Below are 43,466 nucleotides of genomic sequence, written 5' to 3' on the forward strand. Positions count from 1 at the left end.
GCTTGGCGGCTGGCTTGGCGGCTGGCTTGGCGGCTGGCTTGGCGGCAGGCTTCGCGGCTGGCTTGGCGGCCGGCTTCACAGCAGGCTTGGCGGCGGCTTTGGCGGCCGGCTTCACGGCGGCTTTGGCCGGGGCTTTCGCGGCCGGCGCCGGCGTGGCGGCGGTGGCGCGCTTGGCTGCCGGTTTGGCGGCGGGTTTGGCGGTGGCGGTGGTCTTCCTGGTTGCGCTCATGGATACTCCATTTCTGAATAATATAAACAGTATATATGATTTTTACGCAACAGTGCGGACACTGAAGTCGACGCCCACCTCATCCCAGAATTCCTGCTCCTTCTCCATCCAGTACGACAGCGTTGGGTGGCTGCTGACGCAGTCGCGTTTCAGCTCCAGGTCGATGCGGTTCTTCATGCGCAGGCGCACGGCGCGGTCGTCCACCTCGATGCGGCAGTGCATGAACAGGATGGCCAGGCGCAGCGCCACAACCGCCTTGGCGAAATCGCCGTCGGACAGGTGCTCGCTGACCTTGCGCAGGTTGCCTTTCTGGGCCAGGATCAGGCGCCCCATCAGCTTCTGCTCGCGCGTGGTGAAGCCCGGCAGGTCGGCGTTCTCCACCATATACGCCGCATGCTTGTGGTAGCCGGTCTGCGACACCACCAGCCCCACCTCGTGCAGCTGGGCGCACCAGGCCAGGTGGCGCGGCAAGGTATCGCTGTTCGGCTTCATCTGCGCGAACAGGATGCCGGCCGCTTCGGCCACGCGGCTGCCGCGCTGGGCGTCGATATGGAAGCGCGCCAGGAAACCGCGCACCGATTCGTCGCGCCGGTCGCGCCGGGTCGAGCGCAGATAGAGGTCCCACATCACACCCATGCGCAGGCCGGCATCGATCGGCTCCATGCGCTCGATGCCCAGTTCCTGCACCACGCCGATCAGGATGGCCAGGCCGCCGATCACGGTGCTGGCGCGGTCCGGGCGCAGGCCCGGCATGTCGATCTTCGACACCTGGCCGAATTCGATGAAGCGCTTGCGCACCGCATTCAGGGCAGCCAGGGTGATGCCGTCGCCCAGCTTGTTCTTTTCGATGATTTCGCCGATGGCGCGGATGGTGCCGGAGGAGCCGTAGGCCCGCTTCCAGTACTCTGGATGGTAGGGCGGCGCGCCGTCCTCGAAGTGGCTGCGCGCCGACAGTACGGCCGCTTCGAACGAGCGCGCATCGACGCGGCCGTTGACGAAGAAGGACAGGCTTTGCTTGACGCTGCCCACGCTGAACGATTCGACCCGTTCGATGTCCAGGCCGCGCCCCAGGATCAGCTCGGTCGAGCCGCCGCCGATATCGACCACCAGCCGGCTCTCGCTGGGCTGGCCGAGCGCATTGGCCACGCCCATATAGATCAGGCGCCCCTCCTCCTCGCCGGAGATGATCTCGATCGGGTAGCCGATGGCCTGTTCCAGCTGCGGCAGGAAATCAGCCGCATTGCGCGCCTGGCGCAGGATGGCGGTGGCCACCACGCGCACGCCGTCGAACTGGTAGGCGGCCAGCGCCACCCGGAAGTTCTTCAGGCACAGCAGCGCGCGCTGCAGGGCTTCGTCGGTCAGGTTGCCGGCGGCGTCCAGGCCGGCCGCCAGGCGGATCGGTTCGCGCATGCTGTTGAGCACGCGGATCCGGTCGCCATCGTGCTGGCCGATGGAAAGTCTAAAACTGTTGGAACCCAGGTCCACTGCGGCGTACATCGAGGAATCCATTTATATCGTTTATAACGAAAATGGTAGCACAGTACGCCAGCAGTATTACGCCCTTATGACAAGGCCTCCACGGAAAGCGGCTCGGGCGGCTGCGCCACCTGGTTTTCGCCGCGCACCTTGGCCGCCTGCAGGGCCTCGTCGGCGCGCTTGAACAGGCTGACCGTGCTGTCGTCGGCGCGGATGGTGGTCACGCCCATGCTGGCGGTCAGCTTGATCACGGCGCGCTCGGTCTTGACCGGCATCTCTTCGATGGCGCGGCGGATGCGCTCGGCCACCATCAGCGCATCCTCCAGCGAGGTGCGCGGCAGCTGGATGGCGAACTCGGCGCCGCCCAGGCGGCCCATCAGGTCGGAATCGCGCAGCTGCCGCTTGCAGGTTTCCACCATGGTTTTCAGGGCGGCGTCGCCGGCGGCGTGGCCATAGCTGTCGTTGACGCGCTTGAACTGGTCGAGCGCGAGGATGACCATGGCGGTCGGCTGGCCCGGGCGGCGCGCCAGCGCCATCCACGGCGCCAGCGCCTGGTAGAATCCGCGCCGGTTCGGCACGTCGGTCAGGGGGTCGACCACCTCCAGCCGCGCCAGCTCGGCCTGCAGCTTTTCGCGCGACAGCAGCAGGTAGCCGAAAGCGTTGGTCAGCATCATCAGGTAGAAGCCGCTGAAGCCCAGCAGCTGCATCAGGTTCGGGCTGACCCAGGACAGGCCGTCCGGGAAGGCCGCCGTCAGCAGGCCGCGCGCCACCACCAGCACGGTGAGCGCGAACATGGTCACCACCAGGAAACGGCGCAGCATGCTGCCGTCGCGCCAGGCGCGCGCCAGCGCCAGCACGCCGGCCAGGAAGAAGAAGCCGACCATCAGCGCGCCGAGCGCGATGCGCATGGCGGGATCGGCGTCCAGCACCTGGGTCGCCAGCAGTACGCCGCAGCACAGCGCCAGCGCGGGATACAGGTATTTGCGCCAGGCCGTGCGGCCATAGGCTTCCCACAAGGCGCCGGCGTCGAACGCCAGGCCGGCCAGCAACAGGGCATTGGCCAGCGGGCCGGCCAGCAGCTCCGGCAGCACGCCGCGGAAATACAGGAGGAACCAGGCCACCGCCTGGCATTGCTTGGCAATGGCCCAGGTGGACAGGGTGAGCGACTTCTTGCTCTCGTACTCAAAGAAAAACAGCGCCGCGCACAAACTGAGGTTGCCCAGCGCGAGGGCAAGAACCAGGGTCTTGATATCCATTGCTTAGCGGCCAGGCCGCGCTCAGACTTCGTGTTCTACGTTATTGCTGCCGTCGCCGATCTTGCTGGCCCAGGCTTTGGCGAAGAATTCCTTCTCGTCTTCGGTGGGCATATCGTGCCAGAAAACGATCAGGGTACCCTTGTGGTCATGCAGCTGGCTGACTTTTTCGATGAATTGCTGCTTGCCGGCGTGGTCGGCCAGCGCGGCAACATAACCATACACGCGGGTCAGGCGCTCGATTCGGTCCGGTTCCGTGAAGCTGTTGGTCGCGGTAATGGTTGGATGGTCTAAGAACATATATCGTCTCCAAGCTGCCTATGTTGGCAATGTACCTATAAATGTTGCCGATGTAAACGCGAACGCCACAGTGCGCAGCGCATCCGGTACACTGGGACCGGAGCCCGGCAGCTTAGCAGATGATCATGCTTAATAACAAGTTAGCAAAATGACTTCCGTCCCTGACAACCGGCCAATGGTGCGCCTGCGGCGCGGGCGCGTGTCGCTGGAATTCACGCCTGGCGAAGTGCAGAGCCAGATGGACCCGGCCGACCCGTACGCCCTGGTGCTGGCCTACGCGCGCGCCATGATGTGCTTTGTCCTGTTCAAACCCAGGCCCGAGCATATCGTCATGGTTGGCCTGGGCGGCGGCTCGCTGGCCAAGTTCTGCTACCGCTACCTGCCGCAGGCGCGCATCACCGTGCTGGAATTGCGGGCCGACGTGATCGCCCTGCGCGAGCGCTTCGCCATCCCGCCCGACAACGAGCGCTTCCGCGTGATCCACTGCGACGCCGCCGCCTACATGAAGGAGCTGAAGGACAGCGCCGACGTGCTGCTGGTGGACGGCTTTGACGCCAACGGCCTGCCGAACGCCCTCGCCACCGAGCACTTCTATGCCGACTGCCGGCGCGCCCTGCGGCCGGACGGGGTGCTGGCGGCGAACATCTTCAACTACGACCCGAAATACCGCAGCGTGCTGGTGCGCCTGGGCAATGCCTTCCAGGACCGGATCTGCCAGTTCACTGGCATTGCCGGCAACAACCACATCCTGTTTGCCATCCGCCCCGGCACTTCGCCGGGCGCGCCGGCCAGTGCCATGCAGCGCAAAGTGGCGGCCTGGGGCAGCCCCACCCCCGGGCTGGGCTTTGGCCTGGCCAACCGACTGTTGGCAATTTACACCGTTGCGCGCCTGCGCCAGGCCGATTTGTGAAAAATCCAAGGGTTCTTTCCCTACGGCTAGGAGATTTGTGACAAACTACATTTTTTAAGACAAAGGACACCATGGCAGGCCGGCGCAGGAGACTTTCGCACTACGGTGCAGCCGCACTGACGCTGGGCGCAGGCCTGGCGGCGACCGCCGTCCTGTTTGTCTCCGTCAGCGCGCTCGAGTTCGGCAAGATGGAACTGAGCTTCCAGCAGCGCGCCGGGGCGCGCGCCGCCGCCATCCAGCGCGGCCTGGGCGATGCGGTGGAAGTGGTGAATGTCATCAACCAGCTGTTCCGCACCGTGCAGCCGGTCAGCCGCGAACAGTTCACCTCCTTCACCACCCCGCTGCTGCAGCGCTATCCCTTCATCCAGGCCTTCAACTACCACCGCGTGCTGACCCACGCCGAGCGCCCGGCCTTCGAAGCGGCCATGCAGGCGCACTACCCGGGCTTCCGCATCACCGAACTGACGCCGAACGGCGTGGCCACCTCGCCCGAGCGGCCCTACTACAACGTAGTGGAGTACCTGGAGCCGCTGCAGGGCAACGAGGCGGCGCTGGGCCTGAACTCGGGCCGCAATGTCCAGGTGCGGGCCGCCGTCGACCGCATCCTGCACACCGGGCGCGCGGCCGCCACCGAGCAGCTGCAGCTGGCGCAGGACCCGAACCAGCGCAACAGCTTCATCATGATCATGCCGGTCTACCGGCCCGGCATGCCGACCGGCACGCGCGCCGAGCGCCATGCGGCCTGGGTCGGCGACACCGCCGCCGTGATCCGTTCGCCGCACCTGGTGCACACCATCCTGCAGCAGACCGGCTTGCTCGGCGACGAGAGCCTGGGCCTGAGCGTGTACGCCGGCGACCCGGCCGAAGCGGGCAGCCTGGCCTACCGGCGCGGCCCGGTGCCGAGCGCCAAGCACGAGCACTGGCTGCACCGCTGGCTCGACTTCGACTACCACAGCAGCGATATGCGCAGCTTCGACGTGCTGGGCCGCACCTGGCATGTCCGCAGCGACGACTTGCCGCGCCCTTTCCTGGCCGACCACCTGGGCTCCCTGTGCACGCTGCTGGGCGGCCTGCTGTTCAGCGCCCTGGCGGCGGCCTTCGTGCATACGCTGGTGCAGCGCTCGCGCCGGGTGCAGCTGCTGGTCGATGCGCGCACCGCCGACCTGCAGCGCTCCAACCAGCGCCTGGCCGAGGACGTGGCCGCCCGCAAGCGCACCGAGCGCGCGCTGCAGGAATCGGAGAACCGCTTCCGCCGCCTGCTGGCCCTGTCCTCCGACTGGTACTGGGAACAGGACACCCAGTTCCGCTTCACCCACATCACCGGTGGCTTCTTTGAAAAAGGCCATGTGGCGAAGGAGAACTTCCTCGGCCGCACGCGCTGGGAATGCACGCCCGACCTGTACACCAGCAGCGCGGGCCGCGACCATATCCAGATGGTGCAGGCGCGCCTGCCGTTCTCCAATTTTGAATACGCCATCGTCGGCCACGACGGCGTGACGCGCTGGTTCAACACCAGCGGCGAGCCGGTGTACGACGCCCAGGGCGAATTCAAAGGCTACCGCGGCACCGGCAGCGAAATCACCGAACGCAAGGTGGCCGAGCAGCGCATCCAGCACATCGCCCACCATGACGTGCTGACCGGCCTGCCCAACCGCGTGCTGCTGCAGGACCGCCTGCAGCAGGCCATCGCCTACGCCAACCGCAGCGGCCTGCCGATGTGGGTGGTGCTGATCGACCTGGACCGCTTCAAGTTCGTCAACGACAGCCTGGGCCACAAGGCCGGTGACCAGCTGCTGCAGACCGTGGCCAGCCGCCTGCAGTCGAGCGTGCGCGAAAGCGACACCGTGGCGCGCCTGTCGGGCGATGAATTCGTCGCCATCCTCAGCCAGTACCCGGACGAGCAGCTGTCGCCGGCCATCATCGAGCGCGTGATGCGCGCGCTGGCGCAGCCGGTGCTGCTGGAGGGGAAGGAATTCTTCGTCACCTGCTCCATCGGCGTGGCGGTGTACGATGCCGACGGCACCCCGGCGCAGAACCTGATCGAGCATGCCGACATCGCCATGTACTCGGCCAAGAAGCTGGGGCGCAACACCTTCCAGTTCTACCAGCCGGAGATGCACGACGAAGCGCAGGAGCGCCTGCGCATCGAGAGCGCGCTGCGTAATGCGCTTGAGCGCGACGAATTCGTGCTGCACTACCAGCCGCAGGTCGACCTGCAGACCGGCCAGATCGTCGGCATGGAAGCGCTGCTGCGCTGGCAGCACCCCGAATTGGGCATGGTGCCGCCGGCGCGCTTCATCAGCCTGGCCGAGGAAACGGGCCTGATCGTGCCGATCGGCGCCTGGGTGCTGCGCACCGCCTGCCAACAGGCGCGCGCCCTGCACGATGCCGGCTTCCCCGGCCTGCGCATGGGCGTCAACCTGTCGGCGCGCCAGTTCGCGCAGCCGGAGCTGGTGTCCAGCATCGCCGCCGCCCTGGCGGAAACCGGGCTGCCGCCGTCGCTGCTGGAACTGGAGCTGACCGAAAGCCTGTTCATGCATGACGTGGCGCAAGGCGTGAACCTGCTGCATGAACTAAAGTCGCTGGGCGTGGCGCTGTCGATCGACGATTTCGGCACCGGCTATTCCAGCCTGTCCTACCTGCGCAACTTCCCGATCGATGTGCTGAAGATCGACCGCTCCTTCGTCAACGACATCGCCACCGATGCCGACGATGCGGCCATCGTGGTATCGGTGATCGCCCTGGCCCACAACCTGGAGTTGCGCGTGATTGCGGAAGGCGTAGAATCGGAAGAGCAACTGGAGTTCCTGCGCCGCCACGGCTGCGACGAATTCCAGGGCTTCTATTTCAGCCGCCCCGTGGAAGCGGCGCAACTGCGCCAGATGTTGCATGAGGGAAAACAATTAACCAGCGCCGCCCCCCGCCGGCTGCGCGCTTGAGGAGAGCGACATGAACAGCGTAGACCTGCATCGCCAGCAAGTGCGCAGCGACCACCGCACGCGCGACATCGTCAACCAGGCCATCGCCGCCCTGCCCGAGGTGGGCCTGCGGCGCGCCGCCGAATTCCTGTTCGCGATGGGCGTGCCGCACCCGATCGCGCTGCGCACGCTGGTCTATCCGGACCAGCGCCGCCCCTACCCTTAAGCTACGCCTTCTTCATGGCCGCCGCCACTTGCTGGCGCGCGGCCTTGCGCAGCTTGGCCGCCTCGAAGCGCGCCACCTGTTCCGGCGTCTGCGGCACCAGCGGCGGCACCGCCTGCGGCTTGCGGTCCTTGTCCACCGCCACCATCGTGAAATAGCAGCTGTTGGCGTGGCGCACCAGGCGCTGCTGGATATTCTCCGCCACCACCCGTATCCCCACTTCCATCGAACTGGTGCCGGTGTAGTTGACCGACGCCAGGAAGGTCACCAGCTCGCCCACATGGATCGGCTGCAGGAACATCACCTGGTCCACCGACAGCGTCACCACATAGCTGCCCGAGTAGCGGCTGGCGCAGGCGTAGGCCACCCCGTCCAGCAGCTTGAGGATGGCCCCGCCGTGCACATTGCCGGAGAAGTTGGCCATATCGGGGGTCATCAGGACCGTCATCGTCAGCTCGTGCGCCGACCAGTGCATCGTGTTTTCCATCGCCATGCGGGGGTTGTTTGCAATGGCTATATGCTACCCGATGGCAGCGGCGCCTGCTCGGCGCCGTCGATGATGCAGCCGGCCCAGCGCAGGATCTCGCCCTGCGCGTCGCGCAGCGGCGTCACCAGCAGGCTGGCCGGGCGGCATGCGCCGTCGGCATCGTGCAGGCTGACTTCGACCTCGATCTCGTCGCCGCCGCGCAGCGCGCTGCGCCAATGCTGCTCGATGGCGGCACGGTCGCCAGGCTGCACGGCGGCCAGCAGCGTGTCGTCCAGCACGCCGCTGCCATCGGTTTCCCAATAGGCGCGCGCCAGGCCGCGCAGCAGGCCGCGCATGCGGCTGGTACTGGCTTGCAGCGCGGCCTGCGTGCGGCTGCGCTCAAACGCGGCGCCGATGCGCGCCGCCGCCTGTTCGAACAGCGCCACTTCGGGCGCGCTCCATTCGCGCGCACCGGGCTGGCAAGCCAGGAAAAAGCCCTGCCAGCGCTGGCCGCTGCGGCACAGGGCCGACAGCGCGGCGCCAGGCGCGCCGGCCAGCGTTGCCATGCCTGCCAGGCCGGGCGCCGCGGCGTCGGCGGCGCCGGTGCGGGCCAGCACCTCGCCCGCGCCCCAGCGCGCCAGCACCTCGCCGCCCAGGCCGGCGACTTCACCGCCGCCCTGCAGCGGCGCCATGCCGGCGGCATAACCGGCCTGCAGGTCGTAGCGGCCGGCATGGATGGCGGCATACGACAGCTGCGGCACCGCCAGGCGCCGCCCCAGCATGCCGCAGCCCAGCGCCAGCACTTGGGCGGGATCGGTCAGCGGCCGCAGGCAATCGCCCAGGTGCAGCAGGAAGCGCTGGTCGCTCGCCTGGGCGCGCGCCAGCTCGTCCGCCAGGCGCCGCTCGCTGAAATCGAAAAAGGTCAGCACCGCGCCCAGGATGGCGTCTTCGCCGTTGCGGTAAGGCCGCACGCGCACGATGTAATGGCGGCCGCCGCTGGCCTTCACTTCGCGCTCCAGCGGCTGCAAAGTGGCGAAGATCTGCGCCACATCGGCCGCCAGCTTCGGGTAGTCCAGCCGGTTGGTAATGTCCAGCAGATGGCGTCCGACGTCGCGCGCAATCAGGTTGAAGATGCCGGCGGCGCGCGGCGTGAACTGGCGCACCCGCAGTTCCGGATCGACAAACACGGAAGCCAGTTCGGCCGATGCGACCAGGTCGAACAGGTCGTCGTGCGCCTTGTCGGCATGGGCCAGGCGCGCGGTCAGTTCGGCGTTGCGCTGCGACAGCTGGTCATTACTCGACTGCATATCCGCCCAGCCCAGCTCCGCCTCGGCCAGGCGCTCGCGCATATCGTCCATGGGCGACAGGCCGCTGCCGCCGGCGGCCGGCGGCCAGTGCGCGGGCGCCGCCGCCAGCGCACTGGCGGCGGCCGGCAGCGCCTGGTACAGGCGGCACTGGCGGTCGGCGCGCGCGAACAGGCCCGGCGCCAGATCAGCCGACTCAGCGCTGCCGAGGAACAGGTAGCCGTGCGGCGCCAGCGCGAAGTGCAAACGCTTCAGCACCTGGTGCTGCAGCGGACGGTCCAGGTAGATCAGGAAGTTGCGGCAAGTGACCAGGTCCAGGCCGGTGAACGGCGGGTCGCGCAGCAGGTCATGGCTGGCGAACGTCACCAAATCGCGCAAGGACTGGCGCACGCGATACTGCTTGCCGGCATGGACAAAGTGGCGCTCCAGGCTGGCCGCCGGCACCTCCTCGCGGATCGATTCCGGATACAGGCCGGCGCGCGCGACCTGCAAGGCCTGCTCGTCGATGTCGCTGGCAAACACCTGGATCGAAGGCGGGTTCGGCACACCGCCCACCAGGTCCGACAGCAGGATCGCCAGCGAATACGCTTCCTGCCCGGTGGAGCAGGCTGCCACCCAGACCCGTATCGCGCCGCCGCCGCGCCCCGCCAGCAGGGCGGGCAGCACCGCCTCGCGCAAGCGGGCAAACGCCTCGCGGTCGCGGAAAAAGCCGGTGACGCCGATCAGCAGTTCCTTCAGCAACATGGCCGCCTCGCCGGCATCCTGCTGCAAGCGCGTGTAGTAGGCGCCGTGGCTGGCCAGGCCGAGTTCGCCCTGGCGTTTTTCCAGCCGGCGCAGGATGGCCGGGCGCTTGTACTGGCGGAAGTCGTGCCCGGTGCGTTCGTGCAGCAGCGCCAGCACATCCTGCAGCGACTGGGCTTCATGCACGGCCCCGGCGGCGCCGTACACCTGGCACAGGCGCGCCGCCATTTCGCCCGCCGGCAGCACGAAATCGGCCAGGCCGGCATCGATGGCCGCCTGCGGCAACGCCGCGAACACGGCATCCTGCGGCGCCTGCACGATGGCGCTGCCGCCTTGCTCGCGCAGCGCCGCCAGGCCGCCGCAGCCATCGCGCCCGGCGCCGGACAGCAAAATGCCGGTCGCCAGCTCGCGCTGCGCCTGCGCCAGCGAATGGAAGAAGTAATCGATGGCGCCCATGCCGCCGCCCGCCGAGGCCTCGCTTTGCAGCAGGAACTGGCCCTCGACTTTGAGCAAGGCGCCCGGGGTGATGACGTAGATGTGGTCAGGCTGCAACGCGATGCGCGGCTGGTCGAGCTGCAGCACCGGCATGCTGCAATGGGCCTGCAGCACGCGCCCCAGCTCGCTGGCCTGGCCTGGCGCCAGGTGCATGATGACGACGATGGAAAAGCCGGGCGCCGGCGGCAGGCCGGGCAGCAGGCTTTGCAAGGCTTCCAGCCCGCCGGCGGATGCGCCAATGCCGACCAGCGGAAAGTCCACGCTGGCCAGGCCTTGTGCTGCTGTTTCCTGCCCGTCTGGTGGAGTCATTGGCGTTCTCGATTCCCTCCATTGTATCGCGTCCGGGGCGATTAGCATTTTCGCCATGGATCAAGTATTCTTCATGCAACTTCTTTCACAGAAAGGAAAACCATGAAGTTGAAAGTACTGGCAGCGGTGCTGGCCTGTTCGGCCGCAGTGACTGCCCAGGCCGCGCTGACGGCCGACCAGGTCAAAACCTTCACGCTGAACAACGGCATGAAGTTCATCGTGCTGGAAAGTTCGTCCATCCCGAACGCGAATATGTACACGTTCTGGAAAGTCGGCTCGCGCAATGAAGCGCCAGGCATCACCGGCCTGTCGCACTTCTTCGAGCACATGATGTTCAATGGTTCGAAGAACTACGGCCCGAAGATGTTCGACCGCACCATGGAGGCGAACGGCGGCGCCAACAACGCCTACACCAATAGCGACGTGACGGTGTACCAGGACTGGTTCCCGGCCTCCTCGCTGGAAACCGTATTCAAGCTGGAAGGCGACCGCATCGCCCACCTGTCGATCGATCCGAAAATGGTGGAGAGCGAGCGCGGCGTGGTGCTGTCCGAGCGCAGCACCGGCCTGGAAAACTCCAATGTGCGCATGCTGATGCAGGAGCTGAACAGCGTGGCATTCGTGGCCCACCCGTACGCCATCCCGACCATCGGCTGGGAATCCGACATCAAGGCCTGGACCCAGCAGGACCTGCAGAACTACTTCCGCACCTACTACGCGCCGAACAATGCGGTGTCCGTGATCGTGGGCGACGTCAAGGTCGATGAAGTGAAAAAGCTGGCCACCAAATACTTCGGCAGCATCCCGAAACGCGCCGCGCCGCCGGCTGTGCGCACCGTGGAGCCGGAACAGAAAGGCGAGCGCCGCCTGTTCGTGGCCAAGCCGTCCGCCACCGCCGCCAACCTGATGGTGGCGTACAAGGTGCCGCAAGCGGGCACCGAGGAAAACTACGCGTTGGACGTGCTGCAGGCCCTGCTCACCGAGGGCAAGACCTCGCGCCTGTACAAGGCCCTGGTGGAAACCCAGCTGGCGACCAGCGTCGGCGCCTACAACACCGATGGCTTCGACCCCGGCCTGCTCTACATGTTCACCGTGGCGGCCGCCGGCGTCGAACCGGCCAAGCTGGAAAAAGCCATGCTGGAAGCCATCGAGAAAGTTGCCAAGGATGGCGTGGGCGAGGAAGAACTGCAGAAAGTGAAGAACGCCAAGCTGCTGGGCATCTACCGCGCGCAGGAAACCATCAATGGCAAGGCGCAAATGCTGGGCAACTACGAGGTGTTCTTCGGCGACTACAAGAAAGCGTTCGAGGCGCCTGCCGCCTACGAAAAGCTGACCACCGCCGACATCCAGGCTGTTGCCGCCAAATACCTGAAGAAATCGCTGCGCACCGTGGGCGTGCTGGCGGCGAAGGAGGACTAATTAGATGAAGAAACTGTTTTCTGTTGCCCTGGCCGGCGTGGCCGCTGTCGCTGCCAGCGCCAATGCCGCCGAATTCAAGCTGCCTGCCTTTGAAACCACCAAGCTGCCGAACGGCCTGACCGTCTACATGATGGAACGCCACGACGTGCCGCTGGTGGCGGTGCGCGCGGTGGTGAAAGCCGGCGCCGTCAACGACGGCGCGCAAGCCGGCCTGGCCAACCTGACCGGCGACGGCGTGCTGCTCGGCTCCACGAAGCACAGCAAGGCGCATATCGACCAGGCCTTCGACTTCCGCGGCGCCGTGCTGGCGGGCGGCGGCAGCGTCGAACAATCGACCGTGGCGGCTAATTTCGCGCGCAAGGATACCGACGCCCTGCTGCCGCTGTTCGCGGAACTGGTGCAGGAGCCGAGCTTCGACGCGGCTGAACTGGACAAGCTGCGCACGCGCAAAGTGAATGGCCTGAAGCAGGCCAAGGAAAGCCCGCGCCAGGTGGTCGGCACCTATTACCGCGCCATGCTGTTCGGGAACGCGGCGTACGCCAACCCGCCCAGCGGCACCATCAACAGCCTGTCCGCGCTCAAGCAGGACGACGTGAAAGCCTTCCACAAGCGCTACTTCCGTCCGGACAACGCCGCCCTGATCGTGGTGGGCGACTTCGATCCGGCCGAGATGCGCCGCAAAGTGGAAACCCTGTTCGGCCAATGGAAAGCCGAAGGCCCGGCGCCGCAGCGCGCCGACTACGGCAAGGTGCGGGCCGACAAGGCGCGCGTGTGGGTGGTGAACAAGTCCGACGCGATTGAAACCACCTTCCTGATCGGCGGCCCGGGCATTGCGCGCAATGACCCGGACTACGTGCCGCTGCAGGTGCTGAACACGGTGCTGGGCGGCCGCTTCACCTCCTGGCTGAACGACGAACTGCGCGTGAACTCGGGCCTGACCTACGGCGCCAATTCGAGCTTCGCGCCGCTGTCGCAGGCGGGCACGTTCTCGATCTCCAGCTTCACCGCGCTGCCGAAGACGGAAGCGGCGCTGGACCTGGCGCTCAAGACTTACGACCGCCTGTGGAGCAAGGGCATCGACAAGGCGACGCTGGATTCGGCCAAGGCTTATGTGAAGGGCCAGTTCCCGCCGCGCTATGAAACCAGCGAGCAGCTGGCGTCGCTGCTGGGCGATATGTATGCCAATGATGTCGGCCGCAGCCAGATCGACAACTTCATGAAGGATGTCGACAGCCTGACGCCGGAACGCGCCAAGCAGCTGGTGGAAAAACACTTCCCGCGCAAAAACCTGCAGATGGTGCTGGTGGGGAAAGCGGCTGAGATCGGGAAGATTGCCGCCAAATATGGCGAAGTGACCAACCTCGAAATTACGGCGGACGGGTTCCAGCCGTAAGCTTCTTAACCCGGTAAAGCAGGGTCAGACCCAAGGGTCTGACCCTGCCTTGCCGGGGTTACATGGCCTTACATGCCATGCGCTTCAATAGGTGACCAACCTGGAAATTGCGGCGGACGGGTTCCAGCCGTAAGCTTTTAACCCGGTAAAGCGGGGGCAGACCCAAGGGTCTGACCCTTGGGTCTGCCCCTGCCTTGCCGGGGTGACATGGCCTTACATGCCATGCGCCTCAATATCGGCCAGCGACTCGCGGCCCTTGTCCGTGATTACCAGCACGCCATCCACCTCGGCGATATGCGACTTCTTCCCCAGGAACAGCGCCACATCGGCGTCAATCGCGGCGCCGGTCTGCTCCACCAGCGACTTCAGCGCCAGCACGCAGCGGCGCAGGAACAGGCGCTCCTTGCCGGCATCGGTCAGGATGATGCGGCCAGTGCGTTCGAATTTGATCAGCTTGATGCCCGACAGCCGTTTGCTGTTGCGGCCGACGCAAGCGCTCGGCTTGCCCTGGATGCCCCGGGCAATCTCCAGCAGCGCGTTGAACTCGTCCGTGCTCAGTTTTTCGTTTTTCATTGCTTGTTTTCCATGATGGGGCCCGGATTATCCGTGCAACCCGCCATGGTACGCGCCCGCGCCGGGCGCGGCAAGCTTACTTAAACATGCGCAATGCCAGCCACACCAGTGCCGCCCCTGCCACCAGGACACTTGCCCCCATCACCGCCTGCGCGCGGCGGCTGTGCAGGTCGATACGGCGTTTGAGATAGATCTTGTTGTGCAGGGAATTGCCCATGGTGGCCTCCGACTGGAAAAAGCGTTTGTCGATGTATCCATTATAAAAAGCCGACGGTGACGCCTATGTGACAGCCAACACAAAACAACACAAATATTCTTCCTGCGCAACGCAAATTACCTACTAGCAAGCAAGCGACAGACGTCTCGCGGCGCTGGTAGCATCGGTGCCGAAGGAGGGTCCAGCATGGAGCAGCCAGTCAAACCGCAGCCCGACAAGGGCAAGCATTTAATGGATGAGCCGGATATCGGCAGCGGGGAGAAAACCCCGGGCGAGCAGGAAACCGAAGAGCAGATCCGCCAGATCCCGCCCCTGCCGGAACACGGGCGCCGGCCCGAGGCGGCGCCTAAGCCTGCATCGGGGGCGGCTTCGGCACCGGTTCCTCGATAGGCGGTTCGCTCGGCAGCGGCAGGTTGTCGGGCGGCGGATCTTTTTCCGGCTCGGGTGGTGGGAGTTCCGGATCGGGCGTGATATGCGCATGCATGGCATTACTCCTCGATAAACATTGCCTGTTTTAGCAGATCGGGCGCATCGCCCGATTATCAAGGGCCGCCGCCGGCAAGAATTTCCTGGAACTGGTCAATACTGACCGGCTTGACCAGGTGGTGGTGGAAGCCCGCCTCGAACGCCTGCTGGCGGTCCTTCTGCTGGCCCCAGCCGGTGACGGCCACCAGCACGGTATGGCGCAGGGCCGGCAGGCGCTTGAGGGCGCGCGCCAGGTCGTAACCGTTCAGCTGCGGCAGGCCAATGTCGAGGAAGGCGAACTCGGGCGCAAACACCTCCGCCGCCGCCAGCGCCTGCTGGCCATCGTGGCAGACCTGCACCTGGTGGCCCTGCGAACGCAGCAGGCTGCCGATACCGTTGACGAAGTCAATATTGTCGTCCGCCAGCAGGATGCGGTACAGGCGCGCGACCGGCTGCGCCGCCGCGGCCCGTGGCGCCGCCGCGCTCGCCGTCTGCAGCAGCGGCAAGGTGACGATGAAGGTGCTGCCCTGCCCTGGGCCCGCGCTTTCGGCGCGGATGCTGCCGCCGTGCAGCTCGACCAGCTTGCGCGCCAGCGACAGGCCGACGCCCAGGCCGGCCGTGCTGCGCTCGAGCGAGGAGTCGGCCTGGATGAACATTTCAAAGATTTCATCGAGCAGGGCCGGCGCAATGCCGATGCCGTTATCGCGCACGCGCAGCTGCAGCCGCCCCCCCTCCGGCGCCGCTTCGAGCGCGATGGCGCCGCCGCGCGCCGTGTACTTGGCGGCATTGTGCAGCAGGTTGGACAGCACCTGCGCCAGGCGCGTCGCATCGCCCACCAGGTACAGCGGCTGCTCCGGCAGGCGCACCTCGAGCGTGTGGCCCTGGGCCGCGATGAAGGGGCGCGACAACTCCAGCGCATCGGCCACCACGTCCTGCAGCAGCACCTGTTCGCGGCGGATGGTGAGCTTGCCGGTATTGATGCGCGAGACATCGAGCAGATCGTCGACCAGCCGCACCATCTGCTTCAACTGCCGCTCCATGATGGCGCGCGCCCGTTCGCAGGCGGCCTGGTCGTTGGCATTCACGCGCATGATGTCAAGGCCGGTACGGATCGGCGCCAGCGGGTTGCGCAGCTCGTGCGCCAGCGTGGCCAGGAACTCATCCTTGCGCCGGTCGGCCAGCAGCAAGGCGCGTTCGGCGCCCTGGCGCACCGTCATTTCGTGCTCCAGCGTGCGGTTGGCCTCCTGCAGCGCGTTCGAGCGACGCGCGATTTCGGCCAGCATGTCGTTGAAAGCATCGACCAGGGTGCCGATCTCGCCCGCCGCGCGCTCCGCCACGCGCAGCGAGTAGTCGCGCCGCTGCATCACGGCGCGCGCCACCTCGGTCACGGCCAGCAGCGGGCGCGTGATCCCGGCCTGCATCAGGTGGGCCACCAGGGCCGCCAGCAGCAGGCTGCCCAGCATGACGCCGAGCAGGATCAGGGCATAGCTTTGCAGCCGGTCCAGCAGGCGGTAGGAGGCGGCCAGGTAGACCGTGCCGATGCGCTCGCCGCCCTCCACCACCGGATGCGTCACCACCATCTGGCCACCCTCGATCGCATGGCCCGGCGGGCCGGGCTGGCGCGGCAAATCCGGCATCGTGAACGGGCTCTGGGCGTAGGAGGCGAACAACTGGCCATTGGCGCCGTAGATGGCGCCGGCCAGGATTTGCGGGCGCAAGCGCAGCAGCCCGAGGTTCTGCTGCGCGGTGCGCGGGTCGTTGAAGGAAATGGCGGGGGCGGAGATGGTGGCGATCAGTTCCGCCTGCGTGGTCAGGTCGTCCACCCAGCCCTGCTGGAAGCTTTTCAGGTCGTACACCAGCATGGCCACCGTGGTGACGACCAGGGCAAGGAAGGTGGTGGCCAGGGCTGTCAGGATCAGTTTGATGCGGACCGAGCCTGCTGCCGCGGAAACCTTCATTGTCCGCCTTTCTGCACGTGGTAGGCGACGGACAGCAGGCGCGAGCTGAGGCGCACATTGCAGCGCTCCGCCGCCGGCAGCGATACCTCGAAGCGCACGCGCTCGTCCACCACGCGGAAGTTGATGACGCTGCCGCTTTGCAGGCCGTTCTCGTGCTCGGTGACGGTGACGGTGCCGTTCTTCTCGGCGCTGCGCAGCACCTGCGCCGGCTGCGCCGCGTCCTCGCCGACAAACAACAGGTGCAGGCCGGCCAGCGGGTCGCCCTCGCGCAGGCTGCGTACAGTGACGGTGCGGTGCCCCACGTTGCGCCCGCTGGTGATGCGTGCCAGCTCGATGGCGACCTCATCCGCGCCCAGCACGCCGACCACCAGGCTGGGCCCGGGATCGGCGGGAAATTCCATATAGCCCAGGAATTTATACAGGAAGGCCGCCTTCACGCTGCGTTCCAGCATCGGCGCCGGGCCGTTCGGCTGTGAGCCGACCGCCAGGCAGCTGAAGGCGAGCAGGAGCATCGCCAGAGCGATGAGGCGAGATCTCCAGCCATTGGCCGCCTGCGGCGGCACGGCGGACAATGTAAGGTGTGCGCCTACCATCTTCCTAGTATCGCATGGTCAGCTTCAGGACAGCGCGCCGCTCGAACATGCTGCGCCCGGGCAGATCGCCGTATTCGGCATGGCGCGCATGCAGCAGGTTGTGCCCGGCCAGCGCCAGCTCGATATGCGGGCGCACGCGCCACACCCAGTTGACGTCCAGCTCGTGGTAGGACGGCACGTGCGGCTTGGGCAGGCTGCCGGTATAGCGCAGCGTCCAGTCCAGCTGCATGCTGTCGCCCAGCTCGTGCGAGGAACGCAACTGCCAATAGCTGCTCGGGTCGTTGATGGCCAGCGCCGCCGTGCTGGCATCCTTGCTGGCGGGGCGGGTCCAGACATCGATATCCTGCACCGTCAGGCCGGCGTTCAGGCGCCAGCGCAGGGCCGGCTGCCAGCGCGCCCAGAATTCGATGCCGCGCGTGCGCCCCTGCGCCAGGTTGCGGAACTCCAGCGTGCCGCGGTAGGGAGCGGCGACGCTATTCGGTTCCAGCGTGCGCAGCCGGTCGTAATCGGCGAACCAGGCGGTGGCGGAGTAGGACCAGTTGTGGGCCGGCTGCGCGCGGTAGCCGATTTCCAGCACATTGGCCACCTCGGAATCGAACTCCGGGCTGGTGCCGATCACAAAGCGCGGCACGCCGGCAATGACGATAGGCTTGGGCGGCGCCACGAAATCGCGGTCCACGCGCGACGGCGCGCGCACAGTGCGCGACAAGGCGCCCCACAGCGTATGGTGCTGGTCCGGACTCCAGGCCAGGCGCAGCGTGGGCAGCAGCTCGGCCCCGGTATAGGTGTTGTGTTCGACCTTGATGCCGGCGGTGGCGCGCAGGCTGGATGCCAGCGTGATTTCGTCCTGCGCGAACAGGCTGCCCCAATGCATATTGCGCTGGTAGGGCCAGAAGCCAAAGCCGGGGCCTGGCGTGTTGTCGTCGCGCGAATGGCGGTAGCCGCCGCCCCACGACAGTTTGTGCCGGCCCAGGCCGATATCGTGCTGGCCTTCGATTTCGATGGTGTCCAGCCGGTCCACGTAATTCAGGGGCTGGTTGCGCTCCGTGTGGTCCAGGTTCAACTGCAGGCGCAGGCCCATATCGCCGGAAAACTGGCGCGTGTAGCGCGCCAGCAGGTTAGCGCCGGAGATGCGGATGTCGCGCGTGGTGAGCTGCCCCAGGTTGGCCTGGTACACATCGCCGGACACCGCCAGGCCGCCTTGCAGCACGTTCCAGTCGGCGCGGAAGCCGGCCTGGCGGCGCTGCATGCCGGTGAAGGTGTTGGCGCCGGAGGCGGCCTCCGTGTCTTCCAGCGCCATGTACTGGGCGTAGGCGCGGTAGGCGCCGCCCCCGGCCAGGCGGCCGCCGAAGCGCAGCGTGGCGTCGCCTTCGCGGCGCGAGCCGGCCAGCGAGACCAGGGTGCCCTGGCTGTCCCGGGCATGGCGCGTGATGACGTTTATCACCCCGTTCACGGCATTCACGCCCCAGATGGTGGAACCGGGCCCGCTGATCACCTCGATGCGTTCGATATCCTCCATCACCACGCCTTGCGCGTCCCAGAACACGGCGGAGAAGAATGGCGAATAAACGCTGCGGCCATCGACCAGCATCAGCAGCTTGTTGGCGAAGGGACTGTTGAAGCCGCGCGCGCTGATGGCGTAGTTGCGCGCATCGACGCGCGCCACCTCCAGGTTGGGCGCCAGGCGCAAGGCTTCCGGCAGGCTGCGCGCGCCGCTGCGGCGGATGTCGGTGGCGCTGATGATGAAGATGGAGGCGGCGGCGTTGTTCAGCCTTTCCTCTTGCCGCGAAACCGAGGTGACGACAATCTCGTTCAACTGCTCCAGCGTGAGGTCGGCGATATCGCCGTCGGCCAGGGCCGCGGCGCGCGCACCGGGCGCAATGGACAGTGCTGCCAGCAACAACAAGGGGATCGGTTTCTTGTTCATGGCTTGAAGGCGAATTGTCGTAGGGAATTATAAACACAAGAATTCCGCGCACGGTTGCAATTCCGCCATCCCGCCCCATATGCCGGTAATTGTCCAGCACAGGAGCTGCCATGTTCCCCAAGCCGCCGCGCCCCGAACCGCCGCGCAAGCCCATCGCCATGCAAGTCATCCAGCAGCAGGTGCGCGGCGCGCGCGACACCAGCTTGATCGTGGTGCCGGCGCCGCCCCCGCCGCCTAAGGACGAGGCATCCAGCCGATGAAGCCGGCGTGCAGGCTCTGGATGAACAGGCGGTCGGCCGTTTCCAGTACGGCCGTGGTTTCCGGATAGGCGCCGCTCGGGTCCTGCAGGTCGGCCAGCACCTTGCCCTCTTCGTTGAAGGCGAACACATGGCCGTAGGCTTTCGGCACCGGCCACAGGGCGCGCGGCAGGCGCAGCGTGAGCTTGCGCATGAAGGGCTTTTCCGCCAGCTTGTCGATGGTCGGGTTGCGCGGTTTGACCAGGCCGACCCAGATCTTGCCGTCGCGCCCGCGCATCAGGTTATCCGGATAGCCGGGCAGGTTGTCGAACAGGATGGCGCGCTGGCCGCTGCCGGCGTCGATCTTCCAGATGCGGTAACGCCCCGTTTCGTTGACGTACAGGGTGCGCCCGTCGGCCGACAAGGCGATGCCGTTGGCGAAGGACAGGCCGCTGGCCAGCACCCGGGTCTTGCCGCTGGCCGGATCGTAGGCCAGCACGCGGCCGGTGGCCGACTGCTCCAGGATGTCGAGCACGCTGGCCTCGAAAGTGCCGCCCCATTGCGCGGGAGCGAAGCGGGTCGAGGCATCGGTGAAGTAGATCATGCCGCCAGGCGCCACCACCACGCCGTCCGCGTAGCGGATTGGATCGCCCTCCCCGACCTGCGCCGACAGCACGGTGATCGTGCCGTCCCGGGCGATGGCCAGCAGGCCTTTCATGGCATCGGCGGCGATCAGGCGCCCGGCGGCGTCGAAATCGAAACCGAGCACGCGGCCGCCGGTGCTGGCGAACACTTCGCGCTGGCTGCCATCCGGCGCCATGCGCAGGATCTTGCCGCTCGTGACGGCGGCATACAGCTTGCCGTCCGGCCCCATGGCCAGGTGCTCGGGGCCGTGCTCGGCGCCGATGTCGATCTTCCGCAGGCCGGCCAGCCTGGTATTGGGGGCGTGGGCGCCGACGTAGCCGGGCGCCGCCTGCGGCGTCCATGGCACCGGCTCGGCCGGGACTGGCCACAGCAGCAGGTAGCCCAGGGCCGCGGCCACGGTCAGGCCAAGGCCGGCGCTTATCTTGTATCCGATGGAACTGTCCACTCACACCTCCTACAATGAAGACAGCCGCCATTTTTATCTAAAAGCTAACTTTAGTCGAGCGCCTTCTTGATGCACCCTGCCGCGCGGGGCCGGCGCGGCAACGCACCGATGGCCTTCATGCGTTCAGCTCTGTGTTGAACGTCTTGCCGGCAATGCGCACATTGGCCAGCTTGAGGCGTTTGACGTTATAGACGAACCACGGTTCGCCGGCGTTGCGCGGCGTGCCGAAATCGGCATCGGTGATGGAGATGTCGGTCAATGGCAGCACCGGCGTGCCGGGAGCGCCGTTAAAGCTGCCCGGCACGGGACCGAGGATAACCATGACCTGGTTGCAGGAGTAGGCGCCGTCGGGGCCTTCGACATTGGCGGCGCGCACGCGCGCAATGTGGACGTGCGATACCTGCGGCGGGCGGGTCCGCACCATATCGTCGGACGGCGCGTAGTCGCAATCGATGGTCAGCACGGCGCCGCCGCCGGTCGACGGCGCCCGGGCGCCGCCCGGCAGCGTGCCCGGCAAGGGTTTGTATGGGCGCGGCGTGGTCTGCACGCCGTTCGGCAGCGTGATGTCGCGCACGTACAGGTGGCGCAGGTAGCCGCCGCGGTTCATATTGGTCTTCAGGCGGATTGCCGTCCACAGCGGGTCGCTGGCCCAGTGCGCGTTGCGGAACTCGATGTTCTGCGCGTAGACATGCTCGATGCCGGCCGACATTTCGCTGCCCAGCGTGATGCCGCCATGGCCGCTGTTCATCACGCAGTCCTGGATCAGCATATTGCGCGTGGGGCCGTACTGCGTGTCGCGGTTCTTGCCGGATTTGATGGCGATGCAGTCGTCGCCGGTGTTGAACTCGCAGCCCTCCACCAGCACCGTGTCGCAGGATTCCGGATCGACGCCGTCCGAATTGGGGCCGATGCTGTCCATGCGCACCTTGCTGATATGGACGTTGCGCGAGTTGACCGGGTGGTGGATCCAGAACGGCGTGTTGATGACCAGGTAGCCCTGCATCAGCACATCGCTGCAATCGACGAATTCCACCATGCTGGGGCGCAGCGTGTGGCCCAGGCCAAAGATGCGCTTCTCCGGCGCGATGCCGGCTTCGGACAGCGCCGGCAGGTAGCGCTCGTCGCTGCGCCAGCGCTCGCCCTCGCCCTGGATGCGGGCGCGCGCGGCGGCGTCCAGGTGCGGCGCCACGTCGGCCAGCGAAGCCGGGTTGGCGGGGTTGGGGACGCCCTGGTGCACGCTGCCGGGCAAGGCGGCCTTGGGGTTCATGCTCCACCAGCAGGCGCCGCTGCCGTCCTCAAACGGCACGCCGGCCTGGCCGTTCAGGATGCTGCTCCAGTCCTCGCCGGTGATGGCGATGTTCTTCTGGCCGCGCGCGTAGACCAGGGGGCTGAAGTTCAGGCAGTCGTTGCCCTGCCAGCGCGAGAGCACCAGCTTGCCGTTCCGGCCGCAGTCGTAGTCGCCGTCACGCGCGTAATCGCTGGGGTTGGCGCTGAACAGGACCTGGGCGCCGGCCTTCAGGTGCACGTGCACGTTGGACAGCAGCGTGATCGGCCCTTTCAGGTACCAGTTGCCGGCAGGGATGACGACGCGGCCGCCGCCCGCCTTGTGCGCCGCTTCGATCGCGGCGCGTAAGGCGGGATGGCTGTCGTGCGAACCGGGCGCCTGGGTTTCCAGCTCGCCCTTCCTGCGGATGGTGGGATAGCCCTGCACCTTGGCCAGCTGGCAGGGCTGGGCGCCAAAATCGGTGATCGGGAAATCGCGCTGGGGAAAGGCCAGCGGCCTGGCGAAGCGGCGCTGGATATCGCGTGCGCGCTGCCAGGGGTCGGCCAGCGCCTGGCCGGCGGCGGCGCGCGCGACGGCTAGCGCCGGGACGCCGCTGGCGGCCAGTGCGCCGGCGCTGGCGGCGCCTTTCAACAGTGCGCGGCGGCGCGCGGAATGCGGGACGTCTTTACTCATGGCTGCGGCTTCCATCCTTTTCCATTGTCATATTGCGAGAATACTTTGGCGCGGCTGTCGTAGCGGGCCGCTTCGGCAGCCGTCAGCAGGCGGCCGCCACGCCGCTGCGCCAGGTCGAGCGCTGCGCCGGACAGGCCGCTGCTGCCCGCCTCTTCCCAGCCTTTGCCGGCGCGCGGTTCGCCGCTCCAGCCCCTGCTGCTGATGTGCGGGCCCATGCGGGTGTTGATGTAGCGGACATTATCCCAGGCGGTTGCCACGCCGGGCCGGGCCAGGTAGGTGGCGCCGGGCGGCACGTCGTTGCCGGCCGGGCCGGGGCCGTGCGTCAGGCGGCTGTCCAGGAACACGAAGCCGGGATCGTCTTCGGCCACGGTGCGCGCCTGCACCAGGTAGCCGCCGCTGGCCGGGTTGGCGCTGTCGCCGAGGGAGCGGATCTCGGACTGCTCGAACAGGGCGGCGCGGTTATAGCCCCAGATGAAATCGACGTTGCCCGCCACCAGGCAGCGGTAGAACCAGGCGTAGCCCTTGAGCTGGAGGGTGTCCTGCTCGCTGAGGAAATCGGCGCCGGTGGCGACCAGCCGGCCTTCGCTGCTGAAGTTGAGCGCTTCGGCCTGGGCGCCGATCGTCCTGCTGCGCCAGGTGGTGTTGGCCAGGGTCAGCGTGTCCAGGCGCAGCAGGTCCGCGTCTTCCACCAGGAAGACCGCGCGCCCGCCGCCGGCGCCGGGCGCCAGCGGGGCCTGGCCGGCGCCGCTGCCGGGATTAACGCCATCGCTGTTCTCGGCGGCGATGACGGTACCGCTGCGCGACTCCCCGCGCAAGGTGACGTTGTCCTTGCCGCGCAGGTAGAGCAAACCTTCATGGCGGCCGTTGGCCAGCGTGATCGTGACTGGCTGCGCGCGCGGCACATGCCGCATGGCGTGGTTCAGGGCGCCCTGCACGGTGCGGAAATCGGCCTTGCCGGTGGCCGCCACGCGCAGCGCCACCGCTTGCGCCGTGGCTTGCCCCGTGTTTTGCGCCTGCGGCGCGCGTTCGCGCGTGCGGAAGGTCCAGGCGGCAGCCTTCCCGATGCCGTCGAAGGCTTGCCCGGCCAGCGTGGCGCCGCTGAAGACATTGCCGTCCACCAGCACGTAGTATTCCGTGCCATAGGCCAGCTTGCCATCGTGCGGGCGGATGGTGACGGTGGCGCCGTCGGCGCTGATCGCCTGGTAGCGCACCACGCGTTTGAAGCCATCCCGCGTGGCGCCGATTTCGTCCAGCTCCATACCGGGGCGGATGGTATCGACCGTTACGCCGTCGGCGGCGCGCACGATGCGGATGGCGCCGTGGGCGCGGATGCCCGGCGCGCGGTCGAAGCGGATCTGCAGGCGCGTGTCGATGGGGACGTCGCGTTCCCGTGCGGCCGGCTGCACGGCGCGCGCCAGCGCGTAGCGGCGCGACGAGGCGGCGAAGGCTGGACCGACGCGCACATCCAGCGCCAGCGCAACGTTCGGGTCTTCCGCGCTGGTGAGCGTGACCGTGGTGGCGCCTTCCGCGCGCGGCTGCAGCACCAGCTGTTCGCCTTCCACGCTGGCCTCGGCGACCGCCGGATCGCTGGCGGCGGCGTGGAAGCGGATGGCGCGCAGGCCGGTACGCGCGACGGCGCGCACCTCGTAACGCTGCGCGGCCTCGCCGGCCTGCAGGGCAAGCCGGCGGTGGCGGTGCACCAGGCCGATGCTGGTGGGCGGCTGCGCCATGTCGCCGGCGCGCAGGCCGTCGATTTCGAAAGCGCCGCCCTGCGCCAGCACGCCGATGCGCGGCGGCAGCGGGTTCGGTTCATCGACGCCGATCAGGCGGGTGCCGTTCAGATGGGCGGTCAGCGCGGCGCCGTCAACATCGAGGCGGATAGTGTAGAAGGTGTTGCCGGGCGCGGGTTCGGTGCGCACTTGCTTGAGGAATTTCGGCTGGCCGTCGGTCATGCGGACGATGTTGACGGATACCCTGCCGCCGTCCGGCGCCACCTCCAGGCCAAAGCCGAGCCAGTTGCGGTCGTCCGCATGGCGGACAATGACGTAGCCCTGGCCGGCACCGCCAGCGACGGGCCGCAAGCGCGCCTCCACGAAGTAGGCGCCAGCCGTCGCCGCCGCCGTCTGCACGGCAGGCACCAGTGCCACGCCGCCGGACGGCGCACCCGACGCCGGCAGCACGCCGCCAGGCGCGTCTTCGCCATGCAGCGCCGCGCCAGCGCGCGGCGCCACGCCGCCGCCGGCGCCCGGCCCGGCCGCAGGCGCGACCACCCACGGCTGGTTGCGGCACCATGCCGCGCCACCGGCGCAGGCGGACTGCGCGACGGCGTGCGCCGCTGCCGGCAGCAGCACGCAAGCCAGCAAGAAGCCGCGCACCATCCTAGAACTTGTACTCGACCGAGAAGCGATAGACGCGGCCCAGCATATCCGCCAGCGAGGTCACATAACCGCCGCTATACAGGCTGTTGGAGGTCAGCGGTGGCCATTCTTCGGTCAGGTTGTTGACACCGAAGCTGATGGTGGCGTTCCTGATGCCGGTATAGCGCACGTTCAGGTTGTACTGCTTGTAGGCCTCCACCTTGGTCAGGGTCGAGCCGGCACGCGGGGTGATGTCGGTGACGCCGGTGTTATAGCGCTGCGACAGCGTCCCGGCCCATGCGCCGTTGGTGTAGGTGAGCGCGGCGGTGTGCTTCCAGCGCGGATTGATCTGCGGCAGGCCGGCCAGGCCGGAGTTGGGGCCTGCGCTGCCGTAGCGGCCATCGTTGGTGATGATGCCCACGTTGCTCAGCCACGGGCCATTCTTCTCCGACTGGAACTCATACTTGTCGGTATAGGTGCCGTCCAGTTTCGCATCGAAGGTGCCGAAGCTGGTTTTCGGGAAGCGGTAGCTGGCCGACAGGTCCAGGCCACGGATGCGCGTCTGGCCCCGGTTGGCCTGGCTGGCCACGATGTGGTCGATGGTGCCGTCCGCATTGCGCACGAAGTTGACCTCGTACTTGGCGGGGTTCTGCTGGATTTCCGTAATGGTCACGGCGCCCAGCACGTCGCGCAGCTTCAGGCCCCAGTAGTCGACGGTGAACGACAGGTCCTTCATCGGTTCCAGCGCGAAACCGAACGAGAAGCCGCGCGATTTTTCCGGTTTCAGGAAGTCGTTGTTGGGCGACTTGGTCCAGTAGTTGGTGGCGACGTTGCAGACCTGGTCGAAGGTGTAGCCCTGCTTCGGCGTACCGGTGCCGGGCACCAGCGGCTGGGTGCTTGGGCACAGGACGGGATCGTCCATCACCTGGTTGCGCACCTCCGGCGTCGGGTTCTGGATGTCGATGATGGACGGCGCGCGGAAACCGGTGTTGACGTTGGAGCGCAGGACCAGCTGCTGGAACGGCTGCCAGCGTGCAGCCAGCTTGGGATTGATGGTGGTCTGTTTCAGGTCGCCGTAGCGGTCGGCGCGCACGGCGGCGTTCAGCAGGAACTTGTCGGTGATCGGCGCTTCGGCCTCCATCAGCAGCGAGGCGATGGTGCGGTGGATCTTCTTGGCCACGCCTTGCGGGGTCTCGCCCACCAGGTCGGTCTGCACCACGTTGCCGGCAGCGTCGATGTTGTAGCTGCCGTCGGCTTTTTTCAGCACATAGTCGAGCGGCGCATTGAACGTCTGCGCGCCATCGCGGCGCAATTCACCCGCCACGGCCAGGGTCAGCATGCCGCCCGGCAGTTCCCACAGGCCCTTGGACAGGGTCACGTCCACGCTCTGGTTGAACGCCTTGTTCAGGCGGTAGGTGTAATCCAGCGCCTGGATGCTCTTCAGGTATTCGACGCCGGCCGCGTCCTGCGGGCCGAACGGGTTCAGGATGCCTTTGTCGAAGCCTTCCTGCGCCTTGGAGTAGAGGATATAGCCTTCGCCGACGCGGGTATCGCGCTTCGATTCGCCGTAGTTCAGGCCCGCGCGGTAGTCCCAGCCCAGCACTTCGCCTTCAGCCGTCAGCACGATGCGGTCGTTGGTCTGTTCGTCGTTGCGGTAGGCCGGACCCAGTTCGGCCGGACCCCACTGGAAGTAGATGGTCCGGTTGTTCATATTCAGGTCGCTCACCGTGCCCGGGGTCTTGGCCGGGTCGATGTACATGGCCGGGGTATTGCTGCCGGTGTTGCTGCCGACGACCTGCACGGCCGGGGTAATGCCCTTGCCCGGATAGTATTTGCTGGTGGCCGGCAGCGAGTAGGTGGTGAACGGCTGCGGCGTATTCGGCACCTGCATGCCGCGGAACTTCTGCACCGTGAACTCGGAATGCAGCAGGTCCAGGTCCAGGCGGTGGCCGCCGGACAGGTTCAGGCTGCCGCGCGCGCTGACGGTGGTGATTTCGCTGCCGTCGGTTACGGCCGTCCAGTACACCGGATTGCGCGCGCAGCCCGGCGCATAGACCGGCGTGGCGGCAGTGCTGTTGTTGCCCAGGGTCGGCGTAGAGTACGGCGCCATGCAGCCGGTGGCAAAAGTCGGGTTGTAGCTGGAGTTCGCATTGCGCGCGAAGCCGAAGTTGGCGGACGGGTTCGGATTGCGGGCGTCCGGCGTGATGCCCAGGCCCAAGGTGCGCAGGATGGCCGGGTCATGCTGCTGCGGGCGGTCGCTCTGGAACAGCGCGTCCTTCTTCTGGTGGTCGATCGCGATGTAGGCATTCCAGCCGTCGCGCGACAGCTTGCCCACGCCGAAGATGGCGCCGAAACCCTTGGTGTCGCCGCCGCCGTCTTCGGTCGGGGCGTATTCGGCCTTGACGGCCGCGCCTTCGTAGCCACGCTTGGTCCAGAAGTTCTGCACGCCGCCGATGGCGTCCGCGCCGTAAATGGAGGCGGCGCCGCCGTTCAGGGTTTCCACGCGGTCGAGCGCCATGCGCGGGATCACATTGACGGAGACATACTGGTCCTGCAGCGGCTCATTCGCCAAGCGGCGGCCATTCAGCAGGGTCAGGGTACGCATCGGCCCCAGGCCGCGCAGGTTGATCATCGGGCCGGCCGCGCCGGTATTGGTACCGAGCGACATGGACTGCGGCATCTCCAGCACCAGGTCTTTCAGTTCGGTGTGGCCGCGCGCTTCCAGCTCGGCGGACTTGATGGTGACGAGCGGGGTGGCGCCTTCGTTGGCGACGCGGCGGATCAGCGAGCCGGTGACGACCACCGATGCGACGGGTTCTTCCGCTGCGGGTGCTGCAGTCTGCGCGATTGCCTGGTTAGCCATCTGCAGCACGGCCATGGCTACCGACGAAGCCAATACCGCGCGCCTGGTTTTCGGGCCTGCGACGTAATTCATGTGTCTCCTCCATGTATGCGATCAAATTGGTTTGATCGATTTTCGATTTTGGTATAACCAGAGACTAAAGTGGTTAGGCCAATTTCACAAGCAAAAAATCCAGATCGATGCAAAAAAGCCACTTCCGGCCTGTCCAGATTGTTGTTTTGGCCTGACCAATTTAGAATTCCCGCATGGAGACGGGATCACCGCGCCGTTCTGCCCGGACGGCTATATTAGCGGCGCTCGCCGCCGGACGCGTGAACCATCGATATTCGACCAAGGAGACACCGATTTGAACAAGCCTCGCCAACAGCCGCCAGCGCCACAACTGCGCCGCCGCAGCCTGCTGCAAGCCGGCGCCGCCGCCCTTCTCGCACCGCACTGGCTGCCCGCGCTGGCGTCCACGCCGCCTGCGGCAGCACGCCGCGCCGCCTGGCGCCGCGCCGACGCCATCGTCGCCAAACTGCGCGGCCATGTGCGCTTCCCCAAACGCGACTTCCTGGTGACGGACTTCGGCGCCCAGCCATGCCAGACAAAGCTGGTCAAAGCCTGGGTCACGCACGACGACCAGGCGCTGGTGCCAACCCAGGCCGACAACGCACACGACTGCTACCCTCATTTCAAGGCCGCGATTGAAGCTTGCGCAGCGGCCGGCGGCGGCCGCGTCGTCATCCCCAAAGGCTACTGGTACTGCGCCGGACCGATCGTGCTGCGCTCCAATGTCCACGTGCACCTGCAGGCGGGCGCCCACATCCTGTTCTCGCAATATCCCGACGACTACGCGCGCCACGGTGAGTTCGACTGCGGCGACAATGGCAAGCTCACGCTCTCGCGCTGGCAAAGCAACGACTGCCTGAACTACGCTCCCATGGTGTACGCACTGAATGCCCGCAACATCGCCCTGACCGGCGAAGACTGGACTTCCAGGCTGGATGGCCAGGGCGGCGTCCCATTCAACGAAGCCGGCGACTGCTGGTGGTCCTGGAAAGGCCGCAACCGCACCATGAACGCGGTCTCGCAAACCACCGCGCCCGGCTACAAGGAAGGCCAGCCGACGCAGGTGGTGCCCAATCCATTGAACAAGCCCTTGCAGGACATCGCGCCCGGCCTCAGCGCCGCGCAGCGCAAGCTGATCGAAGGCGAAGGCGATAAATGGCGCAGCGACGAACGTTACCTGCCCGCCCTGTCCGAAGCCGGCGTGCCGGTCGAGCAGCGGGTATTCGGCAAAGGCCACTACCTGCGCCCTTCCATGATCCACTTCATCAACTGCAGCAACGTCCTGCTGCAGGGCTACCACGTGCAGAACACGCCGTTCTGGCAGCACCACCCGGTCAACTGCCGCAACCTGGTGATCCGCAAGGTGCACGCCGAGAGCCGCGGCCCGAACAGCGACGGCTTCGACCCGGAGGCCTGCGACCACGTACTGGTGGAGGACTGCGTGTTCGATTCAGGCGACGACTGCATCGCCATCAAGGCCGGCAAGAACCGCGACACCCAGTACGGGCCGACGCGCAACGTGGTGATCCAGGGCTGCACCATGCACAGCGGCCACGGCGCCGTCACCCTTGGCTCGGAAATGGCCGGCGGCATCGAGCACGTCTACGCGCGCGACCTGGTGTTTGAAAATGCGCACTGGGCCACCGACCCGCTGAACATCGCCATCCGCCTCAAGACGAATATGAACCGCGGCGGCTACCTGCGCCACTTCTACGTGAAGAACGTGAAAGTGCCGAACGGCGTGCAGCTCAGTCCATCGCACTATGCCCTGCTGCCAGGCTCGCCGATCGACACCAAGGGCCTGGCCACGGCCGCCGGCGCAGTCGTCTCCTTCGACTGCGATTACGCCCCCACCGCCGACAGTGTGCGCATCCGCCCGCCGGAAGTATCGGACATCCATATCGAGAACGTCACCGTCGGCAATGTGGACAAGGACGGCACGCGCGGTTCCTGCTACCAGGCCATCGCCATCCTCGGCCCGGTCGCCAGCGACTACAACGGCCCGCAACCGGCGCCGCCCGTCCTGCCGGTGCGCCGCGTCAGCGTGAGCAACTGCGATTTCGGCAATCCGGTCAATGCAGCGCAGCCGATCGCGCTGTACAACGTGGCCGGCCTCACGCTGGAAAACGTGAAAATCAGCGGCAAAAAGCTCGATACCATCATGACAAGCTGATTGGACAAGCAGGCGGATCGCCGTTATGCTACCAAGAATGATGATGGATAGCATACTGACGCGCATCCAGGCCTCGGCCTCATCGCGCGATACGTCCCTGCTGCAGGAACTGGTCGATACAGTGCGCCCAACGCATGCCAGCGACCTGCAGCAAGCCACCAACCGCCTGCGCGCACTCGCGCATCTACTGGCGACACACCCCGAATGGGCGCAGGCCCTGCGCAACTACCTGGCCGGCATCATCGGCCAGCGCAAGCTGGTGCACCTGCTGACCGATACCGGCATCCTGCAGAACCAGGGCTTTTTCGGCGAGCTATGGCGCCGCCTGAACCACAAGTGGCTGCCGCCCACGGTCAACGACGACTACCTGAAAGATGTTTTCGGCCTGGTCTTCCACCGGCCCGACGACTATCGCTGGGTCAACGGCGTCGATCCCGCGGTCTGGCTCGACCTGCTGCGCGCACTCGACCTGCCGCAGCGCGGCTGGCTGCGCGAGCACGGTCTGGGCGAGCTGCTGGAAGCGGTGCAGGTACTGTCCTACCGCATCAGCGCGATCGGCCTTGAGCCGGAACTGGTGCGTGTGCACCCGGACATTGAACGCTTCGAATCCCCCTTCCTGCGCCAGAACGCAGAAGTGGTGCAGTTCACCGAAGCGTGGCGCGCGCGCCTGGTCGAACCGGACGCCGAGGTGCCCGACGCGCGCCACATCGACGTGCTGCTTGACCAGTGCGAAGAAATCATCGGCCGCGCCAAGCGCACCGCGTCCGTACAGGGCGTATCGGTCAGCCTGACGCGCCTGCTGCTGCGCCTGACGCAGAGCATCGAACGCCTGCGCGCCATCCTCGACCTGGTGGAGGCGCCGTCAACGGATGCCGCCCTGCCCGGCGCGCTTGACCTGCTGCGGCAACTGGTGGAAGCGGACAACCGCAAGTGGAGCCTGTCCGACCTGTTCCAGACCAATACCGAGCTGCTGGCGTTGCAGGTGACCGAGCACGCGGGCCGCTCCGGCGAGCACTACGTCGCGAGTACGCGCGGCGAATGGCTGTCCATCATGCGCTCCGCCTCCGGCGCCGGCTTCATCGTCGGCTTCATGGCCATGCTCAAGGTGCTGATGGCAAGCCTGGTGCTGGCGCCGATCGGCTATGCCGTGCTGTATAGCCTGAATTACGCCTTCGGCTTCATGCTGATCCACGTGCTGCATTTCACCGTGGCCACCAAGCAGCCCGCCATGACAGCGGCGCGCATTGCCGCCGCCATCAACGACGGCTCCAAAAAGCTGGACGAGCTGGCGGACCTGGTGGTGAAAGTGCTGCGCTCGCAGTTTGTCGCCATTGTCGGCAACGTCGCCATTGCCATGCCCACCGCCTTTGCCATTGCCGTCGGCTGGCAATTCGCCTTCGGCAGCAAGCTCGCCGGCGCCGAGAAATCGCTGCACCTGCTGCACGATATCGATCCGCTGCACAGCCTGGCCCTGCCGCATGCCGCGATTGCCGGCGTGTGCCTGTTCCTGGCGGGCCTGATCTCCGGCTACTACGACAACAAGGCGGCCTACAACGACATTGCCGCGCGCCTGCGCCAGCTCGCCTGGCTGCGCCGCCTGCTGGGCGAACAGCGCCTGGCGCGCGTTACCGCCTACATCGGCCAGAACCTCGGCGCGCTCGCGGGCAATTTCTTCTTCGGCATCATGCTGGGGTCCATCGGCACCATCGGCTTCGTCTTCGGCCTGCCGATCGACATCCGCCACGTTACGTTCTCCAGCGCCAACTTCGCCTTCGCGCTGGTCGGACTGGATTACCAGCTGACGACGCAGCAATGGGTGCTGTCGCTGACCGGCATCGTGCTGATCGCCCTGACCAACCTGGCAGTGAGCTTCTCACTTGCGCTGATGGTCGCCCTGCGCTCGCGCCGCATCAGCTTCGGCCAGGGCAGCGCCCTGCTCGGCCTGGTCTGGCAGCGCTTCCGCCAGGCCCCGCGCAGCTTCTTCGTACCGCCGCGCGAAGTGGACGCTGGCGGCGAGCACGCCTAGATCCGCACCAGGCCGCGGAAGCCACGCGCGGCGTAGTAGGACTCGGCGCCATTGTGGTAGACGAATACCTGGCCATAGCGGCGGTCGCAAAACAGCGCGCCGCCCTGCCGGCGGATGCTGGCCGGCGTCTCGATCCAGCTTGACGTCTTGCGGTCAAACTCGCCCAGCGTCTGCAGGTAGCGGTATTGTTCTTCGTTGAGCAGTTCGACACCGATTGCCGCGGCAAGTTGCAGCGCACTGCCAGCGGGCTTGTTCTCCTTGCGCGCCGCCAGTGCGTCCTGGTCGTAGCACAGGCTGCGGCGGCCTGCGGGGCTCTCCGGCGCGCAGTCGCAGAAGACGATTTCCCCGCTCGTGTTATCGACGCCGACAACATCCGGCTCGCCGCCAGTGCGCTCCATCTCCGCCAGCACGGCCAGCTTGCCGCCGCCCGCCTCCAGGCGCGCCTGCACGGCGCTCCATTCCAGCCCTGCATGCCGCTGCATATTCGATTCGAAACGCTGCCTGAGTAGTTCGATCATCATCCTGCCCTCCCCAGGCACCATCTTACTTCACCAGCACCTTGTCGGTGCGGCGCAGCCAGGCCTCGTGGATCACGCTCCAGGTAACGCCGCCGTCCAGCGAAGAATCCCAGACGTGGTGGACGCCGCCGGGAATCGGCTTCCATACGGTGCGGTGCAGCTCGCGTTCACCTTTGTCATTGGTCCAGTAGCCGCTCATCAGCATACGGTCGCCCTGCCAGCCGCCGTCGATCGGGGCGAAATTGCCGCGCGCGCTGGTCCAGACGTGGCGCCACAGTTTGTGGCGGCGGTCGTACATGCTGAGGCTCGTACCGGCGCCGTTTTCCGCGCCATTGCCGCGCCACCATTCCTGCAACACGCAGCCTTGTTCAATCTTTTCGATCAGCGTATGGCCGAGCAGCTTGCCATTGCGGTCGATAGCTTCCCAGTTGCCGACCCAGAAGTCGAAGTGCCTGTACTCCGGCGCACTGCACGGTTCCGCCGCCTGGGCGACGCTGGCGGCCAGCAGAGCAACGGTGGTCAGGAATTTACGCAGCATTTTGAGTCCTTCTGAAGTGGTTTGGATGGAGCCATTGTCAGCCCCCGCCAGCGCCAGCGATAGCCAGGTTTTGAACATCACCATTTCAAAAATGGACAACCGCGCTAGAATCACAGGCATGAGCACATTCCCGACAAGCCGCCTGGCTTGGAACGATTACCAGGTCATCCTGGCGGTGGCGCGCCACGGCTCCCTGTCCAAGGCGTCGCAGGCGCTTGGCACCAGCCACCCCACCCTGTTCCGCCGCGTGCGCGACATCGAGGCCAGCCTGGGCACGGCCCTGTTCGAGCGTAGCCGGCAAGGCTACCGCCCAACGTCGGCGGCGGCCGGGCTGCTGCAGCTGGCGGAAGAATTCGACCGGCGCCTGCGCGACATGGAGCGGGACGCGGAAATGGCGGCCGCCGGACGCCTGACCCTGGCCACGACCGAAGTGCTGGTGCCGCGCGTGATGCCGCTGCTGCTGGCGCGCTGCCGGCGCGAACTGCCGCAATTGGCCTTCAACCTGGTGACCGGCGAAAGCCTGGCCAATGTGCGCCAGCGCGAAGCCGACATCGCCCTGCGCTCAGGCGGCGAGCCCGATGGCGAGCTGATTGGCCGCGTCATCTGCAATATCGAAGTGGCGATCTACGCGCCGGTGGACTGGCCCAAGGTCGCCGAAGACAAGCTGCACCTGCATAGCTGGATCACGGTAGACGAAACGCTGGGCCACCTGGCCTCGTCGCAATGGCTGGAAGCGCAAGGCCTGGCGCGGCATGCCGTGGTGCGCTGCTCCAGCACGCTGGCCGTGTGCCGCCTGATCGAGGAAGGCCTGGGGATTGGCATACTGCCCTGCCACCTGGGCGACGCCAACCCGCGCTTGCGCCGCGTCTCATCGCTGCTGACCGATTTCCGCTCGCAACTGTGGCTGCTGACGCCGCGCCAGCTGCGCGGCGTGCCGAAGGTCTCCGCAGCGGTCGAATGCCTGACCGCCGGGCTGCGCGAAATGAAAGACCTGTTCGAAGGCCGCCTAGTTGGCCGCCGCCGCGTGCGATAGGGAGGTGCCCTGCGCCTTGCGCGACTTGCGGTACAGCCAGGGCTCCTGCGGATTCGCGTCCGCCCACAAGCCGACGCGCGAGGCGCGCGCCGCCGCCTCCATGCCGAGCAGGCCGATATCGTGGTTGTACTGGCGGTAGACCCAGGCCATGCCATTGCGCACCTGCGCCACGTTGGCGTTCACGCCGCCGCAATGCACTACCGCCACCATGCGGCCGTAGCGGTCCGTCTCGCCCGCTTCAAGCGCCGCATTGCGACCGAAGCACAGCAAGGACAGCGCCTGCTTGGAGCGCGCGCCGAAGGGCTGCTTCTTCTCCGGCGCGTCGATGTTCGCCAGCCGCACCTTCACCTGTTTGCCGTTGCGCAGCACGGTCAGTGTGTCGCCATCGGAAACACCCACGACCTGGTCGGCATGGGCCTGGGCGCAAAACAGCGCAAGGAGCAACGCAATCTTCTTCATCGGTTCCGGCAGTGTTCAAGGGAGCCGAATTGTACGCGGAACGCCGCTGCCGCGCAGCTTTTTACCCAGGCGTCGCCAGCCGATCACGATGCCGGTGATGCTCATGACGGCGCCGCCGATACTCAGGAAGATCAGCAGCATGTCCCACAAGGGGCGGCGTTCCAGCAAGGGCAGCCAATCCCAGCTATGCAGCATGGCGAACAGCCAGCGGCTGCTACGCTTGCCGCGATCGCTGCGCCCCACCACGGCGCCAGTGTAAGGATCGAGATATACCCAGCTGGCTTGCGGATCGTCGAATTCCACGCGCAGCACCGGCAATGGTTTGGCGCTGCCGCCCGTCATGGTATGGGCATCGCGGTTGTAGTAATACAGGTCGTAGACCGACTGCATTGCGAAGCGCGGCACACTGCCAGGCAGCAGTTGCGCCGCAGCGGTGCGCAGCGCCGCAGGGTCGAGCTGCAGCGGCTGCGCCGTTGCGCCATCGAGCAGGACCGGCTTGCCGCCTGCGGCAAAAGCCTGCACCACCACCCTGCCCTGCACCCGCGTCCAGCGCAGCTCACGCACGCTTCCGCCGGCGGCTGCCAGCAAGGCGGACGGCGCGGCAACCGACGCGGCCAGCGATGGCGCTCCGCCCTCCAGCGCCTGCGCCTGTAATGGCGCAGCGTCCGTATCGAAGACGCGCCAGGGATTCATCGACATCAGGCCACTGAAGATCCAGGTAATGGTGGTCAGCGCAAACAGCAGGCCGCCGATGTGGTGCCAGCGCATGAAGCCCTGGTATGGCGTGCGCCCGCCGTTGCGGTAAGGCCGGACAAAACGCCAGCGCATGATGCCCACCACCGTGCCGCTCAAGGCCATGGCGATACCTGCGATCGACAGCCAGTTGACGATATCGCTCCAGTAGCTGTCGAAGATGTTGCCGCGGAATGGATAGAGCCAGTGGATCCATGCCCCGGCATAGTTCCACAGGCGTTCGCTGCGCGTGGCGTCGCGCACCACTTCGCCGGTACGCCCCGAGATATAGAGCATGGTCTTGCTGGCATCATCCACCTCTACGCGGTGCAGCGGCCGGTGCGCATCCAGTGCCCGCGAATGGGTGAAGGCATCCTCCGCAATCACATCCAGGTAGCGCAGGCCGGCGCCGGGCGCCGCGAAAGCGGCGGCGCTGGCAAGGGCGCGCGCCCTGTCCGTGGCCGGCAGGCGCGTGCCGCCCATCGCATCGATCGCCACGGTGGCGCTGCCCTTGGCTTTGGGCGTAGCGAAGTAAGCCGAACGGCCGCCACTGGCCGCTGCGAGGCGCAGCTCTTTCAGCGGCGCATCCACCGCGGCGCGGGCCAGGGCCTGCTGCGGCGACAGCAACGGCGCTTCCGCTGCCAGCGGCGGTAAATGCCGCAGCCGCTCGGCATCGGTCAGTTTGGGGTAGCCGACATACATCATGACCACCCCGGAGACGAACCACATGGCGAAGAAGGCGCACAGGATCACGCCCAGCCAGCGGTGCACCAGGAACAACAGCCGTTTAAAGCGTGCTCGCATGGCGGCCTCAGAACGCTACGCGCAAGGTGGCATCGACCGTGCGCGGTGCGCCCAGGTACGCCATGGTGGACGTGGTGTTCAACGCATGCACCCGGTTACCGGCATTGCGCACGCGGCCCACCAGCGACATGTTGCGGTCCAGCTGGTAGCTCAGGCCCAGGTCGAACAGCGTGTAGGCAGGCCATTCAATCGTGTTGGCCGCATCCGCATAGACGGCACCGACATAACGCACGCCGGCCGAAGCCTTGAGCACAGGCGAAACAGCGTACGACAGCCAGGCATTGGCCACCGTTTTCGGCGTGGCCGCCGGCGTCTTGCCGGCCAGCGAAATGCCGCCCTGGCGGAAGTTCTCGTACTCGGCATCGACATGGGTAACATTCGCCTGCAGCGAAAGCTGCGGCAGCGGCTGCAGGCCCAGTGCCAGCTCAACGCCTTGCGATGACTGCTCGCCCACCAGCACCGTCAGCGCAGTGTTGTTCGGGTCCTGCGTGGCGATGTTCTTGCGCACGATCCTGTATGCCGCCAGCGTGGCAGTGCCCTTGCCCTGCCAAAAATCCAGCTTGGACCCGATCTCCGCCTGGCGGCCGGAAGTCAGCTCGCTGTTGTTGCGCACATCCGCAAAGGAAGCCGTGGACAACACGCCGGACGGCGGGTCGGCCGCTGTGGCGTACTGCACATACGCCATGGCGCCCGGCGCCACGTCCCACACCAGGCCCGCGCGGCCGGTATTCGGACGGTAGCTGCGCTCGAAGCTGGCCGGGTTGGCGGCCGTGACTTCGCGGCGGTTGACCAGCTCCAGCTCGATACGTTCGCTGCGCAGCGCCGTCACCAGGTGAAGCGCCGGCGCCAGCGCCGTGCGGTTCTCAACGTAGGCGGCCACGGTCTTGACGCGGTTGTCTCGGTCGGGACGGAAGCCCGGCGCCATGCCCGGGATATCAAAGAACCGCTCGGTCACGAATTTGTAGGGATCCACCGTGCTGACCGTGGACGACAGGCTGTTCGGGAAGCGCGTCTGCTTGTTGGCGCTCAGCTCCAGGCCGAATGCCCAGTCGCTGCGCTGCCCGCCCAGCATGCCCTTATACATGCCATCGAAACGGTCGCCCACCACGCGCTGGTCATGCCGCTGCAGCAGCGTGCTGGAACGGATCACCGCCGTATTGCCCGGATTGAAGCGATAGCCCTCCACATTGCGATAGTCACGCAGCGCATCGTAGGCATACAGGGTGTTGGTGAACTGCAGCGCGTCCGAAACGCGCCAGTCGGCGACAGAGCGCAGCCAGTGCACGCGCTGGGCGTACACGCCGTCCGCGCTATTGTAGTTCTTGTAGCGAGTGGCGTCATCGATGCGCGCCTTCCCGCTGACAGGATTCAGCAGCGGCGTGCCCCAGTAAGGTCGCCCCACGTCCTCGTCCTGGAATTCATAGGCCAGGGTGTGCGTGAACCGCGCACCAAAGTCGGAGCGGACGGATGCCGCCAGCTGCGTCGATTTGCTCGAACTGCCATCGACCCAGCTGCCGCTGTCGCGGTGGTTGATATCGATGCGGCCAAAATGCTGCACCCCGTCGCCATCGCCCGACAGGCGCCGGTTCAATCCAAGCGACGCCTCCTTCAAGCGATTGCTGCCCAGGCGCAGGCGCGCCTCGCTGAATTCGCCACGCTCGGCGACCTTGGTGATGTAATTGATGGAGCCACCGACCGCGCCGGAACCGTACAGGAAGCTCGATGGCCCGCCGATCGCCTCGACGCGGTCATAGATCCAGCTATCGACCGGGCGCGCCGCAATCGAGTACTGCACGCTGATGCCGTTGAACAGCTGGCTGATGGAACTGCTGCCGAAGCCGCGATAACTGACACCGATATTGCCGGGCGCATTATGCGCGGTCACACCGGGAATGGCGCGCAGGATCTCCTGCGTATCCTGCGCGCCGCGTTCGTCGATCAAGGCGCGGTCGGCCACACTGACGCTGGCCGGCGTTTCGCGCACCGTCAGGCCAAGGCGGCTGCCGGTGCCGGCCTGGCCGTCAAGATCAAACACGCCGCCGCTGCGCAATGCGGTGGCGGACACCTCAACGGTGGGCATGGTGGCGCTGGTCTGCGCGCCGGCAGGCGCCGCCACGAAAGCGCAGGCGAGCGCGTACGGAAGTTGGGATGGAAAAGACATCGTAAATAACCTGGTTAGCCGCCCGAAAAGGACGGATTAAGCCGGCACGGGCAAATAGCCGGTGCAAAAGCGCGCCACGGCCAGCAACGGCCGCAGGCGAACCCCGAGAATGTGCGAACGGACAGCGGCGAGCTGAATGATTTACATCAAATCGCCGGGATTACGCGTGTGGGGGTGCGCGCGACTGAGGGCTGGACCAGGCGGCCAGCCGGCGTGGGGATTGGAAGTAAAGCGCAGGATAGCCTTCCCGCACTTCAAGAGGATGGACCAGCGGCGCCGCCAACGGTTCGGGCACCGAATGGTTGGCATGCACCAGGCAGAACGCGCAATGTTCGCCGTGCTGGGCGCTGGCTGGATCTTTCGCGGCGCCATCGTCGCTGATCTTCACCAGCTTCATACCGTCCTGCGTACACAGTTCGGCCCAGCCGCCGCCCGCACCGGCATGGGTAACCGCCGGCGCCAGGGCAGCAAACAGCATCACCAGGCAGGCAAGCCAGGCGGTGAAGCGGTGGGCTGGGGAGGCGCGTTTCATAGGGCCCCGATTCTAGCACAGGGCCCGCAACAATTACTCCACCCAGCTGAAGCCATCGCGCGCCAGCAGCGCAAACGATTCCGGCGGGCCCCAGGTGCCGGCCGCATAGGCATTCGGCTTCTCGCCCAGCTGCTCCCAGCCGTTGATGATGGGCTCCGCCCACTCCCAGGCCGCCTCCAGTTCATCGCGCCGCATGAAATGCGTCAGGCGGCCGCGCACCACATCGATCAGCAAGCGCTCGTAGGCCTCGGCGCGGCGCTGCGAGAACGCCGACTGCAGATCCAGGTTCAGCGCCACCTGCTGCATCTGCATGCCGCTGCCAGGTTGCTTGGCCATCAGCTGCAACTTGATCGCCTCCTCCGGCTGCAGCTCGATCACCAGGCGGTTGGCCACGCCGGCCGGGTTTTCCGGGAACAGCGGGAACGGTGGGTTGGCGAATTCGATCACGATCTTGGACGAGCGGCGCTGCATGCTCTTGCCGGTGCGCAGGTAAAACGGCACTTTCGACCAGCGCCAGGTATCGACATATGCGCGCAAGGCGACAAAAGTCTCGGTGCTGCTGTCGGCCGGCACGTTGCGCTCCTCAAGATAGCCCGGCACCTCCTGGTTGCCGCGCACCCCGCGCACATACTGGCCGCGCACCGTATCGCGCGCGATGGTGGCCAGGTTCATACGGCGCAGCGAACGCAGCACCTTCAGCTTTTCATCGCGCACCGCATCCGGCGCCAGCGACGCGGGCGGCTCCATCGCCACGATGCACAGCAGCTGCAGCAGATGGTTCTGCACCATATCGCGCATGGCGCCGGTGCTGTCGTAGAAGCCGGCGCGGCTACCCACGCCAACCTCCTCCGCCACCGTGATCTGCACGCTGGTGATATTCGGCGCGCGCCACAGCGGCTCCAGGATCGAATTCCCGAAGCGCAGCACCATCAGGTTCTGCACAGTCTCCTTGCCCAGGTAATGGTCGATACGGTAGATCTGCGACTCTTCGAAATGCTTGCCCACCGCCTCGTTGATCTCCACTGCGGAAGCCAGGTCGCGCCCCAGCGGCTTCTCCAGCACCACGCGCGCATTGCGGTCGACCAGGCCCGCCTCGGCCAGCTTGTCGCAGATCGTGGTGAACAGAGAAGGCGCCGTAGCCAGGTAGAACACGCGCTCAGCGCCCTGGCGCGAAGCCTTGGCCAGCGCCGCCATGCTGTCCTGCTGCACATCGATGCGCACGAACTCCAGCAATTGCAGGAAGCTCTGCCACGCCTCTTCCGTGAAGTTTGCCTGGGCGATGAAGGAACGCGAATGCTCCTCCACGAACGCCAGGTAAGCGCCGCGGTCGAACTCCTGGCGCCCGGTGGAAATGATGCGCGTGGCCGGCGGCAGGTTGCCGTGCAGGTGGGCCATGTACAGCGCAGGCAGCAGCTTGCGCATGGCCAGGTCGCCGACCCCGCCGAAGATGATCATATCGAGGGGCAGGCCGTTTTCAGCTTGGGGAGTGGTGGTCATGTCGAGGCTTCAGGTAGTCAGGGTAGCGAGTCAGAATGCTAATAATACCTAAACTCTCATTTGCCGGCAGGAGACGCCTGCCGCCAGCGGGGATTCAATACCGTCCGGCCGCCAGGTCGGCCATGTACTCGTCGTACCTGCCGCTTTCCTTCAGCTTGCGCAAGCCGCGGTTGAAACGCACGATGTAAGCGCTGCTGGCAGCGTCGGCGCGCCGCATGATCAAGCGGTATTGCGTGGAGTAGAAGCGCCCCGGCGCCACCGTGATGGCGTCCGCCTCCGCCGGTTTAAAGCGGGTGCGCAGGATATAGAGCCCGACGTCAAGGCTCGCCGGCACCACATCGACCCGCCCCGCCACCAGCTTGCGCAGGCTCAGCTCCTCGGTCTGGGCGCGCTCGATGCGGATGCCAGGCAAGCCCTCAAAGCGGTATTCATAGCCGGCCACGCCGCCGATGCGCAGGCCGGCCAGGTCCTGGTCCGAGCCCCAGCGGAAGTCGAAGCCTTTACGGTGGAAGAAGACGGAATGCGACTCCAGCACCGTATCGCTGGAAAGGAATTCGCGCGCACGCTCGGTGCCGGCCTCGCCCACGCTCCAGACGACGGAACCGGCCACCAGCCCGCGCTGCGCCTCGGCATAAGCGCGCGGCCAGGGGCGGAACACGTATTTGACGCTGATCCCCTCCAGCGCAAAGGCTTCCGTCACAATGCGCGACACGGTGCCGTAGTGCGGCAGCGACTGCGACAGGTAGGGCAGCCACTCACCATTACTGAGCGTAATGGTCTCCGCCCCAAGCGGCGGCACGGCCAACATACCGAATATGAATGCCTTCCAGTTCATCGCATCAGCATAGCGCAGAAAAGAAGACCGGTGCCAGGTCTGTCATTTGGACATCTGCGCACACTCTTTGCGGTTTATCAAGGCGCTTGTCGCTATTTTGAACATCGTCATGGTCCTTGCGGTATCGCAAGAATGAATGGCGGGTTCCGAAATATCTTGGGAGGCATGAACCGGCCGCTGCGAATTGAGTTGGAGAACTCGCTTTACCACATCACCTCGCGCGGCGACCGGCGCGAAAAGATCTTCCTGTCCGACAGCGACCGGCTAGCCTGGCTTTCAATTCTCGAAGAAACGTGCACGCGCTTTAATTTCGTGGTCTTGGCGTATTGCCAGATGGGCAACCACTACCATGTCTTGCTGAAGGTTCCGAGCGGCGGACTGGCGCGTGGCATGTGCCACTTGAACGGCAAGTACGCGCGCTATTTCAATCGCGCCCATCGTTTGGTTGGGCATGTCTTCCAGGGGCGCTATAAGGCGATCCTGTGCCAGGACGAGCCGTATCGCCATGAGCTGTGCCGTTACATCGAACTGAACCCGGTCCGGGCGAAGATCGTAAGCACTCCTGACGAATGGCTGTGGAGTAGCTACGGCGCGAAAATGGGCTTCGTTGACTCGCCCGAATGGCTTAAGTCGCAGGAGGTGCTGCAGAAATTTGGCAGCAGCCTGGCTGGGGCCAGGCATGCCTATCGTGAGTTTGTCTTGGCCGGAATCGGTGGCCCAAGCCCCTTAGCCCAGGTGTCAAGCGAGCTGATACTGGGCGACGCCGAGTTCACGGCCAATATCGTTGGGCACAAGCTGCCCGACAATCCCTTCGAGATCAAACGCGTGCAACGGCGCGCCGTGGTGCGCCCGCTGCCCGAATTCTTCCTCGAGTACCGCAACCCTAAAGAAGCGATGGCCAGGGCCTATTTGTCGCTTGGGTACTCGATGCCGGAAATTGCTGTGTATGCCGGCGTCTCCGTAAAAACCGTGAGCCGCGCCATCTCCTCCTTCACAATCGATAAACGCCCGTCTTGAGAAAAGTCAAAAGTGCGCATCGGGTGTCCAAATGACAGACCTGGCACCGGTTTTGTGTCACCATAAGGCCAATCCACAACCAGAGCGCCAACCATGCACGCAAGAGACACCATCCCCGTCGCGCCGCACGAGCCGGTGCCCTGCTCCGGCTGCCGTGGCGGCCAAGCCGGCGAAATCGCGTTCGAATTTGCCTTCCAGCCTATTGTCGATGTGCGCCAGCGCACCATTTATGCGCATGAGTCGTTGGTGCGCGGTCCCGAGGGGCAGAGCGCGGGCAGCGTGCTGACCCAGGTAAACGACAGCAACCGCTATCAGTTCGACCAGGCTTGCCGCATCAAGGCCGTCTCCACTGCGGCGCGGCTGGGAATGCGGGAGAAGCTGTCGATTAACTTCCTGCCTAACGCCGTGTACCGCCCCGAACTGTGCATCCGCACTACGTTCGAGACGGCCGAGAAATGCAATTTTCCGCTGGATCGGATCATCTTCGAGGTGACGGAAGGCGAGCAAGTGCAGGACCGGGCGCACCTGGTCAGCATTTTCCATGCTTACCGGCGCTTCGGCTTCCACACTGCGATCGACGACTTCGGCGCCGGCTACGCGGGATTGAACCTGCTGGCGGAGTACCAGCCGCACCTGGTCAAGATCGATATGGACCTGGTGCGCAACATCGACCGCGACCGGCCGCGCCAGGTGATCGTCGCTAGCATCGCGGCCATGTGCCACGAACTTGGCATCGAGGTGCTGGCGGAAGGGGTGGAAACGCGCGCCGAGTGCGAGTTCCTGGCTGGGGCGGGGATCGCGCTGATGCAGGGCTACTGGTTCAGCAAGCCGGTTTTCCAGGGCTTGGCCAGCATCGACCCCGCCACCTGGCCTTGAACGCCGGGATATAGGCGAAAAAAAACGGCCCCGTGAGGGGCCGCTTTTTCGTATTCTGGCGGAGAGGGTGGGATTCGAACCCACGGTAGGGGGACACCCTACGCCTGATTTCGAGTCAGGTACATTCGACCACTCTGCCACCTCTCCAGGTACTGCACTTAACGGTGGTCGCCGTTGAGAGCCAAGATTATAGCAGCCCTTTGAAAAAATGGAAGGGCTATTTTCAACTTTATGCTACGAGCTTGGTCAGGCCGCCCATGTAAGGCTGCAGCACGGCTGGAATTTCCACCGAGCCGTCGGCCTGCTGGTAGTTTTCCAGCACGGCGACCAGGGTGCGGCCCACTGCCAGGCCGGAGCCGTTCAGGGTGTGCAGCAGCTCGGGCTTGCCTTGCGCGTTGCGGAAGCGGGCCTGCATGCGGCGCGCCTGGAACGCTTCGCAGTTCGACAGCGAGGAAATCTCGCGGTAGGTGTTTTGTGCCGGCAGCCACACTTCCAGGTCGTAGGTCTTGGCGGCGCCGAAGCCCATGTCGCCGGTGCACAGC

General features: G+C 66.0%; 36 protein-coding genes and 1 tRNA gene. 12 read left to right on the plus strand and 25 right to left on the minus strand.

Annotated elements, in window-relative coordinates; translation table 11 throughout:
- The 4 genes from ACE3TQ_RS18945 to ACE3TQ_RS18960 all read right to left on the minus strand — a co-directional run.
- The coding region (locus ACE3TQ_RS18945) for a hypothetical protein (protein WP_374583858.1) at positions 1-229 on the minus strand (229 nt) is incomplete at its 3' end.
- A gap of 42 nt (positions 230-271) precedes the next feature.
- Positions 272-1,726 (minus strand): Ppx/GppA family phosphatase, encoded by a 1,455-nt coding sequence (locus ACE3TQ_RS18950; protein ID WP_374583922.1) that lies wholly within the window; start codon positions 1,724-1,726, stop codon positions 272-274.
- Positions 1,727-1,791: 65 nt separating this feature from the next.
- Complete coding sequence (locus tag ACE3TQ_RS18955) at positions 1,792-2,961, minus strand: GGDEF domain-containing protein (protein WP_374583860.1); 1,170 nt, start codon at positions 2,959-2,961, stop codon at positions 1,792-1,794.
- A 21-nt stretch (positions 2,962-2,982) separates the two neighbouring features.
- Complete coding sequence (locus ACE3TQ_RS18960; protein WP_161025161.1) at positions 2,983-3,258, minus strand: hypothetical protein; 276 nt, start codon at positions 3,256-3,258, stop codon at positions 2,983-2,985.
- Between the two features lie 148 nt (positions 3,259-3,406).
- On the opposite strand from ACE3TQ_RS18960, the gene ACE3TQ_RS18965 reads away from it, so the two are divergent.
- From ACE3TQ_RS18965 to ACE3TQ_RS18975, 3 genes are all read left to right on the plus strand, one after another.
- The gene (locus tag ACE3TQ_RS18965; RefSeq protein WP_374583863.1) at positions 3,407-4,168 is read left to right on the plus strand and encodes a fused MFS/spermidine synthase; all 762 of its coding nucleotides are present in this window, start codon (positions 3,407-3,409) and stop codon (positions 4,166-4,168) included.
- 71 nt (positions 4,169-4,239) lie between these two features.
- On the plus strand, positions 4,240-7,107 hold the full coding sequence (locus ACE3TQ_RS18970) for an EAL domain-containing protein (protein WP_374583865.1): 2,868 nt from the start codon (positions 4,240-4,242) through the stop codon (positions 7,105-7,107).
- A gap of 10 nt (positions 7,108-7,117) precedes the next feature.
- Entirely contained in the window at positions 7,118-7,312 is a 195-nt protein-coding gene (locus ACE3TQ_RS18975; RefSeq protein ID WP_374583867.1) for a hypothetical protein, read from the plus strand.
- A 1-nt stretch (position 7,313) separates the two neighbouring features.
- Here ACE3TQ_RS18975 and ACE3TQ_RS18980 read toward each other — a convergent pair whose 3' ends face one another.
- Both ACE3TQ_RS18980 and ACE3TQ_RS18985 read right to left on the minus strand, forming a co-directional pair.
- Complete coding sequence (locus ACE3TQ_RS18980) at positions 7,314-7,784, minus strand: acyl-CoA thioesterase (RefSeq protein WP_374583924.1); 471 nt, start codon at positions 7,782-7,784, stop codon at positions 7,314-7,316.
- Between the two features lie 38 nt (positions 7,785-7,822).
- The gene (locus tag ACE3TQ_RS18985) at positions 7,823-10,624 is read right to left on the minus strand and encodes a CheR family methyltransferase (protein ID WP_374583869.1); all 2,802 of its coding nucleotides are present in this window, start codon (positions 10,622-10,624) and stop codon (positions 7,823-7,825) included.
- A 102-nt stretch (positions 10,625-10,726) separates the two neighbouring features.
- Between ACE3TQ_RS18985 and ACE3TQ_RS18990 the strand changes: the two genes are divergently transcribed.
- On the plus strand, positions 10,727-12,043 hold the full coding sequence (locus ACE3TQ_RS18990) for a M16 family metallopeptidase (protein WP_374583871.1): 1,317 nt from the start codon (positions 10,727-10,729) through the stop codon (positions 12,041-12,043).
- Between the two features lie 4 nt (positions 12,044-12,047).
- A complete protein-coding gene (locus tag ACE3TQ_RS18995) occupies positions 12,048-13,436 on the plus strand; it encodes a M16 family metallopeptidase (RefSeq protein ID WP_374583873.1) in 1,389 nt (462 codons plus the stop codon).
- Positions 13,437-13,649: 213 nt separating this feature from the next.
- Here the strand turns inward: ACE3TQ_RS18995 and ACE3TQ_RS19000 are convergent, their stop codons facing one another.
- Positions 13,650-14,009, minus strand: coding sequence for a hypothetical protein (locus tag ACE3TQ_RS19000; RefSeq protein ID WP_374583875.1), 360 nt, complete (start codon positions 14,007-14,009; stop codon positions 13,650-13,652).
- A gap of 76 nt (positions 14,010-14,085) precedes the next feature.
- Entirely contained in the window at positions 14,086-14,226 is a 141-nt protein-coding gene (locus ACE3TQ_RS19005) for a hypothetical protein (protein ID WP_374583877.1), read from the minus strand.
- A 186-nt stretch (positions 14,227-14,412) separates the two neighbouring features.
- Here ACE3TQ_RS19005 and ACE3TQ_RS19010 point away from each other — a divergent pair, with 186 nt between their 5' ends.
- The gene (locus ACE3TQ_RS19010; RefSeq protein ID WP_374583879.1) at positions 14,413-14,616 is read left to right on the plus strand and encodes a hypothetical protein; all 204 of its coding nucleotides are present in this window, start codon (positions 14,413-14,415) and stop codon (positions 14,614-14,616) included.
- Between the two features lie 152 nt (positions 14,617-14,768).
- Here ACE3TQ_RS19010 and ACE3TQ_RS19015 read toward each other — a convergent pair whose 3' ends face one another.
- The 3 genes from ACE3TQ_RS19015 to ACE3TQ_RS19025 form a co-directional block, all read right to left on the minus strand.
- Positions 14,769-16,649, minus strand: a complete 1,881-nt coding sequence (locus ACE3TQ_RS19015; protein ID WP_374583881.1) for an ATP-binding protein — start codon at positions 16,647-16,649, stop codon at positions 14,769-14,771.
- Entirely contained in the window at positions 16,646-17,161 is a 516-nt protein-coding gene (locus tag ACE3TQ_RS19020) for a YfiR family protein (RefSeq protein ID WP_374583882.1), read from the minus strand. Before ACE3TQ_RS19020 ends, ACE3TQ_RS19015 begins: the two co-directional genes overlap by 4 nt.
- Positions 17,162-17,246: 85 nt before the next feature.
- A complete protein-coding gene (locus ACE3TQ_RS19025) occupies positions 17,247-19,169 on the minus strand; it encodes a TonB-dependent receptor plug domain-containing protein (protein ID WP_374583884.1) in 1,923 nt (640 codons plus the stop codon).
- Between the two features lie 110 nt (positions 19,170-19,279).
- On the opposite strand from ACE3TQ_RS19025, the gene ACE3TQ_RS19030 reads away from it, so the two are divergent.
- Positions 19,280-19,429: a hypothetical protein gene (locus tag ACE3TQ_RS19030; protein ID WP_374583886.1), complete on the plus strand. Its 150-nt coding sequence runs from the start codon at positions 19,280-19,282 to the stop codon at positions 19,427-19,429.
- Here ACE3TQ_RS19030 and ACE3TQ_RS19035 read toward each other — a convergent pair.
- The 4 genes from ACE3TQ_RS19035 to ACE3TQ_RS19050 form a co-directional block, all read right to left on the minus strand.
- Complete coding sequence (locus ACE3TQ_RS19035; RefSeq protein ID WP_374583888.1) at positions 19,404-20,495, minus strand: SMP-30/gluconolactonase/LRE family protein; 1,092 nt, start codon at positions 20,493-20,495, stop codon at positions 19,404-19,406. The two genes, ACE3TQ_RS19030 and ACE3TQ_RS19035, sit on opposite strands and share 26 nt — an antisense overlap.
- Before the next feature lie 115 nt (positions 20,496-20,610).
- Positions 20,611-22,452 (minus strand): glycoside hydrolase family 28 protein, encoded by a 1,842-nt coding sequence (locus ACE3TQ_RS19040; RefSeq protein ID WP_374583890.1) that lies wholly within the window; start codon positions 22,450-22,452, stop codon positions 20,611-20,613.
- Complete coding sequence (locus ACE3TQ_RS19045) at positions 22,449-24,830, minus strand: pectinesterase family protein (protein WP_374583892.1); 2,382 nt, start codon at positions 24,828-24,830, stop codon at positions 22,449-22,451. Before ACE3TQ_RS19045 ends, ACE3TQ_RS19040 begins: the two co-directional genes overlap by 4 nt.
- 1 nt (position 24,831) lies before the next feature.
- Entirely contained in the window at positions 24,832-27,744 is a 2,913-nt protein-coding gene (locus ACE3TQ_RS19050; RefSeq protein WP_374583894.1) for a TonB-dependent receptor domain-containing protein, read from the minus strand.
- 274 nt (positions 27,745-28,018) lie between these two features.
- On the opposite strand from ACE3TQ_RS19050, the gene ACE3TQ_RS19055 reads away from it, so the two are divergent.
- Together ACE3TQ_RS19055 and ACE3TQ_RS19060 are read left to right on the plus strand one after the other, a co-directional pair.
- Entirely contained in the window at positions 28,019-29,896 is a 1,878-nt protein-coding gene (locus tag ACE3TQ_RS19055; RefSeq protein ID WP_374583896.1) for a glycoside hydrolase family 28 protein, read from the plus strand.
- Positions 29,897-29,933: 37 nt separating this feature from the next.
- Complete coding sequence (locus ACE3TQ_RS19060) at positions 29,934-31,922, plus strand: site-specific recombinase (RefSeq protein WP_374583898.1); 1,989 nt, start codon at positions 29,934-29,936, stop codon at positions 31,920-31,922.
- On the opposite strand, the gene ACE3TQ_RS19065 is transcribed toward ACE3TQ_RS19060, so the two are convergent.
- Together ACE3TQ_RS19065 and ACE3TQ_RS19070 are read right to left on the minus strand one after the other, a co-directional pair.
- Positions 31,919-32,443: a DUF4256 domain-containing protein gene (locus ACE3TQ_RS19065; protein ID WP_374583900.1), complete on the minus strand. Its 525-nt coding sequence runs from the start codon at positions 32,441-32,443 to the stop codon at positions 31,919-31,921. The genes ACE3TQ_RS19060 and ACE3TQ_RS19065 overlap by 4 nt on opposite strands.
- A gap of 22 nt (positions 32,444-32,465) precedes the next feature.
- Positions 32,466-32,978 (minus strand): hypothetical protein, encoded by a 513-nt coding sequence (locus ACE3TQ_RS19070; RefSeq protein WP_374583902.1) that lies wholly within the window; start codon positions 32,976-32,978, stop codon positions 32,466-32,468.
- Positions 32,979-33,096: 118 nt separating this feature from the next.
- On the opposite strand from ACE3TQ_RS19070, the gene ACE3TQ_RS19075 reads away from it, so the two are divergent.
- A complete protein-coding gene (locus tag ACE3TQ_RS19075; RefSeq protein ID WP_374583904.1) occupies positions 33,097-34,011 on the plus strand; it encodes a LysR family transcriptional regulator in 915 nt (304 codons plus the stop codon).
- On the opposite strand, the gene ACE3TQ_RS19080 is transcribed toward ACE3TQ_RS19075, so the two are convergent.
- The 6 genes from ACE3TQ_RS19080 to ACE3TQ_RS19105 all read right to left on the minus strand — a co-directional run bounded on the left by ACE3TQ_RS19080 (position 33,985) and on the right by ACE3TQ_RS19105 (position 41,004).
- Complete coding sequence (locus ACE3TQ_RS19080; RefSeq protein ID WP_374583906.1) at positions 33,985-34,470, minus strand: thermonuclease family protein; 486 nt, start codon at positions 34,468-34,470, stop codon at positions 33,985-33,987. The two genes, ACE3TQ_RS19075 and ACE3TQ_RS19080, sit on opposite strands and share 27 nt — an antisense overlap.
- A 15-nt stretch (positions 34,471-34,485) precedes the next feature.
- A complete protein-coding gene (locus ACE3TQ_RS19085; protein ID WP_374583908.1) occupies positions 34,486-36,006 on the minus strand; it encodes a PepSY domain-containing protein in 1,521 nt (506 codons plus the stop codon).
- A 7-nt stretch (positions 36,007-36,013) separates the two neighbouring features.
- Positions 36,014-38,167 (minus strand): TonB-dependent receptor, encoded by a 2,154-nt coding sequence (locus ACE3TQ_RS19090; RefSeq protein ID WP_374583910.1) that lies wholly within the window; start codon positions 38,165-38,167, stop codon positions 36,014-36,016.
- A gap of 160 nt (positions 38,168-38,327) precedes the next feature.
- Positions 38,328-38,699 (minus strand): DUF2946 domain-containing protein, encoded by a 372-nt coding sequence (locus ACE3TQ_RS19095; RefSeq protein WP_374583912.1) that lies wholly within the window; start codon positions 38,697-38,699, stop codon positions 38,328-38,330.
- 33 nt (positions 38,700-38,732) lie between these two features.
- Positions 38,733-40,196 carry a glucose-6-phosphate dehydrogenase gene (gene zwf / locus ACE3TQ_RS19100; RefSeq protein ID WP_374583914.1) on the minus strand — a complete coding sequence of 488 codons (1,464 nt, stop codon included), beginning with the start codon at positions 40,194-40,196 and terminating at the stop codon, positions 38,733-38,735.
- Between the two features lie 94 nt (positions 40,197-40,290).
- A complete protein-coding gene (locus ACE3TQ_RS19105; protein ID WP_374583915.1) occupies positions 40,291-41,004 on the minus strand; it encodes a substrate-binding periplasmic protein in 714 nt (237 codons plus the stop codon).
- 192 nt (positions 41,005-41,196) lie between these two features.
- On the opposite strand from ACE3TQ_RS19105, the gene ACE3TQ_RS19110 reads away from it, so the two are divergent.
- Entirely contained in the window at positions 41,197-42,048 is an 852-nt protein-coding gene (locus ACE3TQ_RS19110; RefSeq protein WP_374583917.1) for a transposase, read from the plus strand.
- Between the two features lie 93 nt (positions 42,049-42,141).
- Positions 42,142-42,924 carry an EAL domain-containing protein gene (locus ACE3TQ_RS19115; protein ID WP_374583918.1) on the plus strand — a complete coding sequence of 261 codons (783 nt, stop codon included), beginning with the start codon at positions 42,142-42,144 and terminating at the stop codon, positions 42,922-42,924.
- Positions 42,925-42,980: 56 nt separating this feature from the next.
- On the opposite strand, the gene ACE3TQ_RS19120 is transcribed toward ACE3TQ_RS19115, so the two are convergent.
- Positions 42,981-43,071: transfer RNA gene (locus ACE3TQ_RS19120), tRNA-Ser, on the minus strand.
- Positions 43,072-43,153: 82 nt separating this feature from the next.
- Positions 43,154-43,466 (minus strand): aminoacyl--tRNA ligase-related protein (locus ACE3TQ_RS19125; RefSeq protein ID WP_374583920.1); only part of this gene is annotated, 313 nt, incomplete at its 5' end.

This window comes from Pseudoduganella sp., assembly GCF_041914865.1.
In the GTDB taxonomy this organism is placed as follows: domain Bacteria; phylum Pseudomonadota; class Gammaproteobacteria; order Burkholderiales; family Burkholderiaceae_D; genus Rugamonas.

Coding starts and splice junctions, on each gene's coding strand:
- ACE3TQ_RS19090 (WP_374583910.1), bottom strand. CDS start 38,167: ATGTCTTTTCCATCCCAACTTCCGTACGCGCTCGCCTGCGCTTTCGTG.
- ACE3TQ_RS19070 (WP_374583902.1), bottom strand. CDS start 32,978: ATGCTGCGTAAATTCCTGACCACCGTTGCTCTGCTGGCCGCCAGCGTC.
- ACE3TQ_RS19030 (WP_374583886.1), top strand. CDS start 19,280: ATGTTCCCCAAGCCGCCGCGCCCCGAACCGCCGCGCAAGCCCATCGCC.
- ACE3TQ_RS19045 (WP_374583892.1), bottom strand. CDS start 24,830: ATGGTGCGCGGCTTCTTGCTGGCTTGCGTGCTGCTGCCGGCAGCGGCG.
- ACE3TQ_RS18980 (WP_374583924.1), bottom strand. CDS start 7,784: ATGCACTGGTCGGCGCACGAGCTGACGATGACGGTCCTGATGACCCCC.
- ACE3TQ_RS19075 (WP_374583904.1), top strand. CDS start 33,097: ATGAGCACATTCCCGACAAGCCGCCTGGCTTGGAACGATTACCAGGTC.
- zwf (WP_374583914.1), bottom strand. CDS start 40,196: ATGACCACCACTCCCCAAGCTGAAAACGGCCTGCCCCTCGATATGATC.
- ACE3TQ_RS18995 (WP_374583873.1), top strand. CDS start 12,048: ATGAAGAAACTGTTTTCTGTTGCCCTGGCCGGCGTGGCCGCTGTCGCT.
- ACE3TQ_RS19005 (WP_374583877.1), bottom strand. CDS start 14,226: ATGGGCAATTCCCTGCACAACAAGATCTATCTCAAACGCCGTATCGAC.
- ACE3TQ_RS19025 (WP_374583884.1), bottom strand. CDS start 19,169: ATGAACAAGAAACCGATCCCCTTGTTGTTGCTGGCAGCACTGTCCATT.
- ACE3TQ_RS18965 (WP_374583863.1), top strand. CDS start 3,407: ATGACTTCCGTCCCTGACAACCGGCCAATGGTGCGCCTGCGGCGCGGG.
- ACE3TQ_RS18970 (WP_374583865.1), top strand. CDS start 4,240: ATGGCAGGCCGGCGCAGGAGACTTTCGCACTACGGTGCAGCCGCACTG.
- ACE3TQ_RS19010 (WP_374583879.1), top strand. CDS start 14,413: ATGGAGCAGCCAGTCAAACCGCAGCCCGACAAGGGCAAGCATTTAATG.
- ACE3TQ_RS19095 (WP_374583912.1), bottom strand. CDS start 38,699: ATGAAACGCGCCTCCCCAGCCCACCGCTTCACCGCCTGGCTTGCCTGC.
- ACE3TQ_RS19115 (WP_374583918.1), top strand. CDS start 42,142: ATGCACGCAAGAGACACCATCCCCGTCGCGCCGCACGAGCCGGTGCCC.
- ACE3TQ_RS19080 (WP_374583906.1), bottom strand. CDS start 34,470: ATGAAGAAGATTGCGTTGCTCCTTGCGCTGTTTTGCGCCCAGGCCCAT.
- ACE3TQ_RS18985 (WP_374583869.1), bottom strand. CDS start 10,624: ATGACTCCACCAGACGGGCAGGAAACAGCAGCACAAGGCCTGGCCAGC.
- ACE3TQ_RS18950 (WP_374583922.1), bottom strand. CDS start 1,726: ATGTACGCCGCAGTGGACCTGGGTTCCAACAGTTTTAGACTTTCCATC.
- ACE3TQ_RS19000 (WP_374583875.1), bottom strand. CDS start 14,009: ATGAAAAACGAAAAACTGAGCACGGACGAGTTCAACGCGCTGCTGGAG.
- ACE3TQ_RS18990 (WP_374583871.1), top strand. CDS start 10,727: ATGAAGTTGAAAGTACTGGCAGCGGTGCTGGCCTGTTCGGCCGCAGTG.
- ACE3TQ_RS19020 (WP_374583882.1), bottom strand. CDS start 17,161: ATGCTCCTGCTCGCCTTCAGCTGCCTGGCGGTCGGCTCACAGCCGAAC.
- ACE3TQ_RS19050 (WP_374583894.1), bottom strand. CDS start 27,744: ATGAATTACGTCGCAGGCCCGAAAACCAGGCGCGCGGTATTGGCTTCG.
- ACE3TQ_RS19110 (WP_374583917.1), top strand. CDS start 41,197: ATGAACCGGCCGCTGCGAATTGAGTTGGAGAACTCGCTTTACCACATC.
- ACE3TQ_RS19015 (WP_374583881.1), bottom strand. CDS start 16,649: ATGAAGGTTTCCGCGGCAGCAGGCTCGGTCCGCATCAAACTGATCCTG.
- ACE3TQ_RS19040 (WP_374583890.1), bottom strand. CDS start 22,452: ATGAGTAAAGACGTCCCGCATTCCGCGCGCCGCCGCGCACTGTTGAAA.
- ACE3TQ_RS18975 (WP_374583867.1), top strand. CDS start 7,118: ATGAACAGCGTAGACCTGCATCGCCAGCAAGTGCGCAGCGACCACCGC.
- ACE3TQ_RS19060 (WP_374583898.1), top strand. CDS start 29,934: ATGATGATGGATAGCATACTGACGCGCATCCAGGCCTCGGCCTCATCG.
- ACE3TQ_RS18955 (WP_374583860.1), bottom strand. CDS start 2,961: ATGGATATCAAGACCCTGGTTCTTGCCCTCGCGCTGGGCAACCTCAGT.
- ACE3TQ_RS19105 (WP_374583915.1), bottom strand. CDS start 41,004: ATGTTGGCCGTGCCGCCGCTTGGGGCGGAGACCATTACGCTCAGTAAT.
- ACE3TQ_RS19085 (WP_374583908.1), bottom strand. CDS start 36,006: ATGCGAGCACGCTTTAAACGGCTGTTGTTCCTGGTGCACCGCTGGCTG.
- ACE3TQ_RS18960 (WP_161025161.1), bottom strand. CDS start 3,258: ATGTTCTTAGACCATCCAACCATTACCGCGACCAACAGCTTCACGGAA.
- ACE3TQ_RS19065 (WP_374583900.1), bottom strand. CDS start 32,443: ATGATGATCGAACTACTCAGGCAGCGTTTCGAATCGAATATGCAGCGG.